The organism is Marinomonas colpomeniae, assembly GCF_014803385.1.
GTDB classification, from domain to species: Bacteria; Pseudomonadota; Gammaproteobacteria; order Pseudomonadales; family Marinomonadaceae; genus Marinomonas; species Marinomonas colpomeniae.
The window spans coordinates 519,044-576,714 of record NZ_JACYFC010000003.1; the positions used below are offsets into that span (position 1 = coordinate 519,044).

The 57,671-nt window shown below is 39.9% G+C and carries 51 protein-coding genes and 1 tRNA gene (2 of these 52 running past the window's edge); 34 read left to right on the plus strand and 18 right to left on the minus strand.

Features of this window, described 5'->3' with window-relative positions:
- Together aroA and IF202_RS17635 are read right to left on the minus strand one after the other, a co-directional pair.
- Positions 1-93 carry the start of a 3-phosphoshikimate 1-carboxyvinyltransferase gene (gene aroA, locus IF202_RS11780; protein ID WP_191595090.1) on the minus strand. Its footprint begins 1,185 nt before the window's first position, so 93 of the gene's 1,278 nt are visible here — the first part of the coding sequence; the start codon lies at positions 91-93; its stop codon lies beyond the left edge, outside the window.
- A 179-nt stretch (positions 94-272) separates the two neighbouring features.
- Positions 273-401, minus strand: a complete 129-nt coding sequence (locus IF202_RS17635; protein ID WP_268926182.1) for a hypothetical protein — start codon at positions 399-401, stop codon at positions 273-275.
- 50 nt (positions 402-451) lie between these two features.
- On the opposite strand from IF202_RS17635, the gene IF202_RS11785 reads away from it, so the two are divergent.
- The 3 genes from IF202_RS11785 to IF202_RS11795 all read left to right on the plus strand — a co-directional run bounded on the left by IF202_RS11785 (position 452) and on the right by IF202_RS11795 (position 4,448).
- Positions 452-961 (plus strand): molybdopterin-dependent oxidoreductase, encoded by a 510-nt coding sequence (locus tag IF202_RS11785; RefSeq protein WP_191595091.1) that lies wholly within the window; start codon positions 452-454, stop codon positions 959-961.
- A 150-nt stretch (positions 962-1,111) separates the two neighbouring features.
- Positions 1,112-3,400 (plus strand): ATP-binding protein, encoded by a 2,289-nt coding sequence (locus IF202_RS11790; protein ID WP_191595092.1) that lies wholly within the window; start codon positions 1,112-1,114, stop codon positions 3,398-3,400.
- Entirely contained in the window at positions 3,393-4,448 is a 1,056-nt protein-coding gene (locus tag IF202_RS11795; RefSeq protein ID WP_235963473.1) for an HD-GYP domain-containing protein, read from the plus strand. Before IF202_RS11790 ends, IF202_RS11795 begins: the two co-directional genes overlap by 8 nt.
- On the opposite strand, the gene IF202_RS11800 is transcribed toward IF202_RS11795, so the two are convergent.
- A complete protein-coding gene (locus IF202_RS11800; protein ID WP_191595093.1) occupies positions 4,441-4,950 on the minus strand; it encodes a YchJ family protein in 510 nt (169 codons plus the stop codon). The two genes, IF202_RS11795 and IF202_RS11800, sit on opposite strands and share 8 nt — an antisense overlap.
- Positions 4,951-5,043: 93 nt before the next feature.
- On the opposite strand from IF202_RS11800, the gene sbcB reads away from it, so the two are divergent.
- The 4 genes from sbcB (at position 5,044) to pyrC (ending at position 10,805) form a co-directional block, all read left to right on the plus strand.
- Positions 5,044-6,498: an exodeoxyribonuclease I gene (gene sbcB, locus IF202_RS11805; RefSeq protein WP_191595094.1), complete on the plus strand. Its 1,455-nt coding sequence runs from the start codon at positions 5,044-5,046 to the stop codon at positions 6,496-6,498.
- A 9-nt stretch (positions 6,499-6,507) separates the two neighbouring features.
- The gene (locus IF202_RS11810) at positions 6,508-7,542 is read left to right on the plus strand and encodes an AI-2E family transporter (protein ID WP_191595095.1); all 1,035 of its coding nucleotides are present in this window, start codon (positions 6,508-6,510) and stop codon (positions 7,540-7,542) included.
- A 175-nt stretch (positions 7,543-7,717) separates the two neighbouring features.
- Complete coding sequence (locus IF202_RS11815) at positions 7,718-9,589, plus strand: DEAD/DEAH box helicase (protein ID WP_191595096.1); 1,872 nt, start codon at positions 7,718-7,720, stop codon at positions 9,587-9,589.
- 184 nt (positions 9,590-9,773) lie between these two features.
- Positions 9,774-10,805: a dihydroorotase gene (gene pyrC / locus IF202_RS11820; RefSeq protein ID WP_191595097.1), complete on the plus strand. Its 1,032-nt coding sequence runs from the start codon at positions 9,774-9,776 to the stop codon at positions 10,803-10,805.
- Positions 10,806-10,988: 183 nt separating this feature from the next.
- Here the strand turns inward: pyrC and IF202_RS11825 are convergent.
- Positions 10,989-11,073 (minus strand) — tRNA-Leu (locus tag IF202_RS11825).
- 194 nt (positions 11,074-11,267) lie between these two features.
- On the opposite strand from IF202_RS11825, the gene IF202_RS11830 reads away from it, so the two are divergent.
- The 4 genes from IF202_RS11830 to IF202_RS11845 all read left to right on the plus strand — a co-directional run bounded on the left by IF202_RS11830 (position 11,268) and on the right by IF202_RS11845 (position 16,045).
- Positions 11,268-11,999 (plus strand): DUF599 domain-containing protein, encoded by a 732-nt coding sequence (locus tag IF202_RS11830; RefSeq protein WP_191595098.1) that lies wholly within the window; start codon positions 11,268-11,270, stop codon positions 11,997-11,999.
- A complete protein-coding gene (locus IF202_RS11835) occupies positions 11,989-12,702 on the plus strand; it encodes an O-methyltransferase (protein ID WP_191595099.1) in 714 nt (237 codons plus the stop codon). The genes IF202_RS11830 and IF202_RS11835 overlap by 11 nt, the downstream gene beginning before the upstream one ends.
- A 253-nt stretch (positions 12,703-12,955) precedes the next feature.
- Positions 12,956-14,884, plus strand: coding sequence for a molecular chaperone HtpG (gene htpG / locus IF202_RS11840; protein WP_191595100.1), 1,929 nt, complete (start codon positions 12,956-12,958; stop codon positions 14,882-14,884).
- 231 nt (positions 14,885-15,115) lie between these two features.
- On the plus strand, positions 15,116-16,045 hold the full coding sequence (locus IF202_RS11845) for a DNA ligase (protein WP_191595101.1): 930 nt from the start codon (positions 15,116-15,118) through the stop codon (positions 16,043-16,045).
- Positions 16,046-16,124: 79 nt separating this feature from the next.
- Here IF202_RS11845 and IF202_RS11850 read toward each other — a convergent pair whose 3' ends face one another.
- A complete protein-coding gene (locus IF202_RS11850) occupies positions 16,125-16,439 on the minus strand; it encodes an ArsR/SmtB family transcription factor (RefSeq protein WP_191595102.1) in 315 nt (104 codons plus the stop codon).
- Positions 16,440-16,595: 156 nt separating this feature from the next.
- Positions 16,596-17,411 (minus strand): exodeoxyribonuclease III, encoded by an 816-nt coding sequence (gene xthA, locus IF202_RS11855; RefSeq protein WP_191595103.1) that lies wholly within the window; start codon positions 17,409-17,411, stop codon positions 16,596-16,598.
- Positions 17,412-17,593: 182 nt separating this feature from the next.
- Here xthA and gorA point away from each other — a divergent pair, with 182 nt between their 5' ends.
- On the plus strand, positions 17,594-18,970 hold the full coding sequence (gene gorA / locus IF202_RS11860) for a glutathione-disulfide reductase (RefSeq protein WP_191595104.1): 1,377 nt from the start codon (positions 17,594-17,596) through the stop codon (positions 18,968-18,970).
- Positions 18,971-19,380: 410 nt separating this feature from the next.
- Here the strand turns inward: gorA and IF202_RS11865 are convergent, their stop codons facing one another.
- A complete protein-coding gene (locus IF202_RS11865; RefSeq protein WP_328797225.1) occupies positions 19,381-19,509 on the minus strand; it encodes a phage integrase N-terminal SAM-like domain-containing protein in 129 nt (42 codons plus the stop codon).
- A gap of 417 nt (positions 19,510-19,926) precedes the next feature.
- Between IF202_RS11865 and IF202_RS11870 the strand changes: the two genes are divergently transcribed.
- The 6 genes from IF202_RS11870 to IF202_RS11895 all read left to right on the plus strand — a co-directional run bounded on the left by IF202_RS11870 (position 19,927) and on the right by IF202_RS11895 (position 26,666).
- Positions 19,927-20,532, plus strand: coding sequence for an Eco29kI family restriction endonuclease (locus IF202_RS11870; RefSeq protein ID WP_191595105.1), 606 nt, complete (start codon positions 19,927-19,929; stop codon positions 20,530-20,532).
- A 23-nt stretch (positions 20,533-20,555) separates the two neighbouring features.
- Entirely contained in the window at positions 20,556-21,713 is a 1,158-nt protein-coding gene (locus IF202_RS11875) for a DNA cytosine methyltransferase (RefSeq protein WP_191595106.1), read from the plus strand.
- Positions 21,714-21,816: 103 nt separating this feature from the next.
- Positions 21,817-22,044 (plus strand): hypothetical protein, encoded by a 228-nt coding sequence (locus IF202_RS11880; RefSeq protein WP_191595107.1) that lies wholly within the window; start codon positions 21,817-21,819, stop codon positions 22,042-22,044.
- Positions 22,045-22,474: 430 nt separating this feature from the next.
- Positions 22,475-23,287, plus strand: a complete 813-nt coding sequence (locus tag IF202_RS11885; RefSeq protein WP_328797224.1) for a phosphate/phosphite/phosphonate ABC transporter substrate-binding protein — start codon at positions 22,475-22,477, stop codon at positions 23,285-23,287.
- A gap of 38 nt (positions 23,288-23,325) precedes the next feature.
- Positions 23,326-24,936, plus strand: a complete 1,611-nt coding sequence (locus IF202_RS11890; protein ID WP_191595108.1) for an ATP-binding protein — start codon at positions 23,326-23,328, stop codon at positions 24,934-24,936.
- A 257-nt stretch (positions 24,937-25,193) separates the two neighbouring features.
- Complete coding sequence (locus IF202_RS11895; RefSeq protein ID WP_191595109.1) at positions 25,194-26,666, plus strand: aminoacyl-histidine dipeptidase; 1,473 nt, start codon at positions 25,194-25,196, stop codon at positions 26,664-26,666.
- A 104-nt stretch (positions 26,667-26,770) separates the two neighbouring features.
- Here IF202_RS11895 and IF202_RS11900 read toward each other — a convergent pair whose 3' ends face one another.
- From IF202_RS11900 to IF202_RS11910, 3 genes are all read right to left on the minus strand, one after another.
- Complete coding sequence (locus IF202_RS11900) at positions 26,771-27,754, minus strand: TauD/TfdA family dioxygenase (protein ID WP_191595110.1); 984 nt, start codon at positions 27,752-27,754, stop codon at positions 26,771-26,773.
- 201 nt (positions 27,755-27,955) lie between these two features.
- Positions 27,956-29,074, minus strand: coding sequence for a Gfo/Idh/MocA family protein (locus tag IF202_RS11905; RefSeq protein ID WP_191595111.1), 1,119 nt, complete (start codon positions 29,072-29,074; stop codon positions 27,956-27,958).
- A gap of 209 nt (positions 29,075-29,283) precedes the next feature.
- The gene (locus IF202_RS11910) at positions 29,284-30,003 is read right to left on the minus strand and encodes a GntR family transcriptional regulator (protein WP_191595112.1); all 720 of its coding nucleotides are present in this window, start codon (positions 30,001-30,003) and stop codon (positions 29,284-29,286) included.
- A gap of 381 nt (positions 30,004-30,384) precedes the next feature.
- On the opposite strand from IF202_RS11910, the gene IF202_RS11915 reads away from it, so the two are divergent.
- The 5 genes from IF202_RS11915 (at position 30,385) to IF202_RS11935 (ending at position 35,019) form a co-directional block, all read left to right on the plus strand.
- Positions 30,385-31,287, plus strand: coding sequence for an aldo/keto reductase (locus IF202_RS11915; protein ID WP_191595113.1), 903 nt, complete (start codon positions 30,385-30,387; stop codon positions 31,285-31,287).
- A 126-nt stretch (positions 31,288-31,413) separates the two neighbouring features.
- Positions 31,414-31,971 (plus strand): TRAP transporter small permease, encoded by a 558-nt coding sequence (locus tag IF202_RS11920; RefSeq protein ID WP_191595114.1) that lies wholly within the window; start codon positions 31,414-31,416, stop codon positions 31,969-31,971.
- Positions 31,972-32,024: 53 nt separating this feature from the next.
- A complete protein-coding gene (locus IF202_RS11925) occupies positions 32,025-33,317 on the plus strand; it encodes a TRAP transporter large permease (RefSeq protein WP_191595115.1) in 1,293 nt (430 codons plus the stop codon).
- A 46-nt stretch (positions 33,318-33,363) separates the two neighbouring features.
- The gene (locus IF202_RS11930; protein ID WP_191595116.1) at positions 33,364-34,428 is read left to right on the plus strand and encodes a TRAP transporter substrate-binding protein; all 1,065 of its coding nucleotides are present in this window, start codon (positions 33,364-33,366) and stop codon (positions 34,426-34,428) included.
- 234 nt (positions 34,429-34,662) lie between these two features.
- A complete protein-coding gene (locus tag IF202_RS11935; RefSeq protein WP_191595117.1) occupies positions 34,663-35,019 on the plus strand; it encodes a cupin domain-containing protein in 357 nt (118 codons plus the stop codon).
- 130 nt (positions 35,020-35,149) lie between these two features.
- On the opposite strand, the gene IF202_RS11940 is transcribed toward IF202_RS11935, so the two are convergent.
- Both IF202_RS11940 and IF202_RS11945 read right to left on the minus strand, forming a co-directional pair.
- On the minus strand, positions 35,150-35,668 hold the full coding sequence (locus IF202_RS11940) for a TetR/AcrR family transcriptional regulator (protein ID WP_191595118.1): 519 nt from the start codon (positions 35,666-35,668) through the stop codon (positions 35,150-35,152).
- A 78-nt stretch (positions 35,669-35,746) separates the two neighbouring features.
- Positions 35,747-36,568, minus strand: coding sequence for a CmcJ/NvfI family oxidoreductase (locus IF202_RS11945; protein ID WP_191595119.1), 822 nt, complete (start codon positions 36,566-36,568; stop codon positions 35,747-35,749).
- 580 nt (positions 36,569-37,148) lie between these two features.
- Here IF202_RS11945 and IF202_RS11950 point away from each other — a divergent pair.
- The 10 genes from IF202_RS11950 to IF202_RS11995 all read left to right on the plus strand — a co-directional run bounded on the left by IF202_RS11950 (position 37,149) and on the right by IF202_RS11995 (position 49,185).
- Positions 37,149-37,517: a VOC family protein gene (locus IF202_RS11950; protein ID WP_191595120.1), complete on the plus strand. Its 369-nt coding sequence runs from the start codon at positions 37,149-37,151 to the stop codon at positions 37,515-37,517.
- Positions 37,518-37,619: 102 nt separating this feature from the next.
- Positions 37,620-38,312: a cupin domain-containing protein gene (locus IF202_RS11955; protein ID WP_191595121.1), complete on the plus strand. Its 693-nt coding sequence runs from the start codon at positions 37,620-37,622 to the stop codon at positions 38,310-38,312.
- 194 nt (positions 38,313-38,506) lie between these two features.
- Positions 38,507-39,376: a 2Fe-2S iron-sulfur cluster-binding protein gene (locus IF202_RS11960; protein ID WP_191595122.1), complete on the plus strand. Its 870-nt coding sequence runs from the start codon at positions 38,507-38,509 to the stop codon at positions 39,374-39,376.
- A gap of 40 nt (positions 39,377-39,416) precedes the next feature.
- Complete coding sequence (sbcD, locus tag IF202_RS11965; protein WP_191595123.1) at positions 39,417-40,733, plus strand: exonuclease subunit SbcD; 1,317 nt, start codon at positions 39,417-39,419, stop codon at positions 40,731-40,733.
- Positions 40,730-44,455, plus strand: coding sequence for an AAA family ATPase (locus tag IF202_RS11970; protein WP_191595124.1), 3,726 nt, complete (start codon positions 40,730-40,732; stop codon positions 44,453-44,455). The genes sbcD and IF202_RS11970 overlap by 4 nt, the downstream gene beginning before the upstream one ends.
- A gap of 303 nt (positions 44,456-44,758) precedes the next feature.
- Positions 44,759-45,484 (plus strand): septum site-determining protein MinC, encoded by a 726-nt coding sequence (gene minC / locus IF202_RS11975; RefSeq protein WP_191595125.1) that lies wholly within the window; start codon positions 44,759-44,761, stop codon positions 45,482-45,484.
- A gap of 77 nt (positions 45,485-45,561) precedes the next feature.
- Positions 45,562-46,371, plus strand: a complete 810-nt coding sequence (gene minD / locus IF202_RS11980; RefSeq protein ID WP_191595126.1) for a septum site-determining protein MinD — start codon at positions 45,562-45,564, stop codon at positions 46,369-46,371.
- Position 46,372: 1 nt separating this feature from the next.
- Positions 46,373-46,630 (plus strand): cell division topological specificity factor MinE, encoded by a 258-nt coding sequence (gene minE, locus IF202_RS11985; RefSeq protein WP_191595127.1) that lies wholly within the window; start codon positions 46,373-46,375, stop codon positions 46,628-46,630.
- A 184-nt stretch (positions 46,631-46,814) separates the two neighbouring features.
- Positions 46,815-48,011 carry a cytochrome-c peroxidase gene (locus IF202_RS11990; protein WP_191595128.1) on the plus strand — a complete coding sequence of 399 codons (1,197 nt, stop codon included), beginning with the start codon at positions 46,815-46,817 and terminating at the stop codon, positions 48,009-48,011.
- Positions 48,012-48,129: 118 nt separating this feature from the next.
- Positions 48,130-49,185, plus strand: coding sequence for an aldo/keto reductase (locus IF202_RS11995; RefSeq protein WP_235963475.1), 1,056 nt, complete (start codon positions 48,130-48,132; stop codon positions 49,183-49,185).
- Between the two features lie 155 nt (positions 49,186-49,340).
- Here the strand turns inward: IF202_RS11995 and fusA are convergent, their stop codons facing one another.
- The 5 genes from fusA to IF202_RS12020 all read right to left on the minus strand — a co-directional run bounded on the left by fusA (position 49,341) and on the right by IF202_RS12020 (position 55,725).
- Complete coding sequence (gene fusA, locus IF202_RS12000) at positions 49,341-51,437, minus strand: elongation factor G (RefSeq protein WP_191595130.1); 2,097 nt, start codon at positions 51,435-51,437, stop codon at positions 49,341-49,343.
- Between the two features lie 183 nt (positions 51,438-51,620).
- Positions 51,621-52,790, minus strand: a complete 1,170-nt coding sequence (locus IF202_RS12005; RefSeq protein ID WP_191595131.1) for a cation:proton antiporter domain-containing protein — start codon at positions 52,788-52,790, stop codon at positions 51,621-51,623.
- A 17-nt stretch (positions 52,791-52,807) separates the two neighbouring features.
- On the minus strand, positions 52,808-53,476 hold the full coding sequence (locus IF202_RS12010; protein WP_191595132.1) for a TIGR04211 family SH3 domain-containing protein: 669 nt from the start codon (positions 53,474-53,476) through the stop codon (positions 52,808-52,810).
- Positions 53,477-53,603: 127 nt separating this feature from the next.
- Complete coding sequence (locus tag IF202_RS12015; protein ID WP_191595133.1) at positions 53,604-54,080, minus strand: DUF934 domain-containing protein; 477 nt, start codon at positions 54,078-54,080, stop codon at positions 53,604-53,606.
- Positions 54,064-55,725: a nitrite/sulfite reductase gene (locus IF202_RS12020; RefSeq protein WP_191595134.1), complete on the minus strand. Its 1,662-nt coding sequence runs from the start codon at positions 55,723-55,725 to the stop codon at positions 54,064-54,066. Before IF202_RS12020 ends, IF202_RS12015 begins: the two co-directional genes overlap by 17 nt.
- Positions 55,726-56,010: 285 nt before the next feature.
- Here IF202_RS12020 and nfuA point away from each other — a divergent pair, with 285 nt between their 5' ends.
- Positions 56,011-56,592, plus strand: coding sequence for a Fe-S biogenesis protein NfuA (gene nfuA, locus IF202_RS12025; RefSeq protein ID WP_191595135.1), 582 nt, complete (start codon positions 56,011-56,013; stop codon positions 56,590-56,592).
- A gap of 71 nt (positions 56,593-56,663) precedes the next feature.
- On the opposite strand, the gene IF202_RS12030 is transcribed toward nfuA, so the two are convergent.
- Positions 56,664-57,671 carry the 3' portion of a 3-deoxy-7-phosphoheptulonate synthase gene (locus IF202_RS12030; RefSeq protein WP_191595136.1) on the minus strand. 69 nt of this gene lie beyond the right edge of the window, so only the last 1,008 of its 1,077 coding nucleotides appear in the window; its start codon lies off the right edge, out of view; it ends in the stop codon at positions 56,664-56,666.

Here is a 57,671-nt window from a genome sequence, read left to right on the forward strand (position 1 = left end):
TAATAATAAAATGCGATTTGAAAGGCTTTTAGAGCCTGGAATTTGGATCTCCCCTTCAGCTTTTGAAAGTGGTCCTAATGTAATTGAATTCATGATTAAGTCCGTCACAGTAATTTTATGTTTATTGGTTATGAGCTATACGCTGCGAATGCGTTAAAAAGTATTAAAATTTGTTTTTAAAATATCCGTCTGTAGGTGGTCGCGTCGCTCTGTGATAGAGGTCGGTCTTGAATACTAGATAGTATACATTTGATAAAGTGTTATGTCAGTTATCAAGGTACTTGTTGAAAAACATGGAGTGATAAACGATTTTCTGAAGTCTTTTTTGTATCCAGTGTTTTGTCTTTGTTTTTCTTAGTTGTTAAAGAGTGTTGTTTCGTAAGTGCTTGACGAAACAACATTCTTTTTTCCTTATACTACCTAAATATTAAAGTATTTAAAGGTGTGTAAAATGAAACGAATTTTAATGCTAGGTTTGATTTTTTTAGGAATGGCTTCTTTTTCAAATCTTCAAGCAAAAGAATTGCCTAATCCGACAGGGCGAGTGATTTTAACTGTTACAGGTGCAATCTCTAATACAAACACGGCTGGTGGCGCTGCCGTGTTCGATCGTCAAATGTTGGTTAATTTAGGGATGACCAGCCTCAAAACAGGAACGCCTTGGAGTGAGGGTGTTGATTTGTATGAAGGTCCTTTGTTGAGATCTTTGATTAATGCTGTTGGAGCAAATACAGATACTCTATCTATTACGGCGCTTAATGATTACGGTGCCTTAGTTCCAGTAAAGGACAGTTTTGATTACGACGTTATCTTAGCCATTGATATGAATGGAGAAGCAATGCGCATTAGAGATAAGGGCCCGATTTTCGTCCTTTATCCTTTCGACACAGATCCTAACTTAAGCAATGAAGTTATCTACAATCGTTCAGTGTGGCAAATAAAAGCAATCAGTGTTGAGTAGAGACTGATGCGTAACCCTCTTATTTCGGCCTCAAAGAACTTAAATGACAAAAAGTCTGCACCAATATTGCTATTGGTCACGCTCGCTATTGTGTTTATGTTCGCCTCTATATTGGTTTTCTCTGAACTTGTTCAATATCAGAAAAAAGTCATGTCTGCAGCAGAGGAAGATGCTTTATGGGCATCTTATCAGTTGGATAAAGAGTTAATAAAGCTAAGAACCTCTCTTCAATCTCTAGAAGAAAACTATAACGAAGTTAACCTTGAAGAAACCAGAATCCGTTTTGAGATTTTATATAGCAGAGTCAATGTTTTAGAAAATGGTAAATTAAAGGTTTTATTTAGTCGGTCATCTAATGCTGTTGATATTTTGAACCACATCCGAGAGGAAGTGGATGAGATGGACTCTATCTTATTCTCCACTAATATCGTTGATGTGAATTCACTGTTAAAAGAAAGTAAATCGTTAGTTAATAAAACAGAAAGCTTTATCTTAGATGCTCTAGGCACGCGGGCTTTAGAAAAAGAAAAAAATAGACACGACTATCAAAAGTTACTTACTTATTTAGGTGGCCTAATTGGGCTTCTTACTGTCACTGTGATGTTTATTGTATATATATTGTTCAGGCAGCTAAAAGTTGTTGAAAGATCTTATGAAAAATCTCGACAACTAACGATTGAATTAGAAGAAGCTGTTGTCTTCTCTGAACAAGCCTTGAGAGTTAAGTCCGATTTTATTGCCACTATGAGTCATGAAATAAGAACACCTATGAACGCTATTATAGGTTTTAGCTACTTGTTAATGAGCGGCGATGTTCCTGAGAAATATCGAGATAAAATACACAGCATTCAAAAAGCAGCAGATGGTCTGTTGGTTATTATTAATAGAATCCTAGATTTTTCAAAAATTGAATCGGGTAAAGTCGACCTTGAAAATAGTTCTTTTGAGATAGATCGAGTTCTAGAATACGTCTATCAGGTCAATGAAGCCGAAGCTAAAAACAAAGGGTTAAATTTTCTTGTTTACCGTGATTTTTCCATGGACAATTTTTTAATTGGTGATGAAACGCGTTTACAGCAAGTTCTTATTAATTTAGTTAGTAATGCCATCAAGTTCACTCAAGTAGGCTCTATTACTGTTCGAGTCTATAAAAGTCATGATAGTGAACTGATTATTGAAGTGAGCGATACAGGCATAGGTATTCGAGAGGGCATTGATGTTTTCGATGTCTTTAAGCAAGCAGATAGTAGTACGACAAGAATTTACGGAGGAACAGGTCTTGGGTTAAGTATTACCCAAAAACTGGTGCACCTTCTTGGTGGTGTTATTTCTTACAAAAGTGAAGAAAACAAAGGAAGCCAATTCACCGTTACTCTTCCTTATTTACCTGACCCACAAAAAATATCGCCCGCCGCTGAGACTATCGCTCTAATTAAAGAAGATGCAGTTACTTCTAGTCTTTTAGACGGCTTAAATATGGATCGTTTTTTTACTTTGGATTCGGAAAATATTTCTACATGTAAAAAAATATTCTTAACAAGCTTGAGTTTTTTTAATTCAAATGCTCGCCTATTTCAACCTAAAGGTAAGCTTTTAAATGAAACTTTTTTCTTCTTTGATGGGCAAGTTCATTCAGAGGGAGAATCTTCACAGCCAGGTTTAGTCACTCCAAGAAACCTATACCGAAGCTTTGAAGAGACAAAAATAAAAGCCATAGATGTACGAAAAAACAGATTGTCTTTTAGTAAATCAAATAAGTCTTTTCCATATAGAGGCAAAACAGTTTTACTGGCAGAAGATAATAAAATTAACGCCAATATAGTGATGGCAATTTTAAATAAGATGAAAGTCTCTGTTGATTGGGTTGAGAATGGTGAAGAAGCATATAAAAAATCCACTTCAAATAATTATAATTTAATAATTATGGATATCAGAATGCCAGTAATGGATGGATATCAAGCAAGCGAAAAAATATATTACATGTTAAAGGAAAGGAAGCCTCCAATCATCGTATTAACGGCAGACGTAATTAATATTAATAAAGATGATTTTAAAAATAGTTTTTTTGATGATGTTTTATATAAACCATTAGACCCTTATGCATTTATTAAAAAAATGGAATTTTGGTTTGAAAATGAAAGTTTCAATAAGGTTAGTGACATTCCAAGTGACAATGCGCTCAAGATTATAGAGAGCAGAAATTCTGAATTGGTTTCTGAGTTAGACTCGCTTCAAGGGTTACTTATGGATGGCGATGTTAGTGCTGGAGTCTTGGTTAAAAAACTAATGAATACCTTTTCAGACTACAGTGGTATTGATTCGATGAAATTGGCAATTGACGATATTGAGAACTATGATTATCAAGATGCACTGATGAAAATTAAACGCTTTAAACGGGTTCATTGCCATAATGTTGAGAGAGGATTGCTAGTTGATTGATTCAGTAGTAGAGGTTGAAAAATTGGTTTATCAGCGTAAAAGTGTACTTATTGTTGATGATATGCCTGAAAATATCGATCTGCTTAAAGATATTCTTTCAGAGCATTATCAAGTTCAAATTGCAAAGTCTGGTCGAGTTGCTTTGGATATTATTGATCGGCGTTTACCTGATATTATTTTGTTAGATATCATGATGCCTGATATGAATGGCTTTGAAGTATGTAAGAGGTTAAAGGCAAACCCTATAACTGAAGACATCCCCGTGGTTTTCTTAACGGCTGTTACAGAAGCAAAGCATGAGCAAGAAGGGTTTAATGTTGGTTGTGTTGATTTTATAACTAAGCCAATTACGCCATTAACAACTCTCGCTAGAGTGTCAACGCATTTGAAATTGGCTGAAAATAACCAACGAAATAAACTGATTATCGAACGTAGAACAAAAGAGCTAGATGAAGCGCTGCAATCTACTATTGGTATGCTTGGGGAAGTGGGTCAATTTAATGACTCAGATACAGGTGTTCATATGTGGCGAATGGCGGATTACAGTGCTGCTTTAGCAAGAGCAATTGGCTGGGATGATAAGCAAGTGAAGTTACTTAAGCTTGCTGCGCCAATGCACGACACTGGCAAAGTTGGGATTCCGCATTCTATTTTAAAATCTCCTAATAAGTTAACAGATGCCGAATGGGAAGTAATGCGCCAGCATCCAGCCATAGGGCATCAAATACTTGAAAAGGGTGGTTCTCCTTTATTTCAATTGGCAGCTGAAATCGCACTTGCGCATCATGAGAAATGGGATGGTTCTGGTTACCCGTCAGGCTTGTCTGGTAAAGAAATTCCAGAATCAGCTCGAATTGTAGCGCTTGCTGATGTTTTTGATGCTCTTACAATGGAGCGAGCTTACAAGAAAAGCTGGACGATAAAAGAGGCGTTTGGGCATATAAAGCAGGATGCCAATAAACATTTTGATCCTGACTTAGTAGACAGCTTCTTATCGATTGAAGATGAAGTACGAGATATCAAAGCAAAATGGAGTGCGGCTATTTAACCGCACAGCATTTTTTGTATTTTTTACCTGATCCGCACAAGCATGGATCATTTCGACCAATTTTCATTGCATCGGAATTAACAAGTGGTGTGTTTTTTTCTACTTCGTGTTCGCCTGAAATATAGAACCATTCTTTTTTTACTTTCTTGAAAACAGAGCGCTCACTTAAACGTCCTATGTGTTTCCCTTCTTTGAAATGTGCGGAAAAAGAAACCATGCCTTTTTTGTCTTTTTCTAGACCTTCTTCGGTTTCATTTATTTCTAGTTTGATCCATTGTGTGTGCGCATTGCTGGCTTCTATATCAGCCGCAGCTTGTTTAGGGTCTTCTTTTAGTTTTTGCGTAATGGCAATGTAGTTAAAATCACCAATCGCAAAAGCGGTATAACGAGAACGCATTAATATTTCTGCTGTTGGTGCAGTACCTGGATTGTTGTGATACATACCACAACACATCTCATAAGGGCTTCCCGTTCCACATGGGCAGTTTACTGGGGTTGGCATGGATCAACTCCTCTCATCACCAAATACACTTTAACAAATCGACTTCAAGGTGCGTATAATACCTTTTTATTCAACGGCTAACAGGAATTATTTGTGACCTCATCGGGCCCAACTTCGTTTTTTTGGTTTGATTTTGAAACAACTGGAGTAGATCCAGCAAAAGATCGTCCTATGCAATTTGCAGGAATTAGAACAGATCTTAATTTTAATCCTATTGGCGAACCTGTTATGTTCTATTGTCGGTTGGCTGAAGACGTTCTTCCCCAACCAGACGCATGTTTGCTAACGGGTATTAGCCCGCAAGATGCGAATCGCGAAGGTTTGTGCGAAGCGGAATTTATGCAAACGGTAGAAGCTGAACTCTCTTTACCGGGTACTTGTGCTCTAGGTTACAACTCTATTCGTTTTGATGATGAAGTGGTACGTCATGGTTTTTATCGTAACTTTATTGACCCTTATGCCCGAGAGTGGCAGAACAACTGTTCACGCTGGGACATTATTGATCTAGTTCGTATGACTTATGCTATGCGCCCAGAAGGTATTGTTTGGCCTAAAAACGAAGACGGTCAAGTCTCAATGAAACTTGAGGCCTTAACAAAAGCGAATGATATTGCCCATGAGCAAGCCCATGATGCGCTTTCTGATGTATACGGCACCATTGAAATTGCTAAATTGATTCATGAAAAGCAGCCTAAGTTATTTAATTATTATCTTAAAATGCGTCAAAAGCATGAACTTCAACAATTCATCGATCCTGTCCGTTTAAAGCCTTTCTTACATATTTCTGGAATGTTTGGCCAAGCAAAACATTACGCAGCTTTTGTTGTACCTATTGTGCCTCACCCTACCAATAAAAATGGTGTGATAGTGTTCGATCTAATGGCAGATGCTCAGCCATTAATTGACTTGAGCGTAGAAGAAATTCGTCATCGGGTCTTTACTCGTCAAGACGAGCTGGGTGATGTAGAGCGATTGCCATTAAAGGTGATTCATTACAACAAATCACCTGCAATTGCTCCTGCCACTTTTCTTAAAGACGCAGAAGTCGCTAAACGCCTTGAGTTAGATGGCGACGTTTGTCGTCATAATCTTGCCATTATAAAAAGTTATACTGGTTTGGCTGCGAAACTGAGTGATGTTTTTATACAAGAAGATCGCCCAATATTAAAAGACCCTGATTTAATGCTATACGCGGGTGGTTTCTTCTCACGTGAGGACAAATCCAGAATGGAGACAATTCGAACTACGCCTGAAAATGCATTATCTGAATTGGCAATGTCATTTGATGATCGTCGTTTACCTGAAATGTTGATGCGTTATATTGGTCGAAATTATCCTGACCAGTTAAACGAACAGCAGAGAATGGAATGGGAAGAATATCGTCAAGTACGACTAATTGAAAAAGACGGAGGAGGTTCTATTAATATGGATCAATATTTTGAACGATTAAATCAACTCGCTCAAACGCCTGATTTTCCACCTGCTAAGCAAGTTATGCTACAAGATTTAGCAGATTATGCTCAAAGCATTTACCCGATAGCATTATAAGGAATTGATATGAGTGAACAGCATAAAGGCGTCCATTGGCTGGTTGGTTTTGCTGCTTTTATAATTATTATTGCAGGGTTAAAAGCCGCATCTCAAATTGTGGTGCCTTTAATGTTGTCCATATTTATTGCCATTATTTGTGCACCTGCTATGTCTACTTTACGCCGACGTAAAGTACCGACTTGGTTGTCTATTATTTTAGTCGTCTTGTTGATATTGATTGGGGTTGGCTCTCTCGCTGTGTTGGTTGGCGCTTCTTTGGACAGCTTCTCTAGTCAGCTTCCAAATTATAAACTACGATTTGCCGAAGAAATGTCTAACCTGATTGCGACACTTAATGGATTTGGTTTACAAATTTCTTATGACCAAGTGAAAGGTTATGTGGACCCGTCAGCTCTAATGCAGATGGTAGCGAATGCGTTGAGAGGAATAGGGAGTGCATTGACCAATCTTATTTTAGTGGTGATGATTGTCATCTTTATTTTATTTGAAGCCGTCGAATTACCTAAAAAACTGTCTTTAGCACTCACCGATGCGTCCCAGTCAATGGGCCACTTTAACTCCTTTATCAAATCCGTTAACCGCTACTTAGTCATTAAAACACTGGTAAGTATATTAACAGGTGTATTAATCACGGTTTGGTTGTGGATATTGGGTGTTGATTTCCCTATCTTATGGGGCGTAAGTGCCTTCTTGTTGAATTTCGTACCAAACATTGGATCAATTATTGCTGCGGTTCCGGCTGTATTGTTAGCTTTTGTTCAACTTGGTAGTTTGTCGGCCGGATTGACTGCCGCAGGTTTTGTTTTTGTGAATTTAGTCGTGGGTAACGTGATTGAACCCCGTTACATGGGGCGGGGGTTAGGGTTATCTACTCTGGTCGTTTTCCTTTCTTTATTGTTATGGGGCTGGGTATTTGGCCCTGTTGGTATGCTGCTTTCTATTCCTCTTACTATTATTGTAAAGCTAGCGCTTGAGGCAAATCCAAAAACTCAGTGGTTGGCGATTATGATTGATTCTGAAACGGACGTTTCTAAGCGTTAATCTAATTGAGAATGCACAAGCCAGCACGATCTTATTCTCGATCTTGCTGGCTTTTTTGTCTTTATTCGCATATACTTCGCCATCGGATTTTCGTCCGACGGATTCTAGGGAATTTTATTAAGGCATGTAAATGATTACAGGCCTTATACTCATTTAAAAAAAGGTACTAATTTACATGTCTGATGCTGAAACTCAGCCTACATTTGCTTCGTTGGGCTTAATTGCCCCTGTTCTTAAGGCAGTTGCCGACTTAGGTTATGAACAACCATCTGCTATCCAAGCGCAAAGTATTCCATATTTATTAGAAGGTCGTGACCTTCTAGGGCAAGCGCAAACGGGTACTGGTAAGACAGGAGCGTTCGCGCTTCCTTTGTTATCTCGAATTGATATCGCAGATAAAACGACACAACTACTTGTGCTAGCTCCAACTCGTGAACTTGCTATTCAGGTCGCTGAAGCATTTCAAACGTATGCTCGCCACCTTCCAGATTTTCATGTTCTGCCAATTTACGGCGGCATGTCATACGACACTCAACTTCGTCAGCTTAAGCGTGGCGTTCAAGTTGTTGTTGGTACACCTGGTCGCGTTATGGACCACATTCGTCGTAAAACATTAAAGCTAGATGGCCTTAAAGCCCTAGTTCTTGATGAAGCGGATGAAATGTTGCGCATGGGATTCATCGACGATGTCGAGTGGGTTCTGGAGCAAACACCACCAACACGTCAAATCGCTTTGTTTTCTGCGACTATGCCTAATGTGATTCGTCAGGTGGCTAACCGCCATTTAACAAATCCAAAAGAAATTAAAATCGTTACGAAAACATCAACAGCAACGACAATTACTCAAAAATACTGGCCAGTAAGTGGTTTGCATAAGCTTGACGCTTTGACTCGTATTCTTGAAATGAACGAACACGATGGCATGATCATCTTTGTTCGTACAAAAGCTGCAACGGTAGAGCTAGCTGAAAAGTTATGTGCCCGTGGCCATGCTTGTGAAGCGTTGAATGGTGATATTAGCCAGAATTTACGTGAACGTACGGTTGATCGTATCAAGAAAGGTCAAATTGATATCCTTGTTGCAACAGACGTTGTTGCACGTGGTTTGGACGTTGAGCGTGTTAGTCACGTTGTAAACTACGATATTCCATACGATACAGAGTCTTATGTTCATCGTATTGGTCGTACTGGTCGTGCAGGCCGTTCAGGTACAGCAATTTTGTTTGTTGCTCCACGTGAACGTCGCATGTTGCAAGCTATTGAGCGTGCAACTCGTCAGCCAATTGAGGCTATGACACTTCCAACTGCTTCAGATATTAACGAACATCGCGTTAATCGCTTTAAGCAAAAAATCACTGATGTGATGGACAACGAAAACCTTGATTTCTTCCTAGAGCTTGCACAGAGCTACCAGAAAGATAATGAAGTTGATCCAATTAAAATGGCGGCTGCTTTAGCTCATATGGCTCAAGGTAAGAACCCATTGTTGTTGTCTGAAATGGAAGTTCGTCACGAACGTAAAGAGCGCAGTGATCGTAACGACCGTAACCCACGAGATCGTGGTGACCGAGGCGATCGTGGTGAGCGTGGCGCACCGCGTGAACGTAAAGTTCGCCCAGTAACTGCTGATGCTATGCCGTTGAAAGACGATCCAAGTACAGCAATGACTCGTTATGTTGTTCAAGTTGGCTACAGTGCTGGTGTTAAACCAGGTAACATCGTTGGTGCAATTGCGAATGAAGCGGAAATTGAAAGCCGTTATATTGGCCATATCGAAATTTATGAAGATTTTGCAACGGTTGATTTACCGACCAACCTAGAATCAGGTGTATTGGGTAAATTAAGCAAAACTCGTATTTGTGGGCAGCGTACTGATATCGCTAAACTAGAAAATGCAGACGAATTGAATAAACGTGCAGCAGCACCTTCAACTCGTAAGCGCCCTTCTGGTGGCGGTGATCGTCGTCCATCAAATGGTGGCGAGCGCAGACGTCCTTCGGGCGAACGTTCAGAGCGTCGCCCAAGAGCGCCACGTAAAGACAGTTAATCTGCTTTGCTAGTTGCGAATCTTAAAAAACCGAATCCTGTTTAAGGGTTCGGTTTTTTTATGTCTATTCGTCTGCCTATGATTCAAGACAAGAGTGTTCGGCTCTGCTACTTAAGATAAGATTCTGTTAATATGCTTTGCTTTGCTCTTTCCATCCTGAATTTAAAAATCAAAAAGGCCAATGATGAACGAAATTACTATAATTAAGCCAGATGATTGGCATCTACATTTTCGTGATCAAGACATGTTGCTTGAAACGGTTTCTGCAACAGCGCGATGCTTTGCCCGTGCGGTTGTTATGCCTAATTTGGTGCCGCCAGTTACAACAGCTGCGTTAGCCTTAAGCTACAAAGAGCGTATATTAGCGGCACGTCCAGAGGGCAGCTCTTTTACGCCTATCATGACGATTTACCTAACGGATAAAACCAGCGTACAAGATATTAAAGACGCGAAAGCCGCAGGTGTATTGGCCGCTAAAATGTACCCTGCTGGAGCAACGACAAATTCAGATTCAGGTGTAAATTCACTTGAATCACTTTACCCAGTATTTGAAGCCTTAGCTGACAACGACATGTTGTTGCTAATTCATGGTGAAGTGACGCAAAAACACATTGATATCTTTGATCGCGAGAAAGAATTTATTGATCAGCATATGGTGAAAATTGTCGACCGAGTACCAAATCTTAAAATCGTGTTTGAACATATCACAACAAAAGACGCTGCAGACTTTGTCTTGTCTGCCCGTGATGGTGTTGCAGCAACAATTACGCCACAGCATTTATTATTAAACCGTAACGACATGTTGGACGGCGGTATGCGCCCCCACAACTATTGCTTACCTGTATTAAAGCGAAGCACGCATCAAGCAGCCTTACGCGCCGTCGTAAAATCTGGTTCGCCAAAGTTCTTTCTAGGAACAGACTCAGCGCCACACACTAAGGATCGCAAAGAGTCAGATTGCGGGTGTGCTGGCTGTTACAGTGCATGGTCGGCATTAGAGCTGTACACGCAAGTATTTGATGAACTAGATGCGTTAGATAAGCTAGAAGGCTTCACGAGTTTTCATGGGGCAGACTTTTACGGATTGCCGCGTAATACAGAAAGCGTCACCTTGATACGTAAATCTTGGGAAGTGCCAGGAAATATTACTTTACCGAATGGTGAGCTTATCGTGCCGTTTTTTGCAGGTAAAGAAGTCGCTTGGAAATTAAAATAAGCGTCTACTTAAAATACTAACAGCATGAATTCTGACGTTTTAAAAGATGTGTTGTTAGTAGAGGCGTAAATATAAAAAGCCGAATTCAGCAATGGGTTCGGTTTTTTTGTAGCAAAATAAGTAATAGGAAAAGTAAGGTAAGAAAAAATAAACTAGAAATAAAAAGGAGGGCAGTAATTTAAATGGTGCGGATGGAGAGACTCGAACTCTCACGCCGTGAAGCACTGGAACCTAAATCCAGCGTGTCTACCAATTCCACCACATCCGCATGTCGTGTTGACGAGGCCGAATATTACCGATATTTACAGTCTATGCAAGACTTTTCTTCTGCACCTTTGGATTTAGTTTATTCCTAATGAATAGCAAATAGATTGCTAATTTTATAAGAGTAATCAGGGACATATAAAATGAAAAGTGGTCTAATAATATCTTCAAAAACGGTTATCTAAGCAGAGTAGAATTATGGAAAGCCATTCGATCTCTTTAATGTTTAACACCCTTGACCTAGCCACGCTGTTTGTTTTTTTTGCGTCTTGGTGGGGTTACTCTTTATTCGCGCAATATAACTCTAAGCGTCGAGCATGTTTAGTCAGCGTGCTTCATCAATTTAGGTTGGCGTGGATGTCTCGGTTGTTACGACGAGATAATCGAATTGCCGATGCTTCAGTGATGGCGAATTTAGAACGAAGCAGCTTATTTTTTGCATCCAGCAGTTTATTGATAATCGCTGGCTTGTTTACCGCATTTAACTACTCAGAAAAAGCTTTGGGTATTTTGTCTGATTTTTACTTCCTAGCACCAATGAGTCCACAAGAGTGGGAGCTTAAAATTATCGTGTTGGTGGTTATTTTTGCCTATGCTTTTTTCACTTTTACCTGGTCTGTTCGACAATATAATTTTTGCTCCGTATTAGTAGGAAGCGCACCTTTAGCGACAGAACGAGGCATAGAAGACAGCGAGCGAGAATTGTACGCCAATCATATGGCGCAAATTTGTAGCTTAGCAGCGAACCAATTTAACTATGGATTAAGGTCATATTATTTCGGCATGGCATTCTGCGGTTGGTTTCTTGGACCTTACTTTTGTATGGCAGCAAGTATCATGGTAGTTGCCGTACTTTACCGTCGTGAATTCCGTTCTAAAACATTTAAAACATTGAGCCGTGGACTCGTGATGAAATCCCATGCTTCCTAATTTCCCTAAACCATTACCAGAAGATGATAGGCCGGTTAATCGTACCGTTAAGGTAGATGATCGGCTTTATCAGTACCTAGTCGATGTTTCCGTTCGAGAAACTGATCTATTAAAAGAATTAAGACGCGAAACCGCGCAATACCACATGGCGAGAATGCAACTCTCTCCAGAAGTAGGGCAGTTTTTATCGTTATTAATAAAGTTACAAGCCCCAAAGAAGATTCTTGAAATTGGTGTGTTTACGGGCTACAGCACCTTATCGATGGCCATGGCAATGTCAAATAATGCCAGCTTGGTTGCGATTGAAAAAAAGCAAATGTGGTTAGACATCGCGACACGTTATTTAGAACAAGCTGGAGTCAAAGACAGAGTCGAAACCTATTGTGATAAAGCTTTGCCTGTCATGCAGACATTATTAGCATCCATTAATAACCATGAATCAGACCCTTTTGATTTCATTTTTATTGATGCAGATAAGAAAAATCTACTGGAATACTATCACTTGAGTAAGTCGTTGCTTAGATCTGGCGGTTGTATGGTGATCGACAACACACTTTGGTGGGGTAACGTGGCTGATGAAGCATTTACGGACAAAGACACCTGTATCGTCCGTGAGTTGAATAGTACAGTACATCAAGACAACAACGTGGAGTTATCACTGCTTCCTATTGGTGACGGATTAACCCTGATTAGAAAAAAATAAATTCCCCCTTCCTTTGTTTATTCGATCGCTCGTCCAATAATGTTGATATTTCTCAGCGAAATAATTGCTTACTTCTAGGCTCTTTCTCGCTTTATTTTTGTCGATTCCAAGCTTTGTTTTAAAAAACCACAAAAATATTGTGTCTTAGCCTCTTGAAATTACGCCAAGAGGCTTTATTTACAGTGCACTAGTCAAAAGAAATACACCTTTGAATTTTGTTCAAAGGTTCATTCAAATAGGAGCACGCTACAACATGGCAACTGATACTCAAAAAGAAACGTTAGGATTCCAAACGGAAGTTAAACAACTACTTCATTTGATGATCCATTCTTTGTACTCAAACAAAGAAATCTTTCTAAGAGAGCTTATTTCTAATGCATCGGATGCAGTAGACAAGCTTCGCTTTGAGTCTGTCGCTAACGCAGACCTTCTCGCTGGAGACCCAGACTTACGTGTCCGCATTGAATTTGATAAAGAATCAAATACAGTGATCATTGATGACAATGGCGTAGGTATGTCTCGTGAAGAAGCAATCACCAACTTAGGTACGATTGCGAAATCAGGAACATCTTCATTTTTAGAAAAATTGAGCGGCGACCAGAAAAAAGACAGCCAATTGATTGGTCAATTTGGTGTAGGCTTTTACTCCGCTTTCATCGTTGCGGATAAAGTAACGGTTGAAACTCGTCGTGCAGGCGCTACTGAAGCAGAAGGCGTACGTTGGGTATCTGACGGCTCTGGTGAATTCACAATTGAAAACATCGACAAAGCGACTCGCGGAACACGCATTACATTACACCTTAAAACAGACGAAAAAGATTTTGCCGATAATTTCCGTCTTCGTTCTTTGGTGACAAAATACTCTGACCATATTTCTATTCCTGTTGAAATGGAAAAACCGGTTTATCCAGAAATGGACGAAGAAGGTAACCCTAAACCTGTTGATGAAGCAGCAGTTGCAGAATTCGAAGCAGTAAACTCAGCGAAAGCACTTTGGACACGTCCTCGTAACGACGTGACAGAAGAAGAATATCAAGAGTTTTACAAGCACATTTCCCATGATTATCAAGAACCTTTGAAGTGGTCTCACAACAAAGTAGAAGGTAAATTGGAATACAGCAGCTTGCTGTATATTCCTGCAAAAGCACCTTACGATCTTTGGAATCGTGACATGCAGCGCGGCCTTAAATTATACGTACAGCGCGTATTCATTATGGATGAAGCTGAAGCATTCCTTCCTCCATACATGCGCTTTGTTAAAGGTGTGGTTGATTCAAACGATTTGTCTTTGAATGTATCTCGTGAAATCTTGCAAAACGACCACGCGGTAGACTCTATGCGTTCTGCATTGACGAAACGTGTTTTGGACATGCTAAGCAAAATGTCGAAAAACGAACCAGAAAATTACCAAAAATTCTGGGATGAGTTCGGTAATGTCATCAAAGAAGGTCCAGCAGATGACATGGGCAATAAAGATAAAATTGCCGCTTTGCTACGTTTCAGTACCACAGATACAGATGCTCCTGAGCAAACAGTGTCGCTTGCTAACTACATCGAGCGTATGAGCGAAGGTCAAGACAAGATCTACTACATCTATGCGGAAAGCCATAACACGGCGAAAAACAGCCCGCATCTAGAGATTCTTCGTAAGAAAGGCTTTGAAGTCTTGCTACTAAGCGATCGTATTGACGAATGGATGATGTCTTCTTTACAAGAATTTGAAGGCAAATCTTTCCAAGACGTAACCAAAGGCAAGCTTGACCTAACAGATCAAGACAACGAAGAAGAGAAAAAAGAGAAAGAAGAAAAAGCAGAGCAAATCAAGCCGCTTCTTGATCGCATGAAAACAGTATTGGCTGAAAAAGTTGCAAACGTAAACTCAACCAATCGTTTAACTAATTCACCAGCGTGTTTGGTGGTTGGCGAGAACGACATGGGCTTACAGATGCGTCGTTTATTGGAGCAAGCTGGTCAACAGCTTCCTGATTCTAAGCCGTCTCTTGAAGTGAACCCTGATCATCCGATTGTTGCTAAAATGAATGAAGAATCTGATGAAGAACGTTTCGCTGACATGGCTTGGTTGTTGTTTGAACAAGCGACCTTGTCTGAAGGCGGTCAACTTGAAGATCCTGCGACGTTCGTTAGCCGCATGAACAAGTTGATTGTTCAGCTAAGCCAATAAGATACTTATAAGGCATTCACTAAATAGTTAGTTTTTCCTTATAAAATCAAAGCCCATATTTTTCACGTTAATTTAGCGTGACGAATATGGGCTTTTTTTATGGCATCGATAAACAGGCAAACAAAAAAGCAAACAGACAGACAAATTGAAGAATTTGATTCCTTAAATAAAATTGTTTAGTTTAATTGAGTGCTATGGACAGCACTTTTATAAACCTCAAGGGAGTGAGCTATGTATTTTAAAAGGAAGTTTTTAAACAGCGGACGTCTGAACATAAGCAAAAAGAAAGGTGAAAACGGCAAAGAAAGTTGTTGGGAGAAAAAACACTGGAAAAAATATGTCGCCTTATGTCTTTGTTTATTTCCCATGCTTATACAAGCCAAGCCAGATGTTCAGCTAGCCAATACATTCATAGAAGGCATTCAGGTAGAAGACTATTTAGTGAGTGAAAAGTACGATGGAATTCGTGCCATATGGACGGGTGAGGCACTGGTTACTCGTCAAGGAAATCCTATTAATGCGCCAAGCTGGTTTACTGAAAAACTCCCTCAAATTTGGTTGGATGGTGAGCTATGGTCAAAACGTAATGACTTTTCCTTCATCATGTCGACCGTAAGAAAAAATGATCCCATTGATAAAAAGTGGCAAAAAATTCATTACATGATCTTTGATGCGCCCGATGCAGAAAAAATCATGACATTTGAAGCAAGGTATCAACGGTATACCAGTATCGTAAACTCCCTCGAATTACCTCATGTTATTCCTATCAAACAATTCACAGTCAAAAACAACCAAGAATTGAATCAAGTACTAGAGGATTACGTTAAAGAAGGTGCAGAGGGTCTTATATTGCATCGTAAGCTAGCGCGCTTTGTGAATGGTCGCACAGACAACTTACTCAAGCTAAAGCCTTATATGGACGCAGAAGCGACAGTGGTAGAAGTGTTAAATAGCACAGGAAAATACGCTGACATGATGGGGTCTATTTTGGTTGAAATGCCATCTGGTCTTCGTTTCAAAATAGGCAGTGGTTTTTCTGACGAAGAACGACGTTCTCCGCCAGAAAAAGGCGATCTGGTAACCTATAAATATCATGGCTTTACGAAGCGTGGTGTACCGAGGTTTGCCAGTTTTATACGGTATCGCAATATAAGCTACTAGCTATGATCTTCTGTAAGCATAGACTGTTTGCAAGTTCTAATTACCTACAATAAATAGGAGGTTAATTGGAGCTTTAACCCTACAGAGTAGGGCAAAAGAGGCGATGCAGAGTTTGGATTAATTCTTTTACTCTGTTATCGCCTAGGCTGTAGTAAATAGTCTGAGACTCACGTCGAGTAGTGACTAAGCCATCTTTTCTTAATATCGCAAGATGCTGAGAAAGAGCCGATTGGCTTAAAGGGAGCTTTTCGTTCAATGCAGTAACGCAAAGCTCTTCTTCAATTAAATGACATAAAATCATCAGTCTATTTTGATTACTGAGTGCTTTTAAAAAAACCGCCGCTTCCGTCGACTGCTTCAACATATCTTCCATGGTAAGTGTTTCGCTTGTCATTGTTACTCTCGTTTGTGTTGCGTTGAATTGTGTAAACAATCCACATTGTCTGTGGATAAATCTGGGGGTAGACCTAAATAATAGTGGTTCTTATCATATAGGGCGGCCGCTCCATTCTTTTGTGCAAAATTTGAACAGTTGTATTGATAGTAATATTTATTTATTTAGATCAAAACTAGTCCAAATTGGTGCGTGATCAGAGGGCTTCTCAAGAGCGCGTAAATCGTAATCTACATCGGCGTCTTTTAAGTAAGGCGTTAGACTCGTTGATGATAATATAACATCGATTCTTAAGCCGCGTTTAGGCGTATCGTCAAAACCTTTTGAGCGATAATCAAACCAACTGAAACGATCATTCTTTGTCGGGTTCAGTGAACGATAAGTATCAGTGAAGCCCCAATTCATCAGTGTACTAAGCCATTCTCTTTCTTCTGGCAAGAAACTGCATTTCCCCGTTTTTAACCAGCGTTTTGCATTAGGCTCGCCTATACCTATGTCCAAATCACTTGGTGAGATATTAATATCACCCATTACAATAATTTTTTCATCTGCTGAATGAGACGCAAGATAATCCATTAAATCCGCGTAAAACTTACGCTTTGCAGGAAACTTGGTTTCATGATCACGGCTTTCACCTTGAGGGAAATAACCGTTCAGCACTTTAATAGGACCTTGAGGCGTATCAAAAGTGGCAATAATCATACGACGTTGAGCATCTTCATCATCGCCTGGAAAGCCGTATTCTACTTTTGTCGCTTCTTGCTTACTAAAGATAGCCACACCGTAGTGAGACTTTTGACCATAATAATAAGCGTGATAGCCAACAGATTCAGGGATCTCATGAGGAAACGCATCATCATGTACTTTAATTTCTTGTAGGCCAATAACATCTGGCGAGTGTTGTTCTACTAAGGCTTCTATTTGGTGTGGTCGAGCGCGTAAACCATTAATGTTAAAAGAGACAAACTTCATGATAATCATTCCACGTTTAATTTCCTTAATCATACCTAGATGTTACACACTCATAAAGTGCTTAAACCGTTAGAATTGGTTAGTTTTTTTGATCATGCTAATAAAGTGATTCTTTTTAACATTTTCAAAAACCCCTGTTACACTCAAGGGATGATTTTAATGAACAAACATTGGAGAGCTTAATGGCTTATCAGTACGATTTATTTGTTATTGGTGCAGGTTCTGGCGGCGTACGTGCTAGTCGTGTTGCGGCATCTAAAGGTTATAAAGTCGCGGTTGCTGAAGGCAGCGCGTTAGGCGGCACTTGTGTCAATATCGGTTGTGTCCCAAAGAAATTATTTGTCTATGCGTCTGAATATGGTCATGGCTTTGGTGAAGCGGCTGGATTTGGTTGGAAGCACGACGGCATCCAATTTGATTGGTCTGTGTTAAGAGACAATAAAACCAAAGAAATCGAACGCCTAAACGGTATTTACGGCAACATGCTGGGTAACGCAGGTGTTGAAGTTATTTCTGGTTTTGCGAGCTTTGTAGACGCTCACACGGTTATGGTTAACGGCAAAACCTACACAGCAGAGCGCATCTTAATCGCTGTGGGCGCGAAGCCTTTTATTCCTGAATTTCAGGGCAGCGATTTGGTGGTTAGCTCTAATGAAATGTTCTACTTAGACACCTTACCAAGTAAAGCCTTGGTAGTCGGCGGCGGTTACATTGCCGTTGAGTTTGCTGGCATCTTGAATGGTTTAGGTGTGGATACCTCGCTTGCTTATCGTGGTGATCAATTACTACGTGGCTTTGATGAAGACGTTCGTGCATTTGCCAGCGAAGAGTACAACAAATCTGGCATCGATGTTCGTTTGAATACTGATGTAGATCGTATTGAATTGCTTGATCCAAAAGATCCAGCAGGCGAGCGTATGGTTCACTTTAAAGACGGCACTTCTGAACGCTTTGGTTTGATCTTATACGCCACAGGCCGCGTGCCAAACGTGGGTTCGTTAGAACTGGATAAAGCAGGCGTTGAGTTCGGTAAAAACGGCGCAGTGAAAATCGATAAAAATTTCACAACCACAGCAAGCAGCGTGTTCGCCTTAGGCGATGTGACTGACAACATTCAGCTAACGCCTGTTGCGATCAAAGAAGCGATGGCGTTAATCGATTACTGGTTTGATGGAAAAGAAGTTGACTTTGACTACGACAACATCCCAACGGCTGTATTCAGCCAACCAGCCATTGGTACAGTTGGTTTGTCTGAACAGGAAGCAGAAGCACGCGGTATAGACTTCCGTGTTTATCAGACAGACTTCCGTGCGATGAAACATACGTTAAGTGGCGGTACATCAAGAACCTTGATGAAGATGCTGGTTAACAATGCCGATGAAAAAGTGATTGGCGCGCACATGGTAGGCGACTACTCTGGCGAGATTATCCAAGGCTTAGGCATCGCGCTAAAAGCAGGCGCAACGAAAGCCGATTTCGATGCCACAGTGGGTGTTCACCCAACCAGCGCAGAAGAGTTCGTTACCTTCTCTGCAGGTGCGTTAAAAGAACGTAAATAGGGTAGAACCTAGTTCTAAGGTGGTTTTTAAAAGACGCAGAGGTGCGTCTTTTTTTGTTTTTGTTGTTTGTAAGGACATCAAACTCCGTTCAAATGCTTTGTATTCATGAGTATTTTTCCGCCCTGCTGGGTGGGTGACGTTTGCCCAGATCCGCAAAACTTCATTTTAAAAGAAAAGCAAAAATTCTCTTTTAGATCTTTAGCGTCTCATTGCTTATAGATACCACGAACACTTCCTAGTCGATATATTACGTAAGGTATGGATTAGCTTTTATTGGTTGCTTTTTTTGTCTCAAACACTGACTCGTAAACGTCATGAGGTCGCGCAATCGGGATTGCGTCGAATGATTACCGCTGGTGGGTCTAGTGTTTTTCTTCAAGAGGAATGCGGAAGATGGTGTTGTGAGATATTTAGGTTCCATTTGAACCCATATTCGTTGGGTGTTTGAGTTGGTGGAAACGAATAAAGTACTTAATCCAATACAAATAAAATTTTTCAGTTTTTAAGCTATAACCGAGTAAGCGAAGTTCAGTTCGAATAAAGTTGAGAAAAGATCTTGAACCTCCATTTCAAAAATAATCGGCACACACTCCTTGTGTATAAAAGTAAAAGCACTGTGTAAATATACAGTCTATTTTTTCGGTTGCCAATTTTTTGCTCGTTTTGTCTAAAAAATAATCATTGCTCTGCGCGTTTATACTGGTAGATAAATAAAAAGTCTTTTAGTATCAATGGATAAGCATTTTCAGTGTGGAGATAACTCGCTGGGGATAAAAGTGATAACGCGCATGCTCGTTTAGCCTGTCTTGGATTTTGTTGATATCAATGTTAATAGTTTTAAATTCAGTAGGTTATAGGGAAAATTAGAAGCTTTTGAAAATGTGTAAACGCGCATGCGCACTATTAAACTGTTAAGTGCCTACCCAAATCTGCAAGCATTATTAAGGAAATTTAGTTTGTTCGACATTAATCAACACATAGCCAAAATATCAGATGAATCAATTGATGCCATAGTAAAACCAACATTTGAATTCTTTGAAGGATCTCCATTTCATCAATTGGACAATTTACCTAGTTTTTCTGGGGCTGGAGTTTATGCGCTTTTTCTAAAATCTACATCAAATACATGTTATGACGGTTACTTACAGCCTATGCAGCCCATTTATGTAGGAAAAGCCGTTCCTACAGGTTCTAGGCAAGGAATAAAGAGTGAAGCAGGCAAACAGCTAAGGAGTAGACTTACTAAACATTTAAGTAGTATCAAACAAGCTGAAAACTTAAATGAAAGTGAATTTGTTTGTCGTTTTATGATTATTGAAGGAATTGCTACAGATATGATTAGTGCTATCGAATCGTATTTAATTCGAAAGTACAATCCGTTATGGAACTCTTATATCGATGGTTTCGGTATTAATGCCCCCGGCGCAGGACGATATAATCAACAGCCTTCAGAATGGGATACTATTCACCCGGGTAGAGACTATGCTAAAAAGCTTACTGGAGCACCTCGGGATGAGAGCTTTATTCTCGAAAAACTAGTAAACTACACTCACAAGGTTTAAAGCTCAAACATTATAGAGGTTACATGAATTCAATAGAACTTTTTGCTGGTGGAGGCGGTTTAGCTCTCGGCTTATCAAATTGTGGTTTTCGCCACAAAGCTGTTATAGAACTGAACAAAGATGCCTGCAAAACTATCAGAGCAAATAGTGTATTTGATTTTGGTAAAAACCTATATGAAGGCAGTGTTGTCAACTTCGATTACATGAGTGTATCAGATGAAATTGACCTAATTTCTGGAGGGCCGCCTTGTCAGCCATTTTCCATGGGTGGAAAAGCTAAAGGTAATGAAGATACGAGAGATATGTTTCCTCAAGCCGTCCGTGCAATCCGTGAAAAGCGACCTAAGGCATTTGTCTTTGAAAACGTCAAAGGGTTAATGAGAAAGTCATTTGTAGATTACTTTGAATATATCGTTTTACAACTTCAATACCCATCTTTTGATAAGGAAGCTGATGAGTCTTGGGAGCAACATAGGGCTAGACTTGAGCGTTATCATACTCAATGTGAACACACAGAATTAGAATACAAAGTAATATATCGACTGGTAAATGCCGCAGATTACGGTGTTCCTCAAAAACGTGAGCGAATTTTTTTTATTGGTTATCGATCTGATATTGATGCAAATTGGACTTTTCCTGAAGTTACTCATTCAGAAGATTCACTAATGTGGGATAAATGGGTTTCGGGTGAATATTGGAATCGACATCAATTACCAATGCCTGTTCCTGACGAAAAAATAGCTAAGAAAGCAGAAAAAATTCGCAAAAAATATGGATTATTTAAACCAGAAAGTTTGCCTTGGGTGACTGTCCGTGATGCTATTTCTGATCTACCAGATCCTATGCATGCTGATGCCCAACATTTCAATCAGCATATTTTTAAAGATGGCGCCAAAATGTATCCTGGTCATACAGGCAGTTATATTGATGAACCATCAAAAGCTATTAAAGCTGGTGCGCATGGCGTTCCCGGAGGGGAAAATATGATTCGTTATGAAGATGGTAGCGTTAGATATTTTACTGTTCGAGAAAGCGCGAGAATACAAACTTTTCCTGATCACTTTAACTTTCAGGGTTCTTGGGGGGAAGTGATGCGACAACTAGGGAATGCCGTTCCAGCAAAACTAGCTGAGCGTGTTGGGCAGTCTGTATACAGGGCATTGGTGGAACAAGGCACTTAACAAGTTGCTCAAACGGACAAAAAACAGCTGGCTTTTGCTCGTTCCTCGCTAATTTTAGCCTGCTATTTTATTGCCGCTTAGCAAAGCGTTAAATGTACTATCTATGAATAAAAAATATGAAGATAGATATGGCAAAGAACATATCGAAAGAGCTACAAACGAAATCATGGGGCAATTCGATCTTGATTATAAGAAATCGAAAGAGCTAGCCATCCAAACTTTAAATGGATTGGATTCACACGGCTGCGATTACAATAACTTTGAAACTGTAAAAGAAACTATTACTGTTGTTGTCTCAATCTGGCTTGAAAACAACCAACCTAATAATTAAGAATCAACATTTAACAAGCGCCTAAACTCCGACAATGTTGAGTTGTCATGGTTTTGGCAAACAACGCAAAAAGCCACGTCAACACATTGTGTGTTAGGCGGGCGTTAACAGGACTCAGCCTAAAATTTAGTATTTTCAAGGGCTTACCGTGCATTTTTTCAAGGAAGATGAGTTGGATATGCCAAGGTTAAGGAAAGAGTAAATTAGTTTATAAGACACCCCTTATTACCACTATATGGCTTGCTGTGTTCGGCGGGGTTCCAATCTTTTTTAACTCTATATTGGCAAATGTAGCCGCCATGAAAAATGCCATGTTATTGGGTTTGTTAGTAACGATAAGGCATTGTGTAAAATCTTGTTAGATCGAATGTTTTTTTCTCATAAAAGCCCTACAGTTAGATTAATAATTCTAATTTTTTAGGAGAAATGAGTGAAAATACGTCTACTGTTAATCGTGTCTATTTTGTTCTCAACCATGAGCTATGCACAAACGCTCAACTTTGGCGTTGTGCCTCAACAATCAGCTAAAAAGCTGGCTGAACTATGGTCACCTGTACTTCAATATATTAGTGAATATGCCGGCGTGACGATTCAGTTTACAACAGCAAAGAATATACCTGAATTTGAGAAACGTTTATTAGCAGGGGAATATGACCTTGCTTATATGAACCCATATCACTATGTGGTTTTCCATCAGAAACCTGGATATCAAGCCATAGCAAAGCAAAAAGATAAGAAAATCAGAGGTATTTTGGTGGTTCGTAAAGACAGCTCAATTGAGTCTATAGCCGACCTTCAAAATAGCCAGATGGCTTTTCCTTCTCCTGCGGCATTTGCGGCCAGTATTTTACCCAGAGCACAAATTGCTCAGGAAAATATTGAGTTCACTCCGAAGTATGTCTCATCACATGATTCCGTCTATATCAATGTTGCGCGCGGATTTTTCCCTGCTGGCGGTGGTGTCATGCGAACCTTCAACAATACCGCTCCAGAAATACGAGAGCAGTTAAAAGTATTATGGCAAACCAATCCATACACTTCTCATGCGATTGCTGCACATCCTAGAGTGTCTCAAGTGACTCAAGACAAAATTGTTCAAGCCATGCTGGCAATGAACAATGACCCCGAAGCAATGGCTTTACTAAAACGCTTAAATTTTATGGGGCTAGAAGCGGCGTCAAATGAAAAGTGGGATGATATTCGCAAACTTGATATTACGTTGTTGGATCACCTACTTGAGTGATAGACCCACGAAACAGAGCAATGGATAGGATGTTATAGGTGTCATTAAGGTTAAAGACGATATTGGGTGTTGCTTTCATAGAAGCTATTTTGTTGGTGATTTTGATTTCGATGACATTAAATTATCTGGAATCAACCAATTACGATGGCTTATATAAACGCGCCACGACAACGGCTACTTTATTTTCTACTACGACAAAAGATGCGGTTATTTCCTATGATTTAGCGTCATTGGATGACTACACAAATGAACTGATGAAAAATCCTGATTTGGTGTACGTGAAAGTTCTGACACCGGAAGGGGATGTATTTGCTCAATCTGGTGATGAAGTATTATTAAAGCGTCCTTTTAATGAAGACCAAGATGTTTCTAGTGTAACCGATGGTGTGTTTGATATTAGAACTGAAATCGAAGAGGGCGGTCAGGTATTCGGCATAATTGAATTGGGTATTGATACTTCGACATTAAGTCAGTCGATTAAAGAAGCCCGATATTGGAGTGCGACAATTGCCTTTGGTGAAATGCTACTTGTTGCTCTGTTTTCTTTTTTACTTGGTACATACTTAACAAACCGATTGGGGCAGTTAAGAGAAGCGGCGAATCAGATTTCTCTTGGTAACACAAACATAACCATTCCTATAACAGGTAATGATGAAGTGGCCGAGGTGGCCGATGCCTTTAATCAAATGACATCCCGGCTGACAGAAGCTGTAGAGCGTCGAGACGCCTATGAAAAAGAATTGAAGCAACTTAATCAAACACTGGAAAGCCGAGTCGAACGAAGAACGCTTCAGCTTGAGAAAAACATTAAAAAGCTCGAATCAACTAACAAACAACTGCAAGAAACGCACGAACAACTTATTCAATCCGAAAAAATGGCGTCTATCGGGACACTGGCTGCTGGTGTTGCTCATGAAATAAATAACCCAGTCGGTTATGTCATGAGTAACATGCGCACGCTTAAAGAATACAGCCAGACTTACATTGACGCGATAGACAAAACCAAACAATTAATCGACCAAGAGACAGGTGATCTTAACGAGCCGATCAAAGATCTAAATCGCTGGTTTCGAGAACAAGATATTGATTTTATACAGACAGATATCCCTCAGTTAATTACCGATACTATTGATGGAACAGAACGGATACGCGATATAGTGGCAGGGTTAAAAGAATTCTCCCATTCGAATCCCAGTCAAGTAATGCAATTGTCTAACTTGAATGAAGCAATAGAAAAGACCTTAAAAATTACCCACAATGAATTAAAGTACAAAGTGAAAGTGGAAACAAAACTCGGCAATATTCCTAAGGTGAAATGCAACATTGGTCAGATTCAGCAAGTGCTTCTGAACCTTCTTATTAATGCTGGACATGCCTTAAAAGAAAATGGGCGTATACAAATCATAAGTGGTGTTATTGAGAAAGAAGTGTTTATTTCAGTGCAAGACAACGGCACAGGGATACCTAAAGATATTCAAGAAAAAATATTCGATCCCTTTTTTACCACCAAAGAAGTTGGCACAGGCAGCGGTCTCGGTTTATCTATTACCTACGGAATCATGCAGGATCATAAAGGAAGAGTAGAACTGAAAAGCGTCCTTGGAAAAGGCAGTAAGTTTACCTTGTACTTCCCGAGTGAGGTTGAGTAGTCAATTAATCGTCATTAGCCATGTCCAGAGTGTTGAGACGTCGTCTAAAAATTTGCTGTTTTCTTTGCCGAACGGTAAGAGCTTATAGCCTCTGTGGTCCATTCAAGTTCTGGTGGTTTCAACATAACTCTGTATCGGGTGGCTAAAGTCTTCTACATACGTTTTCTCTATCAGTCCTGTCTTTATTTCGATTGCTTCAATCGGTGCTCTTCTTTATTGTTGATTTCATTATTGTTTAACGGTCTAAAGGAAGCGTGATGAACGAAGTATTAAACACCTTACAACCTAGTGCGATTTGGAAACATTTTCAAACTTTGTGTAATACACCAAGACCGTCTTACTACGAAGCAGAGTTGAGAGATCATCTTATTAAATGGGCGACGGCATTAGGGCTGGAAACTTACGTTGATCCTGTTGGCAATCTTTTGATCCGTAAAGCGGCATCAAAAGGCATGGAAGACAGGGAAACCGTTGTGCTTCAGGGCCATTTAGATATGGTTGCCCAGAAAGATGCGGGTGTCCTTCATGATTTTACGAAAGATCCAATCGTGACTCAGGTTATCGATGGTTGGGTTCATGCAACCGGTACAACGCTGGGCGCAGACAATGGTATTGGTGTGGCCGCTGCGATGGCTGTGTTGGAGTCTACTGATTTGGCTCATGGGCCGATTGAAGCGCTTTTTACCATTGAAGAAGAGACAAGCTTACGCGGTGCCTTGCAGTTAGAAGAGGGGATTCTGAATGGCAAGATAATGCTTAATTTAGATTCCGAAGACCGTGGTGATGTTTACATCGGTTGTGCTGGTGGCGTGGATATTAATATTAAGAAAAATTATGCCGCTGTTCCTGCTGGAAATAACAATAAAGCGTTTGAAATTACGGTATCTGGTTTGCGTGGTGGTCACTCAGGTTTGGATATACATAAAGGCCTTGCCAGTGCGAATGTGTTGATTATCCGTTTGTTGAATTTGCTCAATGAAAAATGTGAATTTGGTTTAAGCGCGTTTTCTGGCGGTACTTTGCGTAATGCTATTTCCCGTGATGCGAATGCGACCATTAATGTAGATGAAAAAGACGAAGCGGTTTTGTTGTCTTTCATTGCGGGTTTTGAACAAGCAACAAAAGCAGAATTTAGCAGCATAGAAGCAAATTTGACGGTAAGCCTTGTGCCTGCCGAGTTGGATTATGAGCTGGAAGCCAGTGCGAAGAATCGATTGTTGAGTGCGATTTATTGCGCACCTCATGGCGTACATCGTATGAGTGCTGAGTTGGAAGGTGTGACAGAGACGTCTTGTAATCTTGGGGTGATTAATCTTGCTAGCTCGAATGAAGGTGAAAAAGTATTTGATGCTTGTTTGTTGGTGCGTTCCTTGGTTGATTCTGCGGTAGAGCATCTTGCTCATGTTGCGACATCGGCGTTTTCATTAATAGAAGCGACTGTGACATTAGAAAATGGTTATCCGGGCTGGCGTCCAGACCCTAAAGCGGGGTTGTTAAAGCATTTTCTTGAAGTGCATAAAACCGTAACGGGTCAGGAAGCGAATGTAAAAGTGATTCACGCTGGCTTAGAGTGTGGTGTTATTGGTGCGAAATACGCTGGTATGGAAATGGTGTCGTTTGGCCCGAATATTCGTGGTGCGCATTCTCCTACCGAACGCATGGAAATAGATTCTGTTGCGGATTTTTGGAATTTGTTAACCGCCTTGTTGGCGTCTACACCGAAAGCGTAAGCGTTATAAATTTGAGAAATAAAAAAGCAGAATGCGATTCAACCGATTCTGCTTTTTTTGTGTCTTCTTTTTCTGTCTTCTATCTACTATGTCAATCGTGTTAATTATTCTTTAAACGATATAGACGCTAGAATTCTGCGTTCGCCTTCAAATGGCTGGCGTGCATGAAGTACCGTATGGTTGTTAATCCAAAGTGCGTCTCCATCTTGCCATTTGAAGTTGACGCAATTAATGCGCATTTCTTCGATCAACGCCGTCATAACATCATCGTCCATTAGCTCACCATCTGCTGTAGCGACGGCCTTTTTACCTTGGTTGCGGGCATCGTCCCAACCAGAGTAAACGGCAGCAATGGAGTTGAAGAAGACTTTTTGTTGCGTTTCTTCATCGAAACGAACGGCTTTTAATGCAGCGGTTTCGGTTTTTAAGTCACCGCCTTCTAGCCATTCCCAGTTCATGCCTGCTTCTGTCATTCGTGCTTCAGCATCTTCTCTGGTGGTGACATTGAAGGTTTCTTTCCATGAACGTCCGATAGCAGAGCTCGTGTCTGTTACTTCTGGCATAACGCGGATATAACGAACACCTTGTTCTTCTACTTTTTTCGCAAAGGTAGGATTAAGGTCGAAGAATTTTTTACAAATTTCGCCAGAATGCAAAATAGACGTGGCGCCACCTGTTTTTGATGCTTTGTCACAATAAAAGAAAATGTAACCTGGAGGCGTTGGGACTTGTGCCATCTCATGGTGAAATGGAATAGTTTCAGTCGCTGGTGATTCATTGGCCGTTACTATACGAGAAGCCGTTACTTGCGTTCGAGGTGCAGCACCGCCAACGTAAGGCATGTTCTTATAGTCTGTCTTATCTAACATTTTTTCAAAAAGGTCAGATGAGCTAACAGGGAAACCACGGAATAAAACCGCACCGTGTTTGATTAACAAGCCATGTAGCTCTGCTTTGTTATCTTCAATCCACTTTAAAAAACTTGCTTCGTTTTGAGCTGTTTCTGCATTTTCAGGTGTTACTAATAACGGAAAATCCAACCCATTTACTTGTTTTTGTTCTTCTAGTTTGGAAATTATAACGCTCATGTTTGCTCCCAATTTAAATAGGGTGTGTTGGCAAAATCCTAACCGCTTGAAAAAGGGGTTAGGGCTGAATCTGTAAAACACTCTAATCAGAATATCCCAATAAGTAAATCAATAGTGAATGAATTGTAATTAAAAAACACCGTATTAATTCATAAGCTATTGATATTACTGTATTAAATAAATTTATATCGAGTGATGGTTTTAGAAACTAAAACCATCATCTAGTAAGGTAACTGCTTGGCCTGTTTGTGCTGAATGTTGCGCAGCAAGACCAATAACAACCGCTCTTAAGCCATCTTCAATGGACACATCAACAGGCGTGCCTTGAGTAATCGCGTTAAAGAAACCTAGGTGTTGGTAATAGGTTGAGCCGTTGTGATCTCCGGCATCGAGCAAGGCTTCATCAACAGGAATATCTGCTTCAATTGGGCCTTTTGGATGACGAGGACTTAGAACCACTTTAGGGATAGGTGCTGGTCCTAATGTTTTTTCTGGCCAAAAACGTCCTGGTCCAGGTACAAAACATTCTATTTTAGCTTGTGGGCCAATAGCGCATATCTCTTCTTGATAGCGAGAGCCTTCAGCAAACATGTTTAGGTCAAGGGAAGCGCGTTGACCGCTGTTAAAATCTACAACTACAAAAGCATTGTCGATAATGTCTGGCGTTTTGCCATCGTAAGTTTCGTCTAGATGGTTACAGTCTTGTCCTGTGGAGGCATAAACACGTGTTACTTCAGATTGTGTTAATAAACGCATTAGGTCAAAAAAGTGACAGCATTTCTCAACAAGCGTGCCGCCTGTTTTTTCATTAAAACGGTTCCAATCTTGTACTTTTTCAAGGAAAGGAAAACGATGCTCACGGATGTTAAGCATTTTTAACGGCCCAATGTCGCCAGAGAGAATCTGTTTACGAAATTGTGCGACAGGTGGCATGTAACGATATTCCATGGCAACCCAAACTGGAGCAGGGTGATTCGCTGCGGCTTGTCTTACTTTTGCCACTTGGCCTAGATTACTAACCACAGGCTTTTCAACTAGGATAGGCAGTTTGGTTTGTTCAAATAATTGCAGTAACTGATCAGCGTGCTGATAGTTTGGCGTGGTAATCACAAGAGCATCGATCAGATTTGATTCGAGCATGGCTTCTAATGAATCGAAAAAACGTACATTTGGCACTAGGTCCGTACAGCGTTTTCGCATTTGTTCATCTGGCTCTGTAATAGCAACGACTTCTGCCCCTTCGATAAGGGCAATATTTCGCAAGTGCTCTTGGCCCATCATGCCGCAACCTAGCAAACCATAGCGAACAGACTTTTCCATTGTTATAACCTCTTATTATTTTTGTTAATGATTGATAGTTGTTTATGCATTGTTAATACGTAACTTTTTAAAACCTAAATGTTTGTCACTTAAATGCTTAGCACTTAAATGGCATGTACTTAAATGACATGTACTTAAATGACATGTACTTAAATGGCATGTACTTAAATGACATGTACTTAAATGACATGTACTTAAATGACATGTGCTTAGTGCCAACGGGCAAAGTAACGGCATTTTTTTGGGTCGTACCAAGTCAAAGAAAACTCTTCTACTTTTCCTTCGTTCGACCAACTGCGTCGCTGTACTCGTGGTATTACTTGCTGTGGCTTAAGCCCTAATTGTTCAGAAACCCAATCGGGCGCTTCTAAACAATCAATTTCATCCTCAACCCGACTTATCCAAAAGGAGAAGTTTTCACGGTAGTGAAGGTAAAGTGATTCATGTAAATCTTTTAATTTCAATGATGTCGCATGGGAGTGGCGGAACCATATTTGCTCAACGGCCACCAGTTGACGGTTTAAATAACGAGATCGACGGATACACCAAAGCTGCTTCGGCGCGTCACCGTTTTTTAATTGATCTAATACGAAAGAGTCGTTATCAACTTCTAAAGAAATTGTGTCTGCGGTAGGAACGCCACCACCGCCAAGTAGTTCTAAATGAAAGAATTGGTAAATTGCACGACTACCAGAGACTCTTTTTATATAGGTGCCAGAGCCTTGTCGTCTTTCTAATAGACCATCTTCTTCTAGTTTTGCTAATGATTTTCTTAGTGTGCCAATGGCAACACCTAAAGTTTCAGCTAAGCTGGATTCTACAGGTAATCGTTCACCTGGAAGCCAATGACCAGCGGCAATTTCCCTATGTAATAACTCACCAATTTGAATATAAAGTGGTAACTGTTTTTTTGTTTTTTTATCAGTCACTTAGTTGCTCCGTTTGGTAGAATGATTTGTCATTCTACAGCTTAATTAAAGATAATTAAGCTGGTTATTCGACTCCTGATACAAGTAAAAAGCCAATGGCTTATCTGTCTTGCTGTGTGAGTTAGAGCCTTATTCGCCGTCAATTTTTTTAGCAAACCCACTTAATAAGTGTGGATTATGTAAAATAAAGAAAAATTCATTCACTATTGATTTACATCAATAGAATACACTGATAATGTAAATATACAACTCCACTTAGGGTTTGCTTGTCACACTTAATTAAGTGAAAGACACAAAGACTAAGTGAGGTATTCATAATAAAAATAAACGTCGTTTTTTATGAAAAATGACTTAGATATTAAAATTTTGGAGTCATTAAGAATGCAAATGGTTCAACTTGGTAAGTCCGATATTCAACTAAGCCGTCTTGTTTATGGTGTATGGCGTTTAGCTGATGCAGACAACCTATCTACTGCCCATGTCAGAGAAAAAATTGATCTTTGCCTAGATCAAGGCATTACAAGTTTTGATCATGCTGATATTTACGGCGATTACGAATGCGAACGTCTTTTTGGTCAAGCCCTAGCGCAAGACGCGAGTCTTCGTTCTAAAATGCAGTTAATCTCCAAGTGCGATATTGCAATACCTTCTGATAAATACCCACAACGACAAGGTAAGTTTTACGACACTAGTGCCGTATACATTCAAAACAGCCTTGAAAATAGTCTGAAAAATTTACACACAGATTATTTAGATTTATTACTTATTCATCGCCCAGATCCTTTTATGGATGCTGCAGAAACAGGTAAAACGCTTGATGCCCTTATTGATTCTGGCAAAGTGCGTGCAGTAGGTATCTCAAACTTTCAAGTGTGGGATTGGCGTTTATTGCAATCACACATGAAACACCCATTGGTTGTTAACCAAGTTGAAATGAGCCTGCTTAACCGTGATGTATTTACTAATGGTGATTTGTCTGCAACCCAGTTAGATGGATTGACGCCAATGGCATGGTCACCTTTAGCGGGTGGGGCATTGTTCCAACAGTCTGCTGAAACAGCAAGATTGAAACCGATTTTTGATCGTATTTGTCAGCAACAGAATTGCACAGTTGATCAAGTAGCGATTGCTTGGTTGTTAGCGCATCCAGCTAATATTTTGCCAATTGTTGGGACTAATCATCCAGAACGTATCAAAACGTTATCAAACGCGATGAATGTTCAAATAGATCGAGAAACATGGTTTGAATTACTAACGGCTGCCGCTGGTCAAGAAGTGCCATAGGCCGAACGTTAAGTAAACGTAACCTTTAGAAAAAGCCCTTTACACTATTTATAATGATCATTGTGTCTTTATTATTTGGTGTAGAGGAGTTATAAAAATAAAAATAAGATTTTCATGGAGCAAAAAATGTTTTTTTTGCAAAAAATTGTTCACTATTTAGCAAGACTAAATGAAGTGATTGGCCTTATTGGACGCAATATCGCTTGGGTACTAGTGACAGGAATGGTTAGTGTCATTCTATTACAGGTGTTCTGCCGTTATGTTCTTAACAATGCCTTACCTTGGCCAGAAGAAACCGCTCGTGCTCTTATGATTTGGATGATGGCTGTTGTGGCTGGTGAAGCCTATAGAAAAGGCTCTTTTGTCGCCATCGACATGTTGATATATGCTCTTCCTGAGCGCGCTTCCCGAATTTTAAAACTCTTACTCTATATTGGTGCCGGAATTGTCCTCTATAAATTAGTGACTCTTGGTATCGATTTCTTTGAGCGTGGCTTTCGATCTAGAGCAGCCACTATTCATATTTCTAGAGCTTGGATTTATCTGGCAATGCCTGTCTGCTTTTTCACTATGCTGTTAGCCAATATTGAACTTTGCTTGCGAGAAATAGGCTGTCTTCTTGGGGATAAAAAAGATTTTGAGTTGAGTGTATTAGATGCTTCTGCACCAGCTATTCCAGAATAAACGGATCTATTTTATATAATACATAGACGAAAAAAATAACAAGAGTACACACTATGTTAGCGCTATTTTTACCTTTGTTTTTAATACTTTTGCTGATCGGTATGCCTGTGTTTTTCGCCATGCTGGCAGCGCCTGGTGTGCTTTTATTCTCAACAGGTATGGAACGTGATCTTTCCTTGTTGTTTAGGAATATTTATAACGGCATTGATTCCTTTCCTTTAATGGCTATCCCATTTTTTATGTTAGCGGGCGAGTTAATGAACCGAGGTGGAATTACACTTAATTTAGTGAATTTTTCTCAGTCCTTTATTGGTCACGTTCGTGGCGGCTTGGCTCACGTTAACATCTTATCAAGTATGTTATTTGCAGGTATGTCTGGCTCGGCTGTCGCAGATACTTCCGCCATTGGTTCGATGATGATTCCAGCAATGGAAAAGAATGGCTATAGCCGTAAGTTTGCGGCGGCGATAACGGCTGCGTCTTCGGTTATCGGTCCAATTATCCCACCTTCCGGCATTATGATTATCTATGCTTATACTATGGAAGTGTCTGTGGCCGCTTTGTTTGCGGCGGGTATTGTACCGGGTATTCTAGTTGGCGTTTCACTGATGATTATCGTGGCGTTAATGGCTAAAAAGTACGACTTTCCTATCGCTGGGCCTAAATCTTCTTGGAAAGAGCGTGGTCATGCGACTCGTCATGCCATCTTGCCTTTGTTTGCACCTGTTATCATTTTAGGCGGTATTATAGGTGGGATATTTACACCAACGGAAGCTTCCGCTGTTGCCACTGTTTATGCCTTGGTTATTAGTGTTTGGGTAATGAAAACCGTTACTTTGAAAGATTTGCCTGCCATATTTATAAAAGGTGCAAAAGCTTCCGCTGTTGTACTTTTGTTGGTCGGTTCGGCTATTGCGTTTAAAACAGTGGTTAGTCTGTCTCATAGTGCAGAGATACTGGCTGAATGGGTATTAACTATTAGTGAAAACCCATTAATTCTACTGTTTTTGATTAACATCTTATTGTTTATTGTCGGTATGTTTCTTGATGCTGGCCCTGCCATTATTATTTTAGGCCCAATTTTAGGACCTATCTTTATCAGCTTAGGTATAGACCCTGTTCACTTCGCTATCATTATGAGTGTGAACTTAACAGTAGGTTTAGCAACGCCACCTATGGGACTGGTGCTATTTGTGGCATCGAGTGTTTCTGGTGAGCGCATCGAAGCAATTTCAAAGGCCATACTTCCTTTCCTTGCGGTTGAGGTTGTGGTGATCTTTTTAATAACCTTTTTCCCCTCTCTATCCATGACGATTCCTAGGCTACTAGGGCTGGTTTCAGGGTAGTATTTTTAAATAGAAATGCAAAATAGCAAAAGGACACATCATGTTCATGAAAACAAAAATAAATAATGTTATTGCTGCTACGTTAATTGGTGCGAGTGTACTACTTAGTGGTGCAGCCCAAGCCGCAGAATTTAACTTGCGTGCAGTCGCCAACTCTAATGAAAACGACGAAGACTATGATGGTTTGGTCGTGTTTAAAGATTTCATTGAAGCTCACTCAAATGGTCGTATTGCCATTGATATTTATATGGGTACACAGCTTTGTGGTAACGGCGTTGAATGTCTTGAAGGGCTTGAATATGGCTCATTAGATGTTTATATCTCAACAACAGGTGGGGCCGCGTCTATGTACCCTTATGTGCAAGTATTGGATTTACCTTACTTGTTACCTGATGACCGTGTTGCAGAGAAAGTGCTAGAAGGTGATTTCACTCGTGAACTACGTAAACAAATCTTAGCAGATTCTGGTGATACTGTACGTCTAATGACTATTGGTAATACTGGCGGCTGGCGTAACTTTGCCAACACTAAGCGCACAATAAAAACACCAGACGATTTGAATGGTCTTAAAATGCGTACGGTTGTTGCTGATTTACCACAAGAATTAGTACGTGCTATGGGCGCAAGTCCAACGCCAATTCCTTGGGGTGATTTGTTTACTTCATTCCAAACCGGTGTTGTAGAAGGCTCTAAAAATGGTATCACTGATATCATGGGCATGAAGTTCACCGAAGCAGGTTTGAAATACCTTACGCTTGATGGCCATGCTTACATGTCTGCACTTTGGTACATGAACAACGATATGTTTATGAGTATGCCTGAAGATTTACGTCGTGTAATGGTTGATGGTTTTGATGCTTTGCAACAAGCGACTTTCGCTTCTCCAAAACGTAAGTCTATTGATGCTTATCAAGAGTTTGCTAAAAGTGGTGGTACTTTATATGTACCAACACCAGAAGAAAAAGCAGAGTTTAAAAAATCTGCAGAACCTGTTTACAGCTGGTTTAAAGGCAACATAGAAGGTGGTGATAAGTGGTTTAACTTGCTATCAACATCTGCTGCCCAAGCTGAAAAAGAAATTGCAGAAGCCTACGCTAAAGATTTGAAATAAATCTAAAGTATTGCTACTTAAAAAAGAGGCCTTCGGGCCTCTTTTTTTGTTTTTTTTATGTAGACATATAATGTGAACAGACAGTTTGAACAGACAATATGAGTAAATAGTGCGATTAAGTAATGTTGTTCTTTTGGGTACTTGATGCGCTTTTTTGTTATCATGATTTTTTTAATAGTACGCTCTGATTTTCTAATAAATTGATAAAGCAGGGCAGTTGTCAAAGGAAGTTGTATGTCAGTTAATAATATCAAGCTTATTGGGGAAGATAAGGCAGAGTTAGAACATTACATGCCTGATAAAGATAAAATCGTGTCTGGAAATCCTGCTCAATTAATTTGGCATTGCTTTGACAATAAAGACGAAACATTTGGTGCTGGTATCTGGCAGGGCGAGCCTGGGTCTCATAAAGTTAGCTATACGGAAGATGAGGTCTGCTTTTTATTAGAAGGTAAAGTTATTGTTTACGATTCTGAAGGCGGCTCTATTACCTTAAATAAAGGCGATATGTTTGCTATTCCTGCTGGTTTTTCAGGTGTTTGGGAAACGGTAGAACAAGCTAAAAAATTGTATGTGGTCTACGAAAAATAGAACGAGATTTTTTAATTCTTAATGAATTTGACGAAGAGTCAGTTTGTTAATCAAACTGGCTTTTTATTGAAAAATATTGTCAAAAAGAAAGATGTAGATATAAGAAATGAGTGCTATGGAATAGTTATATTTACTGAGTGGCAAGTTTAAAGTAACTGTGATCATTAAGTGCTTTACTAATCATCATTGCACCTTCAAGTAAGCTAACCGTCGTAATGGCTGCATGTGCTGGATCGGTTTCGCCATTAGCTGTGTGAGCCGCGGTTAACCACGCTAGGTTCTTCTTAAAAAAACGTTTTACCTCTACTTGTACTTTTTCTGGCAAGCTTTCATTTTGTGCCCCTAAAAGGCCACATAAGCACATTTGATTGTCTCTTAATAAAGCCCCTTTGAAAATTTCAGTATAGACATCAATTGGGTTTTTACCTTGTGCTTTTATGTCGTCAATATCACCTAATGCTGCTAAAAAGGCATTTGTATATTGGTGCGCTAATTCGGCGCCTAAATCGGCTTTAGTTGGAAAGTGATAGTGAACGCTGGAGTTTTTGATGCCGACTTCATTTGCCAGCTCTCTAAAGCTAAAATTACTATAACCGCCAGAGCGTACCTTATCTTCAGCGACTTTTAAGAGTTCTTCTCTTTTACCCATGATCATCTTCCTACGACTAAGATAGTAATTATCTAATAGCAAATACCCCATTACAAGCGCTTGTATACTGACAATGAGTTAAACATCAAAGAAAGCATAGGTTCTCGTTTCTATACTTTGCCTTGGTACGCTGTTCTCATTTTGATCTGCTAATGGAAACGCGGTGTGCATTGCAAAGTGTGCTTTAGACTTGTCACTATCAAAGCCTTTGATTAACACTGCTTCGCTTGAGTCCATTTGTGGATAGAAGTACCATTTTTGCGCTGGATTTTGCTTCACCGCAAAAATTTCACCGTGGTGCTTTTCTCCTGTTTTTATATCATTAAAGGCGATTTTGGCTTTTACTAAGTCTTTTTCATCTAGTGACTGATGGTCCATAAATGCTAAAGGATCTTTGTTAACAACACCTGCAATAGATCGCCAAACATTAATTTGAACCATTCTTTTACCTGCGAAGCGATTAATAATCTCTTCTCCAAGTACTGACACCGCTCTGCTTGAGCCTGTTTCATGAGTATAGTCGTTGTGAATATGATAAGCCGGATGTCGGTTAGAGTCTTTTAATCCACGACGGACAGTATGGTCAAAAGCAAACACATGCGTTGCCCCAATCTGTTCTTTTATTAGCGCTTCTACCTCAGTGTAATAGGAACTTTTTACTGCTTTTGGATCTAGAAAATCTACATCATTTGGCGTAAATGAGACCAATTCAAAACCTTGTTTATCTAGGTTAAAAGCAGTGCCGGTTGCAGACCTAGCGTTAATAATATCGGTTTCTTGAAAGCGATAGCCATCACTATATTCCTGTAATTCATCATGACCTGAATAATTAATGACGGGAGTCGTGGTTGATTCATTTCTGATGTAGTGAAGCTTCGTTTTTTCAGCTTTGTACTTCATAGCATTCTCTTCTAATTGGTTTGATTGGACATAAGTAAAAACAATTAAACTACCTACCTGATGGTAGATATATTAGTTTGTTGTTTAAGAGAATGTCAATTTTGGAAGATCATTAAATGAGGTTTTTATTATCTTTCATGTTTTTTGCACTTAGGTTCGAGAAACGTCATTTCTATTTGAAAAATCATCATGGCTGTTTCTAGAATCGCAATTGGTTACTCAAATGTTGAATATGTTTTGAAAGAATACTTTCATCATATACAGGTACTGAATTAGCGATCAATCCTCACTTTTATGACTCTATCTCCGATTTATGGGCTCAATACTTTTGATCTAAAATCACTAAGAAATTCAACGCGGATTTTTTTAGAATGAAAAATACATATAAATCAGTTGTTTATGTTTATTATTTTTTTGCTTTACAGAACCTAAGTTGAAAAAGAGTGAAATAATTATTGACTACCTTCTGGTAGGTAGTTAATAATTCAATCGTTCACGCCAAAATGTGTTTGCAACGTAATTGAATGCTGAGCTTAAAAATACATTTAAAAATTTAACTTATTACACGAAGGTATTAACAATGATTGGATACACAACTATTGGTTCAAAAAATCTAGACAAAGCCGTTTCTTTTTATGATGCACTGCTTGAATTGGTAGGCGGTAAAAGATTAATGGAAATGGATCGAATTAAGTTCTACGGAACAGACGCCGGTGGTGCAATGTTAGCGGTTTGTACTCCTCATGATAACAATGATCAAAGTTGTGGTAATGGGCAGCAAGTTGCTATCCCTGGTGGTTCAATTGAAGGTGCTCAAGCGCTTTATAATAAAGCAATTGAATTGGGTGCTACTGATGCAGGTGAGCCAGGACAGCGTTTTGATTTCTTTTACGGTTCATATGTATATGACCTAGATGGTAACAAACTTTGCTTTTTCCACATGACGTAATTGTCAACGTAATATGTCAAGAAGGCTGATAGTGTATTGGCCTTTCTGATTTTATCTATGCTGTTACGAATTATATTATTGCAATAGATCGAGGAGTCAAAAATGAAAATTGCTGCAGACTTTAGCCAGCGTGTTGTTGTACACAGTGACTCACTCGAGTGGGTTGAATCACCTATGAAAGGCGTACACAGAAGAGCGCTTGATAGAGTCGGAGCTGAGGTTGCACGTGCGACGACTATTGTACGTTATGCTCCGGGCAGTAAGTTTTCACCTCACGTGCATACCGGAGGCGAAGAATTTGTTGTTATTGAAGGAACCTTTCAAGATGAACACGGTAGTTTTCCTGTTGGTTCGTATATAAGAAACCCGCCACAATCACAGCATCAACCAAGTTCACTCACTGGGTGTGTCATGTTGGTAAAGTTATGGCAATTTCAACCTAGTGATAGAACACATGTACGCCTTCAAACACATTTTATGGGCAGTGTTCCACACAGTGATTTTAATGGTTTAAAAATTACGCCTTTATACAAAGATGAGTTTGAAGAGGTAAGTTTATTGCACCTTGAACCAGATGCAGAAGTATCATTTGATACAAAAGGTGGTGCAGAGCTTCTTGTGTTGGAAGGTTCATTAGACGAACAGGCTGACACACTCATTAAGCACAGTTGGTTACGTATTCCTGTTGGTAGCGCTATTGAACTGAAAGCGGGTAAAGAAGGGGCAAAAGTATGGCTCAAAACAGGTCATTTAACAGATGTTGAAAATCAAATTTCACGGGTACAAAGCGCTTAATATATTTAGAGTGATTTGTTATTGACTGATAGTTGGATTATTTAAAAGATTTTTTCAAAGTTAACTTTTTCAGTGTCTCCAAGGCAACATAACTAACATCATTTGTTAGCTATGTTGCCTTTTTCGTTTTAGGGAGGGTGAGACGAATAGAGTGTGGCATAATAGCCTTATTATAGTTTGATTAGGCTGGGACAATGAGTTCTCAAGGATTGACCGTAAAATTGGATGATAATGTCTTCGATGTTGATGGCGGAGATAACTTACTGTCGTCTTTATTATCTAAAGGCGCCGATGTTCGCTACGGTTGTCGTGCTGGTGCCTGTGGTGCTTGTCGTCTTTATGACTTAAGTAACTGTGAATCTATTTTATCCTGCCAAACGACGATTTCCTCTAGTCTGGCGTTGAGTACACAAACGCCTGCGACGTCTGTTGAGTTTTCTATTTTAGCCTTGAATCCACTTGATGAATCTAATGTCGAAGTTACCTTGTTAGGGCCAAGTGATGATTCTTTTGGGGATCGTGTTTTTGTGGCTGTATTACTAGGCGGTCTATTAGAAAAAGGTGACCACTTTGTAGAGTGCATGGCATTAAACCAAGCAGGTGCACCGCTTAAAATCATTTTACAACAGGGTGCGTTCTCCAAGACGGAGTGGCAAAGAATAACAGAGCTTTCTGTTAACGATTTCTTGCGTGTTCAAGTTCAGTCTGGTGTGAGAAAAGGGCGCTTACTTTATGAAATGGGTTTGAGCGACAGTGCCGTTTTGTTGGTTTCTTCTTTTGAAAATGCGGTATTTGAATCTTATTGGCGTGATGTGTTACAAGAATTTTCTAACCATAGAGTTAAATGCTTTATGCTTTCTTCCTATAGGAAGTCTTCCCCTGAGAGTATGAATAATTTACTACAAGACGAGTTATTCATCTCTTTTCTTAATAACGCCGTTGTTGAGTCTAGTGGCTCTGCATTACATATTATTTATCACGGTCAAAACCTGCCTGAAAAGGATTGGGAGCAAGCGCTTCGCCCTTTGAGACTACGAACAAACCAATTGCATTTTGTTCGTTAACTTATATCTGGCTTTATCGATTTAATTGAAAAGGTTTTATATGAAAATCCTACACACGTCTGATTGGCATCTCGGTCAACATTTTATGGGCAAATCCCGTCGTGATGAACATAAGGCTTTTATTGATTGGTTACTTGCGCTGGTGGATAGTGAATCTATCGACGCTGTGATTATTGCGGGTGACGTATTCGATACTGGATCGCCACCAAGTTATGCCCGTGAGATGTATCATCAACTCGTGTTAGATATGAAGGCGCGTGAATGTCAGCTAGTAATTGTCGCTGGTAATCATGATTCTGTGAGTATGTTGAATGAATCCAAAAGCCTGCTTTCTTACTTGGATACTCAGGTGTCTACTCAGGCGAACCTAGACAATATCGAATCGCACGTTATTCCTCTTTATAACAAAGCCAAACATATTTCTGCTTGGGTTTGTGCTGTGCCGTATTTGCGTCCGAAAGATGTGATGAAGAGTGCGTCTGGACAATCCGAACAAGATAAAAAAATAGGCTTACTACAACATATTAGCGATTTTTATCAGCAGGTTTATCAGCTTGCTTGCGATAAAAACAAAACACTTGAAACGCCTGTTCCTATTATTGGAACGGGTCACCTTACGGCGATGGGCGGACAAGTAAGTGAGTCTGTTCGTGATTTGTATGTGGGTACTTTGGAAGCCTTACCGACATCTGTGTTTCCTAAGTTTGATTATTTGGCGCTTGGGCACATACATCGTGCGCAGCCAATCACTAAAGATGGTCGTTTTCGTTACAGCGGGTCGCCTATTCCTTTGAGCTTTGATGAATTGGGTCGAGAAAAAACGCTTGTTATTGTCGATTCTGAGTTACTTGAAGTAACCGTTTTGGCGGATGATCTTTTTGCAGACGATTTGTTTGAAGAGAAAGTTGAGCCTGTTCATCTTGTGACGATTCCAATATTCCAGCCTATGGCCAGCTTAAAAGGCAGCTTGAAAGAGGTCATCAAGCAAATAGGTGAGCTGGATTTGGTTGACGGTTTGACGGAAGGTTCAGCTGATAAAAAAACGCTTTGGTTGGAAGTGACTGTCATTGCTGATGATTATTTAAGTGATGTGCATAAGCGGATCATGGAAGTAATCGAAAATAAACCAATTGAATTGCTTCGTGTCATGAGAAAAAGCGCGCTTGATAAAAAGAATGATGTGTTTGAATCTCGTAAAACCTTGACTGAATTAACCGTGAACGATGTATTCGAAAAGAGTTTACAAACCAACCTAGATATAGATGAAAGTGAAGCTAAAACCTTAACGGAATTGTTTAATACCTGTTTAACGGATATGGAAGAATATCAAAAAAATGGTGAAGGAGAGCAAGCATGAAAATTTGTAAACTCCGACTGAAGAATTTGAATTCACTTAAGGGTGAATGGGAAATTGATTTCACCAAAGAGCCATTTGATGACGCGGGTGTGTTTGCCATTGTCGGTCCTACAGGTGCGGGTAAGTCGACGTTACTCGATGCGATTTGTTTGGCTTTGTACCATGAAACTCCACGCTTAAAAGTCTCTCCTAGTCAAAATGAATTGATGACTCGTCATACGTCAGAATGTTTGGCAGAAGTGGAATTCGAGATAAAAGGCAAAGGCTATCGTGCTTTTTGGGGACAGCGCCGTGCACGAAGTCAAAGTGATGGTAATTTACAGCCAATGACTTGTGAGTTGTGTGAAATAGACGGCACGATTATTACCAGCAAAATAAATGAGAAGATCGACAAGGTCGCTGAGATTACGGGATTAGATTTTTCTCGCTTTACCAAGTCTATGTTGCTTGCTCAAGGTGGTTTTTCAGCTTTCTTGAATGCGAAGACTGACGAACGAGCTTCTTTATTAGAAGAACTGACGGGCACAGAAATATACAGTCAAGTTTCGAAGTGGGTATTTGAAAAGCACAAAGCAAAACGTCAGAAAATTAAGCTATTAGAAGCGGCTAATGAGCAACGTCAGCTTTTATCTGATGACGAACTTCACATTTTTATTGAGCAAGAAAAAGACTTTGATTATCAAGAGATTCAATTAATCCAAACTTTGAAACAGCTGAAAAACATTTTAGATTGGCGACAAACTGAAGCGATTTTTACGACACAATTACAGATCAACGAACAGAAAAATACAGAGGCGCTATTGGCGTTAGAAGCGTTTAAACCTCAGCAAAGTCTTTTAGAAAAAGCCGAAGAAGCGAATCGCTTACAACCTCAGTTTCACACCTTAAAAGACATAGAAAGTCGTAAGGTGAATGCCAACGCTGAGTTACTTGAAGTAACAGCTAGACAAAAAGGTCAAAACGCACAATGTAAAGTGTTGGAAACGAAGGTTGATGAGGCCAAGCAAGTCGTTGATGCACAGACGCTCTCGTGGAAAAAGCTTGATGAAGATATTACTGTTCGAATTCAGCCGTTAATTTCTCGACAAAGCAATGTGAATGAACAGCTAGGCGCGACAAAAGAGCGATTGGCAAAAGTAGAACAAAGACATGACTCAATAGTTCAAGAGCGAGAATCTCAATTAGCAACCTTGGGGCGTCATCAAGCCGTATATGAAGCGAGCAAACAAAGTTTAGCGGAATGGCAAAATCCTGAATCCATAGAGTCGCAAGTATCGAACTGGTTACACCAGCATCATTCGTTTCAAAGTCAAAACCAAAGGCTGGTGGCTATAACACCTGAAATCACCAGTGCACAAACTCAGTTGGAAGCAGCATTAAGCGAATTTAAGGCCCATAAAAAACAGGTTGAGGAGCAAAGGATTCTGCTTGATCAATTAACTGATCAGGCAAAAAATATTGTGTCGGACTGTTTGGAGTTGTCGTCTGGTCGAGAATGGGATGATTGGCAAAACTATGTAAGAGGTCTTGAAAATAAGCAGCAAAAAGCAACGGAACTCGTTGCTCGATATGAGGTTCATCGTAATAAATTGGCTCAGTTAGCGCCACTTGATACCTCGATTGTAAAATTGAAAGAGAGCTTTGAGGTCAAGAGCAATGAGATTGCTTTAGCTCGTCAAGCTTACCCTGAGAAAAATGCGCATTACAAAGATTTGGCAAAGCTTGTTGAAGCGGAGCGACATATTCTTGCTTTGAATGAAATGCGAGATGCACTAAGCGAAGGTGATCATTGTCCTTTGTGTGGTTCGAATCAACATGAACTTCAAAGTGCTTTACATCAAGGTATAAATGTTGAAAACCAAGCTCGTTTGAATCAGTTGGAATTGGAATTAGAAACACTAAAAAAATCTGGTCAAGCATTAGGCGCAGAACTTGGAATTACTGAAAATGAATTAAAAAATCGCCAAGGGCAACGCGAGTCTTTGGTGCAAGAAATAGCAGAATCTGAGTCGCAGCTTTTGTCTCTATTCAACCTTGTTCATAACAACCCATTAGACACCTTTGATCCTGTTCAAATGTCAGACTCGGTGAATCTTGTTCAACAGGAATGGCATAAGGTCAGTGAGTTAAACAGTCAGTTAGTGGAAAAACATAAGCAACGTCTTGCCTTAGAGGCCAACGTAAATAATGTAACGACACAGTGGCAAGCCATGACGTTACAGTCACAAGAGAAAGAGTCGCAAGGGCATTTGTTACGCGAGCGTTTTGATACAAAAGTGGCAGAGCAACAAAGTTTGACGACTGAAACACGAGCTATGCATGAGTCTTTAATGGCTTCGATGGCATCTTCTGGTGTACCACAAGCGTATTTGCTTGAACCTTTGAATGAATCCTTGTTGGCGTTACAAGTGTCGTTAACGACTTGGCGTGATGCCAAGAAAAACTATGACGTACAACATCAACAAATTGAGCAGTTACGCTTTGAGATTACATCGTTAGATAAACAATTAAAAGACAGTTTGGTTGAAGTAGAAATTGAGCGAAGCCAGGCAAAAGAATGGCAAGTGGCATCACATCAGATTGAAGAAAGCTTACGTGACATACTCGGCGACAAAACCTTAGCCGAAGTTAAAGCGCAAGTGCATCAACTGCTGGAATCAGCACAGGTTCAATTTGATGAATTATCTAAATCGAGAGAAGCTGCTCAGACAGAATTAACGGCGATTACGACCTCTCAAAAAAGTTTAGAGAAAACGGTCAATGGATTAAAAGTAGAATGGGATAAGACGAATTCTACTTGGTTAAACACCTTAAAAGAGAAAGGCTTTGAAGGTGAAGGTTCTCAAATAGAAGAAACGTGGAGAAAGGCTTGTTTATCAACGGACAATATTGCTCAGTTACAAAAAAACTTCGCTGAACTAAAAGATGTAATGACACGCCAAGAAGCTTTGCTGAAGCAAGCAAAAGCGGCGTGTGATGAGCATGCTAAGAAAAAAATCACTGATGACACAATGGATCAAGAAAACGAGAACGTTTCTATTGATGTTTTGCTGGCGCAAGTTGAACAACTTGAAAGTCAGCGATCTATATTGAACCGAAGCCGAGGCGAGGTGGCTCAGAAGATCAAAGAAGAGCAATTACGTCGAGAACAAGCGGCATCTTCGGTAAAAGAATTAGAGCAATTGCGTGACAGTTTGATTCATTTGGATCGGTTGAATCACTTAATTGGTTCAGCAGATGGTGCTAAATTTCGACGTTTCGCCCAAAGTCTGACACTAGATCATTTAGTATATTTGGCTAATCAGCATTTGAATGTGTTACATCGTCGCTATCAGTTGATGCGCCACGAAGACGCTTTGTCATTAGCGGTTGTTGATACTTGGCAGGCGAATGCATCACGAGATACGAAAACGCTGTCTGGCGGTGAATCCTTTCTAGTGAGCTTGGCTCTGGCGTTGGCTTTATCTGATTTAGTGTCACATAAAACCAGTATTGATTCTTTGTTCTTGGATGAGGGGTTTGGTACTTTGGACAGCGAAACATTAGAATCCGCACTAGATGCATTAGATAATTTGCATTCTTCTGGTAAAACCATCGGAATTATCAGTCATATTAGTGCATTGAAAGAGCGTATTCCGGTACAGATTAAATTAACAAAGCAAAGTGGTTTGGGCGTGAGTCGATTGTCACCAGAATTCGCAGTTCACTCAACTGAATCATGATTTTTTAATGTGTTCTTATGGTGCAAAAGTTTTCCCCAGATAAATGGGAACAAGTCTGTAAGTAAGTTGTAAAATATTAGCTAAATCAAATGGTTAATCTTTCGATCATTATTGAACATTTTACGTTATTCTTAGCACTATAAGAGCGCAATATATCTATATTTGATGTGTAAACTCATTGTTTGGGTGACTTTCTTTAATCATTCAACTTGTTAGAATAGAGTTATTAGTCTGTAGCAAGAATATTGCGGCGGGTGTGTCCCATTTATAGACATTTACAATATTTAAAAAAGGACAATTTGCATGACAGACTCAGGCTTCCGACTTAAAGGAAGCGTTGTTACGACGGTTTTACTGGAAATTCAAACCTTCTCTTTGGATGATATTGTTTTTCATCTAAAAGAAAAGATTGATCAAGTACCACACTTCTTTAATCAGGCTCCTATCATTATTGATATTTCAAAAATGAAACGAGGCATTAGGATTGAAGAGTTTGAAACCTTGATTCAGTCTGTAAGCTCGCTTGGCCTTGGTGTTATTGGTTGGCGTTGTGACCCAGAAAATCTGCCTGCATGGAAGTCGTCAGTAACTATTCCTCTTTTACCTGCCAGTAAGGCGAGGTCAATTGATACATCACCTGTGATCAAAAAAGAGGAGTGTCCTGACGTTGTGGTTAAAACGGTTATTGAAGAACGTTTAGTTCCACAGACAACAAAAGTGATTACCAAACCAATTCGTTCTGGACAACAAGTGTATTCAGAAGGTGATCTAATCGTATTGACGCAGGTAAGTGCCGGAGCTGAAGTGCTGGCTGATGGTAATATACATGTTTATGGTGCGTTAAGAGGCCGAGCATTAGCGGGTGTTAAAGGTGATGTAGAGGCTCGAATTTTTTGTAAAAGCATGGAGGCTGAATTAGTTTCTATTGCTGGTAATTTTATGCTGAGTGATACGTTGCAAGATATTGTTTGGAAAGAAAGCGCACAAGTGTTATTAGTTGACGATAGTTTAGAAATCGTACCGCTTTAAATTTTATTATTCATTTTATTATTCATTTTATTATATAGAAAGATAAACTCAGTAAGAGGTTATCGGGGGATAGAGCATTGGCAAAAATTATAGTAGTCACCTCAGGCAAGGGCGGTGTTGGTAAGACAACATCCAGTGCTGCCATTGGGACTGGTATTGCATTAAAAGGACATAAAACCGTTATTATCGATTTCGATGTCGGCTTACGTAATCTAGATTTGATTATGGGCTGCGAACGTCGTGTGGTTTATGACTTCGTAAATGTAATCAATAAAGAGGCAACTCTGTCTCAAGCATTGATTAAAGATAAACGTACACCAGGTTTGTTTATTCTACCGGCCTCACAAACTCGTGATAAAGACGCTTTAACGACTGAAGGTGTTCAGGAAGTCTTAGAAGACCTCGCAAAGGAATTTGACTACATCATTTGTGATTCCCCTGCTGGTATCGAGAGAGGTGCGCAAATGGCATTGTACTTTGCTGATGCGGCAATCGTTGTAACGAATCCTGAAGTCTCTTCTGTTCGTGATTCCGATCGTATTTTGGGCATTTTGCAGAGTAAATCTAAGCGAGCAGAAGATGGAAGAGAGCCAATTGAAGAATATCTTCTTTTGACGCGTTACCATCCTGAACGTGTTGCACTCGGTGAAATGCTAAGTGTTTCTGATGTAGAAGATATTCTTGCGATTCCTCTAATCGGTGTTATTCCTGAATCTGAAGCGGTTCTTAAGGCATCGAACCAAGGCGCACCAGTTATATTAGATGTTGAATCAGAAGCAGGCCAAGCCTACATCGACGCTGTTGATCGTTTGATGGGTGAAGAACGGCCTCTGCGCTTTTTAGAGGTTCAAAAGAAAAGCTTCATAAAACGTTTATTAGGAGGTTAGAGTGGGGATTTTCGATTACTTTAAAAGTAAAAATACGCCAAGTTCTGCTTCTGTTGCGAAGGATCGCTTACAAATTATCGTTGCTCATGAGCGTACAAAAAGGCAGCAGCCTGATTACTTACCTCAAATGCAGCAAGAAATTATTGCGGTGATCCGTAAGTATGTGCAGATTGGCAATGAAGATGTGCAAATACAACTTGATAATACAGATGACTGTTCTGTATTAGAGTTGAATGTGACTTTACCAGAGCAGAACTAAAATTCTTAAGTGAATTTACTGTTTTGTAGACGTTAAAACTAAAGCACTAAACAAGGTATCTGATATAGATCTTGTTTAGTGCTTTTTTTATGAAAAAGAAGTGCAAGTGATTATCATTGTTTTACTCGAATTATTGAGAAGTGTATGATCCTTACACTTATTTTGACTGTTAGAGTAATCTTAAATGTTCCGTGTTTCCTTTGGCGTTATTGCTGTGTCTTTGTTAATTTCAGCTTGTGGAGAGTCTACACAAACTGCCGATCAATCTAATGTTATTAAAGCCAAAGTAAAACCGTCTTCTGAGCTTCCTATTGCACTAACAGATCCTAAGGCCTTATTGGGTTCTCAACTGTTCTTTGATACGAATTTATCGAAGGAACGTAATCAGTCTTGTGCTACGTGTCATGACATAGCAAATGGCTTTGTTGATAAGCGTAATGATGTGCTTTCTGGTGCTGTTTCTTTAGGTAGTGATGGACATTCTGTCGGCGGACGTAATACTCCAACGGCTGGTTATGCTGCATTTTCACCACCATTCCACCGTATGGAAAATGGCCAATATCGCGGAGGCCAATTCTTGGATGGTCGATCATCTGGTTTAGTTGAGCAAGCGCAGGGGCCTTTTTTGAACCCTGTTGAAATGGCGATTGCAGATGGCGCATCTGTTGTATTAAGAGTAAAAGAAAATGAACGGTATGAATCGTTATTTAACAGCTTATATGGTGAAGGAATTTTAGAGGATTCAGAGAAAGGGTATGTGGCTATTGCTGATGCCATTGCCACTTTTGAAAAAACTGCTTTGTTTATGCCTTTTGACTCTAAATACGATCGTGTATTGAGAGGCGAAGATAAATTTACACAGGAAGAAGAATTAGGTAAAACATTATTTTTCTCTCAGCAATTTACTAACTGTAACGCTTGTCACCAGTTAAATGCGTCACCTTTTTATGAACAAGAAACCTTTACTAATTATGAGTATCGCAATATTGGTGTACCAGCCAACCCTGCATTAGTGACTCATAACGGTGGTGTTGTTGATAAAGGGTTATTAGATAACCCAGACATAACTGATTCTTTGCAGGCTGGTAAATTTAAAGTGCCTTCGCTACGTAATGTCGCAGTTACTGGGCCTTATATGCACAATGGTGTTTTCCAAGACTTACGTACAGCTGTATTATTTTATGATAAATACAATAACCCTAGTCGTACGATTAATCCTGAAACAGGCAAGCCTTGGGCTGAGCCAGAAGTCGCTGAGAACATCGATTTTGAAAATTTGGAAATAGGGCCTGCGTTACCTGATCAACGAGTAGATGCGATTGTTGCTTTCTTAAAAACATTAACAGATCAACGATACGAAGCTTTATTAGAGGTGAAGTAGTTTTCTCCTCATTGTTTTCATTGATAAAACTGGCTTGATGGAGCAAATTTTATTACATTTATCCTTTGGTAAATTTTGTGGCGGCGTATATTGCGCTGACAAACTGTAAAGGATAAGAATGATGAAATATGTTCCACTCGGTCGAACGGGTTTGAATGTCTCTCGTGTGTGCTTAGGTACAATGACATGGGGAACTCAAAATACTCAAGCTGACGCCGATGTCCAGCTAGAATACGCGTTAGCAAATGGTGTGAATTTTATCGACACAGCTGAAATGTATTCTGTCCCGCCTACAGCCGAATCTTACGGCAAAACAGAATCTATTATTGGTGATTGGTTAGGACGTAACCCTTCACGTAGAGAAGAGTTTATATTAGCAACCAAAATTGCGGGTCCAGGATTATCTTATATTCGTGGTGGTGGTCCTATTACTGGGAAGTCTGTTGTGGAAGCTGTTGATGCTTCGTTAAAACGACTTCAAACTGATTACATCGATTTATATCAGCTGCATTGGCCAAATCGTACCTCTCCACATTTCGCCAAACACTTTCCTGGTCATATCTCTTTTAGCGATGTTGATAGAAACGCACATTCTGCTCAAATGCTGGATATTCTTCAAGGTATTGATGTCTGCATAAAAGCTGGAAAAATTCGTCATTTCGGTTTGTCAGATGACACAACTTGGGGAATTAATGAGTATGTTCGCCTTAGTGATAAATACGATTTACCAAGAGTTGCTTCTATTCAAAATGAGTTTAGTCTGTTGCACGCAAAAGATTGGCCGTATTTGATTGAAAACTGTGTACATGAAGACATTGCTTACTTGCCTTGGTCTCCGTTAGCAACGGGCGCGTTAACTGGTAAGTATTTGGGTGGTGCACGAGCTGAAGGAAGTCGTTGGAACTTTGCCCAGAGAAACGGGCTTTTTCGAGATACACCGTCAGTAGAGCTTGCTGTGAAAGGATATGTTGAAGTGGCTGAGAAACATGGTTTAACACCCGCTCAGTTGGCCCTTGCTTGGTGTGATCAAGTAGATGGTGTTACGTCGACGATTATTGGTGCAACCTCGTTAGATCAGCTTAAAGAAGACATGAGTGCTTTCGATCTTGCTTTGTCGGATACTGTTTTGACGGATGTTATGTCTGTCTTTAGAGAATACCCAGCGCCATTTTAATGATTGCTTCATTAGTGGTAAATGTAATAAGAAGGACGCTTTAAGCGTCCTTTTTTATCTTTTTGGACTGTTTTTCTATCGTATTTTTAAAAGCCAATAAAAAACCCGATGCATTTACATGCATCGGGTTTTTTTAAACAAAAAGTAAGATCTAATTATTTATCTTTCTTTTCTTGTTCTTTCTTCTCTTTCACAGCTGCAATAACTGTTTCAGCTACGTTAGAAGGACATGGTAGGTAGTGAGAGAACTCCATAGAGAACTGACCACGACCAGATGTCATAGTACGTAGTGAGCTGATGTAACCAAACATTTCAGAAAGAGGTACGTCAGCTTTAATACGAACGCCAGTTACACCTTTCTCTTGGTCTTTGATCATACCGCGACGACGGTTAAGGTCACCGATAACATCACCAACGTGATCATCAGGAGTGAACACATCAACATTCATGATAGGTTCGATCAACTGAGCACCAGCTTTTGGAATTGACTGACGGAAAGCGCCTTTTGCAGCGATTTCGAAGGCAATAGCAGAGGAGTCAACCGCGTGGAAACCACCGTCGAACAACTGAACTTCAACGTCTAGTACTGGGAAGCCAGCTAGAACACCTTCGTTCATCATAGACTTAAAGCCTTTCTCTACAGCAGGGAAGAACTCTTTTGGTACATTACCACCCACTACTGAAGAAGAGAATACGAAACCAGAACCTGGCTCACCTGGTTTAATGCGATAATCGATCTTACCGAATTGACCAGAACCACCAGATTGTTTCTTGTGCGTGTAAGTATCTTCGATTTCTTTCGTGATTGTCTCACGGTAAGCAACCTGTGGCTGACCAACAATAAGGTCTACGCCGTATGTACGCTTCAAGATATCTACTTTGATGTCTAGGTGAAGCTCACCCATACCGCGAAGAATTGTTTCACCTGAATCGATGTCAGTTTCAACACGGAATGTTGGATCTTCTGCAACCATTTTACCGATCGCAATACCCATTTTCTCGTTACCGCCTTTATCTTTTGGCGTTACAGAGATAGAGATTACTGGCTCAGGGAAAACCATTGCTTCAAGTGTACAAGGGTGCTTAGGATCACATAGAGTATGACCTGTTTGTACATTTTTCATGCCTACGATTGCCATGATATCACCAGCTTGTGCTGAACTGATTTCTTTACGATCGTCTGCTTGCATTTCAACCATACGGCCAACACGTTCTGTTTTGCCTGTGAAGCTGTTTAGAATCGTATCGCCTTTGTTTAACGTACCAGAGTAAACACGTACGAATGTTAGAGCACCGAAACGGTCATCCATGATTTTGAACGCAAGTGCTTTGAATGGTGCACTTGCATCAACAATCGCTTTTTCGCCGTTTGGATTACCTTCTTCGTCCGTAAGATCTTGTGGAATAACATCTGTTGGGCTTGGTAGGTAGTCAATAACTGCATCAAGAAGAAGTTGCATACCTTTGTTTTTAAAGGCAGAACCACAGTATGTTGGAAAGAATGCAAGATCACGAGTACCGTTGCGGATACAACGTTTTAGGTCTTCCATAGCTGGCTCTTCGCCATCCATGTAAGCCATCATAACTTCGTCGTCTTGTTCAACAGCTGTTTCGATTAACTTCTCACGGTATTCTTCAACAGTTTCTACCATGTCAGCAGGAACGTCTTCAATACTGTAATTTTCTGGCTGGCCGGTATCATCCCATACATAAGCTTTACGGCTAAGAAGGTCAACAACACCAACGAACTCATCTTCAGTACCGATTGGTAGTACCATGATAAGAGGAGTAGCACCAAGAACGTCTTCTACTTGTTTAGTAACACGATAGAAGCTAGCACCTAGACGGTCTAGTTTGTTAACGAAAATGATACGGGATACACCAGAGTCATTTGCATAGCGCCAGTTAGTTTCTGATTGTGGTTCAACACCACCAGAACCACAGAATACACCGATACCACCGTCAAGAACTTTAAGGGAACGATATACTTCTACTGTGAAGTCAACGTGCCCAGGTGTGTCGATAACGTTAAAGCGGTAGTCTTTCCAAAAACATGTTACAGCCGCAGACTGGATGGTTATACCACGCTCAGCTTCTTGTTCCATGAAGTCAGTAGTAGATTCACCCTCATGTACTTCACCGATTTTGTGGATCATACCGGTAAGTTTAAGAATACGTTCTGTAGTAGTAGTTTTACCCGCGTCAACGTGAGCAAAAATACCTATGTTTCTGTATTTTGATAAGTCAGCCATTACATTACTCTAAATAGTGAGGACGAAATTTGCGCGTTAGTATACAAGACTTCTTACACTCGTAGTCAAGTATTTGGCGCTATTCTATTATATTTTATATAACTAAAGGAAGAGGGGAATCAAAAGCATTTTATAAATAGCCCGAAACCTCTTTAATCATGGTGAAAAAGGTCTTTAAAGCTCTTAGTCTCTACGTAATTTATCTGATATGGCGATAGGCGTCGGAAAGTTCAAAATAACAATATAGGTAGATAAAGCGAAGCTCAAAATCGCTGTTGCCTGTATTACATGGGATGCTTCTTCACCAATCAGTCCAATATTCGCAGCTAAATATGCAATGAGTAATGAAAATTCACTAACCTGACCTAAGCGAAAGCCAACCTCCCAAGAAGTGCTTGAGTCCTCTTTAATGCTTTTTAATAAAAAACGGAAAACAACAGGTTTGATCAGCATAGTGCTGATTGCCAAGATTAAGGCTGGTACGATGACCAAGCCTAGTAAGCTAAGATCAAAGCTAGCGCCTATAGTGAAGAAAAATAAGATTAAGAAAAAATCACGTAACGGTTTTAGGTGTGTAGCTATGTACTGTGAAATTGGACTGGTTGCGAGAGCCACTCCAGCGACAAATGCCCCCATTTCTGCAGACAATCCAGCCGCTTCTGCAAGTACTGCCATAGACAGACACCAACCAATAGAGACTAAGAAAATATATTCATGAAAGCGATCAAACTTAGCGATGAGTTTTAATAGGATATATTTAACGAATAAAAATGCACCGGCAATCAGCAGAGGTAAGCTAATCAAAGGTTTAATGTATTGCATAGCGCTGTTGTCGTCATTACTTGAAAAGCTGTACAAAACGAGTAATACCGCGATAGCAATCATATCTTGCAGAAGTAATAACCCAACTACGAGTTCGCCAGTGTGTTTGTGATGTAGTGCGGTCGTCGGTAGGAGCTTTATGCAAACGATTGTGCTTGAAAACATCATCGCTATGCCAATGATCAGGCTTTCTGTAGTGCTGTAATTGCAGAGTATGGCAACGACATATCCAACGAGTGCAAATATGGCAGAACTTAATAGTGCTATCCATGAGGCTTTTTTAAGCATATTGATAAGATGACTTGGCTGCATATCTAAACCAAGCAGAAAAAGCAGGAAAATGATGCCTATATGACTCATTTCATCCATGAGCTTAGGTTCATCGATAAGAGAGAGTGATGAGGGGCCAAACAATACACCGAGTGCAATGTAGGCAATAATCATAGGTTGTTTTGTGTATAAAGCGATAGACGCAACGACAGCCGCTCCTGCAAATATTAAAAAGAAGGAGTGGACTATCGATGCTTCCATGTTATTTCCTCAGCTAATTAGGACCAAGAACCTGTGCCACTTTTCTTGCGGCGTAATGCTGGTATTAACACACCTAAAAAGAGGCCTGAGAAAAGAGTAATGGCTCCTATCATGAACCATTTTTGTTCGGTGGAACTCTTTAAATGTTCAGCCTGAGATGTTGCTATTTCAGCCTGCTGTTTAAGACTGGCAATTTGATAACTTACATTCTCGTTTTGAGAAACAATCGCTTTGGCTTTTTCCGAAAGTTTAGAAATACTTTCTAGTTGTCGTTTTAATTCGCTATTTTCTTCTTGAATTAGAGTGTTTTTGTTATTTAGTTCTTCGATTTTTTCTTCACTGGATTTAAGTGCGTTCGAAACATCAACTCGACGTTGAACTGTTTCATCAAGTCGTGTTTGCAGTGTACTCATTTGGCTTCTAGTTACTATTTCTTCACTCAGAAAATAATCAGCCACCCAGCCTTCGTTACCATTAGGGGTTCGAACTTTAGTGTAGCCATCATTACGATCTAGAATGTCTAGAGGTGTACCGCTTTTTAAACCTCTTTCTACTGCTCTTGTACTGTTGTCTAATCCTTCGCGGATAGCGACAAATTGTATGTCAGAAATATACACAGTTTCAGAGTATGCAGTAGCAGAGAGTAGTGCGCCAACAATTAGGCATATGATACGTTTTTTAGACACTTAATAACTTCCTTTTGCAATCAATCACTTTTTATCTATTCAGTACGATAATCATGAGGGGCACAATACGCAATAGAAAAAGGCCATCGAAATGGCCTTTTATTAATTTTTCTTGTAAGTGCTATGATTATCGACGTAAAAAGATAGGTCTAGGGTCGGTAACATCACCTTGATAAGCTATTGATAGAGGGCGATGTAATGCTAACGCTTTTTCTAAATCCACTTCATCATTGAATTGAAAACTATTGAACCCAACACGTAGTAAATAGCCTAACTGATCTGGAATGAAGTTCCCTAGTGCTCTGATTTCACCTTTATAGTTCAATCTTTCTTTCAATAAGCGAGCATAACTAAAGCCTCGTCCATCAACAAATGCAGGAAAGTTGATGCCGATAACATCTAATTCGCTTAGATCTAGGCCTTGAAGGCATTCAACACCATCACCAGCTTCTAGCCAAATGCCCGCTACATCTCCAATGGAGTCTTTTTCAGCTAACCATTTTTGTGCTGGAACTATGCTGTTTGGTGTGATTTCTTGCTCTTCATCTTGTAGCCAAACATAGGTGTTATCGATGATTTCACCGTTCTTAATTAGCTTTGGCATAAGCGGCCTCTTTGAATGGTGTGATGCCAACGCGGCGATAAGTATCAATAAAGCGTTCTTCTTCAGAACGATTTTCGACATAAACATTCATCAGTTTCTGAATGATGCCACTGACTTCTTCCTGGCCAAATGAAGGCCCAAGGATTTTACCAATGCTCGCATCATGGCCTGAAGCGCCACCAATAGAGATTTGATAAAACTCTTCCCCTTTTTTATCAACACCTAAAATGCCAATATTACCAACATGGTGATGTCCGCAAGCATTCATACAGCCTGAGATATTTAAATCTATATTGCCCAAATCGTAAAGGTAATCAAGATCATTAAATGTGTCTTGAATTTGATCTGCAATCGGAATAGATTTTGCGTTAGCAAGGTTGCAGAAATCACCGCCTGGACAACAGATCATATCTGTCAATAATCCAAGAGTTGGAGTGGCAAAACCAAATTCTTTTGCGACTTCCCACAACTCGGTTAATTGATCCTGACGAACATCTGCTAATACTAGGTTTTGCTCGTGACTAACACGTAACTCACCAAAGCCAAACTTGTCTGCAAGGTCTGCAGCTTTAAACATTTGCTCTGCAGTTGCATCACCAGGCGCTTGCCCTGGTTTTTTTAGCGTCAGGGTAACTATGCGGTAACCAGGCTTTTTATGGTCAAACGTATTGCGTTCATACCAGCGTGCAAAACCAGCACTATCAGCTAATTTACTGATAAGTTCCTGTGGTTGATTAGTGAGTGCTTCATATGCAGGTTCAGAAAAGAAGCGACTTAGGCGATCAAATTCGCTCATTGGTACTGTGCTTTCTTTACCTTTAAGGTGGGCCCATTCAGCCTCTACACGCTTGCGGAATTCTTCAATACCCAGCGCTTTAACTAAAATTTTAATACGCGCTTTGTATTTGTTTTGACGATTACCGTTTTGATTGTAAACGCGAAGAATTGCATCTAAGTAAGTAAGCAAATCTTTACGAGGCATAAACTCAGTAATCGTTACGCCAACCATTGGTGTGCGACCAAGGCCGCCACCAACAATAATTTTAAAGCCAATTTCGCCAGCATCATTTTTCTTAATGTGAAGACCAATATCATGGACTTGCGTTGCTGCACGGTCTGCAGACTCTGTTGCGTTTACAGCGATTTTGAACTTGCGAGGCAAGAATGCGAATTCAGGGTGGAAAGTAGACCACTGACGAATCAATTCACAATATGGACGAGGATCAACAATTTCGTCTGCAATCACGCCTGCGTATTGGTCTGTCGTTGTATTTCGAATGCAGTTACCACTGGTTTGTACCGCATGCATTTGCACTTCGGCAAGTTCGGCTAGAATATCTGGCACGTCTTCAAGTTTAGGCCAGTTTAATTGTAAGTTTTGACGAGTGCTGAAATGACCATAAGAGCGGTCATAACGTAAACTAATATCGGCTAATTTGCGTAATTGTGTGCTAGATAGCATTCCGTATGGAATCGCAACACGCAGCATAGGCGCATGGCGTTGAATATATAAGCCGTTTTGAAGGCGTAAAGGTAGAAACGCTTCTTCGCTTAGTTCTTTGTTTAAGTAGCGGCGTGTTTGGTCGCGATATTGTGCGACACGCTCCTCAACAAGCTGTTGGTCAATGGCGTCGTATTGATACATAGAGATATGAACCGTCGTTGATAAGTTTAGTTAACTGTATATTAGCAAAGATCCTTTATACTAAAAACGAATATTTATCTATATCTTTAGGGGTTTTACTAATAAGGCTTATTTAGGTTGTTGTTTATCAAATATAGAGTGGAAGTGCTAAAAGTGAATAGTTAAAGAATATGGCAAATCAAAAAGAGGAAAAATACCCTACTTTTTTACTTGGTCTTTGGCATTGGTGAATATCTACGGTAATATAGTCGGCATTAATCGTTACCTAGATTTAGAAGGGTTATTATGAACATTACAATTACAGACGGTGCCCAAGAATACCTATCTTCATTGCTTGAAAAGCAAGGCGTTGAAGGTATTGCTGTGCGAATTTTTATTCAGCAGCCAGGTACGCCTTATGCAGAAACTTGCCTTGCGTATTGTCGTCCTGACGAAATAAATGAAACAGATGAAATCTTGAATTTACCGAAACTTAAGGTATTTATTGAGAAGATGTCTGTGAATTTTTTGGATGAAGCCTTTGTTGATTACGCCACAGAAAAAATGGGCGGACAACTTACTATAAAAGCGCCTAATGCAAAAATGCCAAAAGTCACTGCAGACAGCCCAATTGAAGATCAAATTAATTATGTACTTTATTCTGATATCAACCCTGGCTTAGCAGCTCATGGTGGTGAGGTTAGTTTATTAGAGGTGGTTGATGGTCAGGTTGCCGTATTGAAATTTGGTGGTGGTTGCCAAGGTTGTAGTGCTGTTGATTTGACTTTGAAAGAAGGGGTTGAAAAAACCTTAATGGAAAAAGTACCAGGTCTTACTGCGGTAAAAGATTCAACAGATCATACTGTGACGGATAACGCTTTCATGTAGTCTGTAATTTAATAAAAAAGGGGTTAATCATATGCATGATTAACCCCTTTTTTATTGTTTAACTTAATGTCTTAAGTGCGCGAACGTTTTGGAAGTACGTCGCGTAAGGTATTGGCCATATCCGTTAAAGATTTTTCAGTCATTTCCCAATCGATACAAGCATCTGTAATAGATATTCCGTATTTTAGGTCGCTTAAACTTGCAGGTACTTTTTGATTGCCGAAGCCAATATTACTTTCAATCATTAAGCCCATGATAGAGTTATTACCATCCAATATTTGCTGCGTTGAATCTTTTGCAACCAGCACTTGGTTTTCTGGCTTTTTGTTAGAGTTTTCGTGCGAACAATCAACCATAATATTGTGTTTCAATTTACCTAAGGTAAGAGCTTCTTCACTTAGTTTTACATGCGCTGCATCATAATTTGGCTTGCCGCCGCCGCCACGAAGAACTAGGTGACCGTATTCATTACCTTTTGTATTAACAATACTTACTTGCCCGCTCTCATTGATTCCAAGAAAAGAATGTGGATGAGAAACGGATTGCATTGCATTGACTGCTACCGTCATTGAGCCGTCAGTACCGTTTTTAAAGCCAACTGGGCCAGACAGGCCTGATGCCATTTCACGGTGTGTTTGTGATTCAGTTGTGCGAGCACCAATAGCCGACCAGCTTATTAAATCTTGAATATATTGTGGTGAAATAGGGTCTAAAGCTTCAGTTGCTAAAGGTAAGCCTAACTGTGCTAAGTCGATTAATAATTTACGTCCAATTCGGATGCCTTTATTGATATCGAATGTACCGTCTAGGTTTGGATCATTAATTAAACCTTTCCAACCAACAGTAGTTCGAGGCTTTTCGAAATAAGCACGCATAATGATATATAAAGTATCGTCTAATTCTGCAGCGAGTTTTTTAAGGCGTTTTGCATAATCTAATGCCGCCTCAGTGTCATGGATAGAGCATGGACCAATAACAATGGCTAGACGATGGTCTTTACCGTCCATAATGTTCTTTATAATGTCACGTGATTGAGCAACATGGGTGCTAACACTATCACTGACAGATAATTCTTCTTT

What these genes read in the sequence shown, in the direction of transcription:
- IF202_RS17635 (WP_268926182.1), bottom strand. Translation starts at nt 401, where the DNA reads ATGTTGTTTCGTCAAGCACTTACGAAACAACACTCTTTAACAACTAAG.
- IF202_RS11785 (WP_191595091.1), top strand. Translation starts at nt 452, where the DNA reads ATGAAACGAATTTTAATGCTAGGTTTGATTTTTTTAGGAATGGCTTCT.
- IF202_RS11790 (WP_191595092.1), top strand. Translation starts at nt 1,112, where the DNA reads ATGTCTGCAGCAGAGGAAGATGCTTTATGGGCATCTTATCAGTTGGAT.
- IF202_RS11800 (WP_191595093.1), bottom strand. Translation starts at nt 4,950, where the DNA reads ATGCCAACCCCAGTAAACTGCCCATGTGGAACGGGAAGCCCTTATGAG.
- IF202_RS11810 (WP_191595095.1), top strand. Translation starts at nt 6,508, where the DNA reads ATGAGTGAACAGCATAAAGGCGTCCATTGGCTGGTTGGTTTTGCTGCT.
- IF202_RS11815 (WP_191595096.1), top strand. Translation starts at nt 7,718, where the DNA reads ATGTCTGATGCTGAAACTCAGCCTACATTTGCTTCGTTGGGCTTAATT.
- pyrC (WP_191595097.1), top strand. Translation starts at nt 9,774, where the DNA reads ATGAACGAAATTACTATAATTAAGCCAGATGATTGGCATCTACATTTT.
- IF202_RS11830 (WP_191595098.1), top strand. Translation starts at nt 11,268, where the DNA reads ATGGAAAGCCATTCGATCTCTTTAATGTTTAACACCCTTGACCTAGCC.
- IF202_RS11835 (WP_191595099.1), top strand. Translation starts at nt 11,989, where the DNA reads ATGCTTCCTAATTTCCCTAAACCATTACCAGAAGATGATAGGCCGGTT.
- htpG (WP_191595100.1), top strand. Translation starts at nt 12,956, where the DNA reads ATGGCAACTGATACTCAAAAAGAAACGTTAGGATTCCAAACGGAAGTT.
- IF202_RS11845 (WP_191595101.1), top strand. Translation starts at nt 15,116, where the DNA reads ATGTATTTTAAAAGGAAGTTTTTAAACAGCGGACGTCTGAACATAAGC.
- IF202_RS11850 (WP_191595102.1), bottom strand. Translation starts at nt 16,439, where the DNA reads ATGACAAGCGAAACACTTACCATGGAAGATATGTTGAAGCAGTCGACG.
- xthA (WP_191595103.1), bottom strand. Translation starts at nt 17,411, where the DNA reads ATGAAGTTTGTCTCTTTTAACATTAATGGTTTACGCGCTCGACCACAC.
- gorA (WP_191595104.1), top strand. Translation starts at nt 17,594, where the DNA reads ATGGCTTATCAGTACGATTTATTTGTTATTGGTGCAGGTTCTGGCGGC.
- IF202_RS11875 (WP_191595106.1), top strand. Translation starts at nt 20,556, where the DNA reads ATGAATTCAATAGAACTTTTTGCTGGTGGAGGCGGTTTAGCTCTCGGC.
- IF202_RS11880 (WP_191595107.1), top strand. Translation starts at nt 21,817, where the DNA reads ATGAATAAAAAATATGAAGATAGATATGGCAAAGAACATATCGAAAGA.
- IF202_RS11895 (WP_191595109.1), top strand. Translation starts at nt 25,194, where the DNA reads ATGAACGAAGTATTAAACACCTTACAACCTAGTGCGATTTGGAAACAT.
- IF202_RS11900 (WP_191595110.1), bottom strand. Translation starts at nt 27,754, where the DNA reads ATGAGCGTTATAATTTCCAAACTAGAAGAACAAAAACAAGTAAATGGG.
- IF202_RS11905 (WP_191595111.1), bottom strand. Translation starts at nt 29,074, where the DNA reads ATGGAAAAGTCTGTTCGCTATGGTTTGCTAGGTTGCGGCATGATGGGC.
- IF202_RS11915 (WP_191595113.1), top strand. Translation starts at nt 30,385, where the DNA reads ATGCAAATGGTTCAACTTGGTAAGTCCGATATTCAACTAAGCCGTCTT.
- IF202_RS11920 (WP_191595114.1), top strand. Translation starts at nt 31,414, where the DNA reads ATGTTTTTTTTGCAAAAAATTGTTCACTATTTAGCAAGACTAAATGAA.
- IF202_RS11925 (WP_191595115.1), top strand. Translation starts at nt 32,025, where the DNA reads ATGTTAGCGCTATTTTTACCTTTGTTTTTAATACTTTTGCTGATCGGT.
- IF202_RS11930 (WP_191595116.1), top strand. Translation starts at nt 33,364, where the DNA reads ATGAAAACAAAAATAAATAATGTTATTGCTGCTACGTTAATTGGTGCG.
- IF202_RS11935 (WP_191595117.1), top strand. Translation starts at nt 34,663, where the DNA reads ATGTCAGTTAATAATATCAAGCTTATTGGGGAAGATAAGGCAGAGTTA.
- IF202_RS11940 (WP_191595118.1), bottom strand. Translation starts at nt 35,668, where the DNA reads ATGGGTAAAAGAGAAGAACTCTTAAAAGTCGCTGAAGATAAGGTACGC.
- IF202_RS11945 (WP_191595119.1), bottom strand. Translation starts at nt 36,568, where the DNA reads ATGAAGTACAAAGCTGAAAAAACGAAGCTTCACTACATCAGAAATGAA.
- IF202_RS11950 (WP_191595120.1), top strand. Translation starts at nt 37,149, where the DNA reads ATGATTGGATACACAACTATTGGTTCAAAAAATCTAGACAAAGCCGTT.
- IF202_RS11955 (WP_191595121.1), top strand. Translation starts at nt 37,620, where the DNA reads ATGAAAATTGCTGCAGACTTTAGCCAGCGTGTTGTTGTACACAGTGAC.
- IF202_RS11960 (WP_191595122.1), top strand. Translation starts at nt 38,507, where the DNA reads ATGAGTTCTCAAGGATTGACCGTAAAATTGGATGATAATGTCTTCGAT.
- sbcD (WP_191595123.1), top strand. Translation starts at nt 39,417, where the DNA reads ATGAAAATCCTACACACGTCTGATTGGCATCTCGGTCAACATTTTATG.
- IF202_RS11970 (WP_191595124.1), top strand. Translation starts at nt 40,730, where the DNA reads ATGAAAATTTGTAAACTCCGACTGAAGAATTTGAATTCACTTAAGGGT.
- minC (WP_191595125.1), top strand. Translation starts at nt 44,759, where the DNA reads ATGACAGACTCAGGCTTCCGACTTAAAGGAAGCGTTGTTACGACGGTT.
- IF202_RS11990 (WP_191595128.1), top strand. Translation starts at nt 46,815, where the DNA reads ATGTTCCGTGTTTCCTTTGGCGTTATTGCTGTGTCTTTGTTAATTTCA.
- IF202_RS11995 (WP_235963475.1), top strand. Translation starts at nt 48,130, where the DNA reads ATGATGAAATATGTTCCACTCGGTCGAACGGGTTTGAATGTCTCTCGT.
- fusA (WP_191595130.1), bottom strand. Translation starts at nt 51,437, where the DNA reads ATGGCTGACTTATCAAAATACAGAAACATAGGTATTTTTGCTCACGTT.
- IF202_RS12005 (WP_191595131.1), bottom strand. Translation starts at nt 52,790, where the DNA reads ATGGAAGCATCGATAGTCCACTCCTTCTTTTTAATATTTGCAGGAGCG.
- IF202_RS12015 (WP_191595133.1), bottom strand. Translation starts at nt 54,080, where the DNA reads ATGCCAAAGCTAATTAAGAACGGTGAAATCATCGATAACACCTATGTT.
- IF202_RS12020 (WP_191595134.1), bottom strand. Translation starts at nt 55,725, where the DNA reads ATGTATCAATACGACGCCATTGACCAACAGCTTGTTGAGGAGCGTGTC.
- nfuA (WP_191595135.1), top strand. Translation starts at nt 56,011, where the DNA reads ATGAACATTACAATTACAGACGGTGCCCAAGAATACCTATCTTCATTG.